General features: G+C 74.5%; 56 protein-coding genes (1 of these 56 running past the window's edge). 43 read left to right on the top strand and 13 right to left on the bottom strand.

The features are described from left to right. From ACFC0B_RS32640 to ACFC0B_RS32625, 4 genes are all read left to right on the top strand, one after another. Positions 1–486, top strand: partial view of a thiamine pyrophosphate-dependent dehydrogenase E1 component subunit alpha gene (locus ACFC0B_RS32640; protein WP_376094118.1) — the 3' end only. 501 nt of this gene lie to the left of the window's left edge; the window shows 486 of its 987 coding nt (coding positions 502–987); the start codon falls outside the window, past its left edge; it ends in the stop codon at positions 484–486. 23 nt (positions 487–509) lie between these two features. After that, complete coding sequence (locus tag ACFC0B_RS32635; RefSeq protein WP_376094115.1) at positions 510–1,487, top strand: alpha-ketoacid dehydrogenase subunit beta; 978 nt, start codon at positions 510–512, stop codon at positions 1,485–1,487. A 93-nt stretch (positions 1,488–1,580) separates the two neighbouring features. After that, positions 1,581–2,087: a quercetin 2,3-dioxygenase gene (locus tag ACFC0B_RS32630; RefSeq protein ID WP_376094112.1), complete on the top strand. Its 507-nt coding sequence runs from the start codon at positions 1,581–1,583 to the stop codon at positions 2,085–2,087. A 169-nt stretch (positions 2,088–2,256) separates the two neighbouring features. Beyond that, a complete protein-coding gene (locus ACFC0B_RS32625; RefSeq protein ID WP_376094109.1) occupies positions 2,257–2,892 on the top strand; it encodes a TetR/AcrR family transcriptional regulator in 636 nt (211 codons plus the stop codon). Between the two features lie 144 nt (positions 2,893–3,036). On the opposite strand, the gene ACFC0B_RS32620 is transcribed toward ACFC0B_RS32625, so the two are convergent. From ACFC0B_RS32620 to ACFC0B_RS32605, 4 genes are all read right to left on the bottom strand, one after another. Beyond that, positions 3,037–3,909, bottom strand: coding sequence for an LLM class flavin-dependent oxidoreductase (locus ACFC0B_RS32620; protein WP_376094106.1), 873 nt, complete (start codon positions 3,907–3,909; stop codon positions 3,037–3,039). A gap of 1 nt (position 3,910) precedes the next feature. Continuing rightward, complete coding sequence (locus tag ACFC0B_RS32615; RefSeq protein WP_376094103.1) at positions 3,911–4,291, bottom strand: SchA/CurD-like domain-containing protein; 381 nt, start codon at positions 4,289–4,291, stop codon at positions 3,911–3,913. A gap of 72 nt (positions 4,292–4,363) precedes the next feature. Further along, positions 4,364–5,326, bottom strand: coding sequence for an SDR family NAD(P)-dependent oxidoreductase (locus ACFC0B_RS32610; RefSeq protein WP_376094100.1), 963 nt, complete (start codon positions 5,324–5,326; stop codon positions 4,364–4,366). 53 nt (positions 5,327–5,379) lie between these two features. Next, positions 5,380–6,423 carry an amidohydrolase family protein gene (locus ACFC0B_RS32605; protein WP_376094097.1) on the bottom strand — a complete coding sequence of 348 codons (1,044 nt, stop codon included), beginning with the start codon at positions 6,421–6,423 and terminating at the stop codon, positions 5,380–5,382. Between the two features lie 402 nt (positions 6,424–6,825). On the opposite strand from ACFC0B_RS32605, the gene ACFC0B_RS32600 reads away from it, so the two are divergent. The 13 genes from ACFC0B_RS32600 (at position 6,826) to ACFC0B_RS32540 (ending at position 16,804) form a co-directional block, all read left to right on the top strand. Next, positions 6,826–7,290, top strand: coding sequence for a hypothetical protein (locus ACFC0B_RS32600; RefSeq protein WP_355364982.1), 465 nt, complete (start codon positions 6,826–6,828; stop codon positions 7,288–7,290). 83 nt (positions 7,291–7,373) lie between these two features. Continuing rightward, a complete protein-coding gene (locus tag ACFC0B_RS32595) occupies positions 7,374–7,829 on the top strand; it encodes an ester cyclase (RefSeq protein ID WP_376094094.1) in 456 nt (151 codons plus the stop codon). A 114-nt stretch (positions 7,830–7,943) separates the two neighbouring features. After that, complete coding sequence (locus tag ACFC0B_RS32590) at positions 7,944–8,276, top strand: TcmI family type II polyketide cyclase (RefSeq protein ID WP_376094091.1); 333 nt, start codon at positions 7,944–7,946, stop codon at positions 8,274–8,276. Between the two features lie 107 nt (positions 8,277–8,383). Then, positions 8,384–8,653, top strand: coding sequence for an acyl carrier protein (locus ACFC0B_RS32585; RefSeq protein WP_376094088.1), 270 nt, complete (start codon positions 8,384–8,386; stop codon positions 8,651–8,653). A gap of 3 nt (positions 8,654–8,656) precedes the next feature. Then, positions 8,657–9,148 (top strand): SRPBCC family protein, encoded by a 492-nt coding sequence (locus ACFC0B_RS32580; protein ID WP_376094085.1) that lies wholly within the window; start codon positions 8,657–8,659, stop codon positions 9,146–9,148. Positions 9,149–9,153: 5 nt separating this feature from the next. After that, positions 9,154–9,582, top strand: coding sequence for a cupin domain-containing protein (locus tag ACFC0B_RS32575; protein WP_376094082.1), 429 nt, complete (start codon positions 9,154–9,156; stop codon positions 9,580–9,582). Continuing rightward, positions 9,579–10,865, top strand: a complete 1,287-nt coding sequence (locus tag ACFC0B_RS32570; RefSeq protein ID WP_376094079.1) for a beta-ketoacyl-[acyl-carrier-protein] synthase family protein — start codon at positions 9,579–9,581, stop codon at positions 10,863–10,865. The genes ACFC0B_RS32575 and ACFC0B_RS32570 overlap by 4 nt, the downstream gene beginning before the upstream one ends. Continuing rightward, a complete protein-coding gene (locus tag ACFC0B_RS32565; RefSeq protein WP_376094076.1) occupies positions 10,862–12,097 on the top strand; it encodes a beta-ketoacyl synthase N-terminal-like domain-containing protein in 1,236 nt (411 codons plus the stop codon). Before ACFC0B_RS32570 ends, ACFC0B_RS32565 begins: the two co-directional genes overlap by 4 nt. Positions 12,098–12,131: 34 nt before the next feature. Beyond that, entirely contained in the window at positions 12,132–12,497 is a 366-nt protein-coding gene (locus ACFC0B_RS32560) for an antibiotic biosynthesis monooxygenase family protein (protein ID WP_376094073.1), read from the top strand. Between the two features lie 4 nt (positions 12,498–12,501). Further along, positions 12,502–13,929: an FAD-dependent oxidoreductase gene (locus ACFC0B_RS32555; protein WP_376094070.1), complete on the top strand. Its 1,428-nt coding sequence runs from the start codon at positions 12,502–12,504 to the stop codon at positions 13,927–13,929. Positions 13,930–13,992: 63 nt separating this feature from the next. Beyond that, positions 13,993–14,391 carry a nuclear transport factor 2 family protein gene (locus ACFC0B_RS32550; RefSeq protein ID WP_376094067.1) on the top strand — a complete coding sequence of 133 codons (399 nt, stop codon included), beginning with the start codon at positions 13,993–13,995 and terminating at the stop codon, positions 14,389–14,391. 34 nt (positions 14,392–14,425) lie between these two features. Next, positions 14,426–15,604 carry an RCC1 domain-containing protein gene (locus ACFC0B_RS32545; RefSeq protein WP_376094064.1) on the top strand — a complete coding sequence of 393 codons (1,179 nt, stop codon included), beginning with the start codon at positions 14,426–14,428 and terminating at the stop codon, positions 15,602–15,604. Between the two features lie 150 nt (positions 15,605–15,754). Next, positions 15,755–16,804, top strand: a complete 1,050-nt coding sequence (locus ACFC0B_RS32540) for an ArsR family transcriptional regulator (RefSeq protein ID WP_376094061.1) — start codon at positions 15,755–15,757, stop codon at positions 16,802–16,804. Between the two features lie 144 nt (positions 16,805–16,948). Here the strand turns inward: ACFC0B_RS32540 and ACFC0B_RS32535 are convergent, their stop codons facing one another. Both ACFC0B_RS32535 and ACFC0B_RS32530 read right to left on the bottom strand, forming a co-directional pair. Beyond that, positions 16,949–17,803, bottom strand: a complete 855-nt coding sequence (locus tag ACFC0B_RS32535) for a GNAT family N-acetyltransferase (protein WP_376094058.1) — start codon at positions 17,801–17,803, stop codon at positions 16,949–16,951. Between the two features lie 66 nt (positions 17,804–17,869). After that, positions 17,870–18,754 carry an SDR family NAD(P)-dependent oxidoreductase gene (locus ACFC0B_RS32530; protein WP_376094055.1) on the bottom strand — a complete coding sequence of 295 codons (885 nt, stop codon included), beginning with the start codon at positions 18,752–18,754 and terminating at the stop codon, positions 17,870–17,872. A 219-nt stretch (positions 18,755–18,973) separates the two neighbouring features. On the opposite strand from ACFC0B_RS32530, the gene ACFC0B_RS32525 reads away from it, so the two are divergent. The 11 genes from ACFC0B_RS32525 (at position 18,974) to ACFC0B_RS32475 (ending at position 31,866) form a co-directional block, all read left to right on the top strand. After that, positions 18,974–20,644: an MDR family MFS transporter gene (locus ACFC0B_RS32525; RefSeq protein WP_376094052.1), complete on the top strand. Its 1,671-nt coding sequence runs from the start codon at positions 18,974–18,976 to the stop codon at positions 20,642–20,644. Between the two features lie 309 nt (positions 20,645–20,953). Then, the gene (locus ACFC0B_RS32520) at positions 20,954–21,925 is read left to right on the top strand and encodes an NAD(P)-dependent oxidoreductase (protein WP_376094049.1); all 972 of its coding nucleotides are present in this window, start codon (positions 20,954–20,956) and stop codon (positions 21,923–21,925) included. Between the two features lie 31 nt (positions 21,926–21,956). After that, positions 21,957–23,588 (top strand): PQQ-binding-like beta-propeller repeat protein, encoded by a 1,632-nt coding sequence (locus tag ACFC0B_RS32515; RefSeq protein WP_376094046.1) that lies wholly within the window; start codon positions 21,957–21,959, stop codon positions 23,586–23,588. Positions 23,589–23,665: 77 nt separating this feature from the next. Then, positions 23,666–24,295: an NAD(P)-dependent oxidoreductase gene (locus ACFC0B_RS32510; protein WP_376094043.1), complete on the top strand. Its 630-nt coding sequence runs from the start codon at positions 23,666–23,668 to the stop codon at positions 24,293–24,295. A 110-nt stretch (positions 24,296–24,405) separates the two neighbouring features. Then, on the top strand, positions 24,406–25,044 hold the full coding sequence (locus ACFC0B_RS32505; RefSeq protein WP_376094040.1) for an NAD(P)-dependent oxidoreductase: 639 nt from the start codon (positions 24,406–24,408) through the stop codon (positions 25,042–25,044). Positions 25,045–25,336: 292 nt separating this feature from the next. Then, on the top strand, positions 25,337–26,008 hold the full coding sequence (locus ACFC0B_RS32500) for a DUF2269 domain-containing protein (protein ID WP_376094037.1): 672 nt from the start codon (positions 25,337–25,339) through the stop codon (positions 26,006–26,008). Between the two features lie 13 nt (positions 26,009–26,021). Next, on the top strand, positions 26,022–27,230 hold the full coding sequence (locus tag ACFC0B_RS32495; RefSeq protein WP_376094034.1) for a sensor histidine kinase: 1,209 nt from the start codon (positions 26,022–26,024) through the stop codon (positions 27,228–27,230). Continuing rightward, entirely contained in the window at positions 27,227–27,892 is a 666-nt protein-coding gene (locus ACFC0B_RS32490; protein ID WP_376094031.1) for a response regulator, read from the top strand. Before ACFC0B_RS32495 ends, ACFC0B_RS32490 begins: the two co-directional genes overlap by 4 nt. Positions 27,893–28,115: 223 nt before the next feature. Then, positions 28,116–28,505: an SHOCT domain-containing protein gene (locus tag ACFC0B_RS32485; protein WP_376094028.1), complete on the top strand. Its 390-nt coding sequence runs from the start codon at positions 28,116–28,118 to the stop codon at positions 28,503–28,505. A gap of 38 nt (positions 28,506–28,543) precedes the next feature. Beyond that, the gene (locus ACFC0B_RS32480) at positions 28,544–29,296 is read left to right on the top strand and encodes an ABC transporter ATP-binding protein (RefSeq protein WP_376094255.1); all 753 of its coding nucleotides are present in this window, start codon (positions 28,544–28,546) and stop codon (positions 29,294–29,296) included. Beyond that, positions 29,293–31,866, top strand: coding sequence for an ABC transporter permease (locus ACFC0B_RS32475; RefSeq protein WP_376094025.1), 2,574 nt, complete (start codon positions 29,293–29,295; stop codon positions 31,864–31,866). Before ACFC0B_RS32480 ends, ACFC0B_RS32475 begins: the two co-directional genes overlap by 4 nt. A 73-nt stretch (positions 31,867–31,939) precedes the next feature. On the opposite strand, the gene ACFC0B_RS32470 is transcribed toward ACFC0B_RS32475, so the two are convergent. Then, positions 31,940–32,221 carry an HPr family phosphocarrier protein gene (locus tag ACFC0B_RS32470; protein ID WP_376094022.1) on the bottom strand — a complete coding sequence of 94 codons (282 nt, stop codon included), beginning with the start codon at positions 32,219–32,221 and terminating at the stop codon, positions 31,940–31,942. 248 nt (positions 32,222–32,469) lie between these two features. On the opposite strand from ACFC0B_RS32470, the gene ACFC0B_RS32465 reads away from it, so the two are divergent. From ACFC0B_RS32465 to ACFC0B_RS32450, 4 genes are all read left to right on the top strand, one after another. After that, positions 32,470–35,280: a GNAT family N-acetyltransferase gene (locus ACFC0B_RS32465; protein WP_376094252.1), complete on the top strand. Its 2,811-nt coding sequence runs from the start codon at positions 32,470–32,472 to the stop codon at positions 35,278–35,280. Positions 35,281–35,373: 93 nt separating this feature from the next. Continuing rightward, the gene (locus ACFC0B_RS32460) at positions 35,374–35,973 is read left to right on the top strand and encodes a DUF5998 family protein (RefSeq protein ID WP_376094019.1); all 600 of its coding nucleotides are present in this window, start codon (positions 35,374–35,376) and stop codon (positions 35,971–35,973) included. A gap of 152 nt (positions 35,974–36,125) precedes the next feature. Further along, complete coding sequence (locus ACFC0B_RS32455; RefSeq protein WP_376094016.1) at positions 36,126–37,310, top strand: alkaline phosphatase family protein; 1,185 nt, start codon at positions 36,126–36,128, stop codon at positions 37,308–37,310. A 33-nt stretch (positions 37,311–37,343) separates the two neighbouring features. Beyond that, positions 37,344–38,000: a thymidine kinase gene (locus ACFC0B_RS32450; RefSeq protein ID WP_376094013.1), complete on the top strand. Its 657-nt coding sequence runs from the start codon at positions 37,344–37,346 to the stop codon at positions 37,998–38,000. Between the two features lie 6 nt (positions 38,001–38,006). Here the strand turns inward: ACFC0B_RS32450 and ACFC0B_RS32445 are convergent, their stop codons facing one another. Further along, positions 38,007–38,756, bottom strand: a complete 750-nt coding sequence (locus ACFC0B_RS32445) for a VOC family protein (RefSeq protein ID WP_376094010.1) — start codon at positions 38,754–38,756, stop codon at positions 38,007–38,009. Positions 38,757–38,910: 154 nt separating this feature from the next. On the opposite strand from ACFC0B_RS32445, the gene ACFC0B_RS32440 reads away from it, so the two are divergent. Continuing rightward, positions 38,911–39,771, top strand: a complete 861-nt coding sequence (locus tag ACFC0B_RS32440) for a sulfurtransferase (RefSeq protein ID WP_376094007.1) — start codon at positions 38,911–38,913, stop codon at positions 39,769–39,771. Between the two features lie 56 nt (positions 39,772–39,827). Here the strand turns inward: ACFC0B_RS32440 and sepH are convergent, their stop codons facing one another. Next, the gene (gene sepH, locus ACFC0B_RS32435; protein WP_376094004.1) at positions 39,828–40,904 is read right to left on the bottom strand and encodes a septation protein SepH; all 1,077 of its coding nucleotides are present in this window, start codon (positions 40,902–40,904) and stop codon (positions 39,828–39,830) included. Positions 40,905–41,485: 581 nt separating this feature from the next. On the opposite strand from sepH, the gene ACFC0B_RS32430 reads away from it, so the two are divergent. Continuing rightward, entirely contained in the window at positions 41,486–42,334 is an 849-nt protein-coding gene (locus ACFC0B_RS32430) for a hypothetical protein (RefSeq protein WP_376094001.1), read from the top strand. A 199-nt stretch (positions 42,335–42,533) separates the two neighbouring features. Here ACFC0B_RS32430 and ACFC0B_RS32425 read toward each other — a convergent pair whose 3' ends face one another. Further along, positions 42,534–43,856: a D-arabinono-1,4-lactone oxidase gene (locus ACFC0B_RS32425; protein ID WP_376093998.1), complete on the bottom strand. Its 1,323-nt coding sequence runs from the start codon at positions 43,854–43,856 to the stop codon at positions 42,534–42,536. 92 nt (positions 43,857–43,948) lie between these two features. Continuing rightward, the gene (locus ACFC0B_RS32420) at positions 43,949–45,205 is read right to left on the bottom strand and encodes an MFS transporter (RefSeq protein WP_376093995.1); all 1,257 of its coding nucleotides are present in this window, start codon (positions 45,203–45,205) and stop codon (positions 43,949–43,951) included. Between the two features lie 131 nt (positions 45,206–45,336). On the opposite strand from ACFC0B_RS32420, the gene ACFC0B_RS32415 reads away from it, so the two are divergent. Together ACFC0B_RS32415 and ACFC0B_RS32410 are read left to right on the top strand one after the other, a co-directional pair. Continuing rightward, positions 45,337–46,479, top strand: a complete 1,143-nt coding sequence (locus ACFC0B_RS32415; RefSeq protein ID WP_376093992.1) for a ferrochelatase — start codon at positions 45,337–45,339, stop codon at positions 46,477–46,479. A gap of 42 nt (positions 46,480–46,521) precedes the next feature. Beyond that, positions 46,522–47,325: an inositol monophosphatase family protein gene (locus ACFC0B_RS32410; RefSeq protein WP_376094249.1), complete on the top strand. Its 804-nt coding sequence runs from the start codon at positions 46,522–46,524 to the stop codon at positions 47,323–47,325. 239 nt (positions 47,326–47,564) lie between these two features. On the opposite strand, the gene ACFC0B_RS32405 is transcribed toward ACFC0B_RS32410, so the two are convergent. Next, positions 47,565–47,750, bottom strand: a complete 186-nt coding sequence (locus ACFC0B_RS32405; protein WP_030301315.1) for a hypothetical protein — start codon at positions 47,748–47,750, stop codon at positions 47,565–47,567. Positions 47,751–48,206: 456 nt separating this feature from the next. Between ACFC0B_RS32405 and ACFC0B_RS32400 the strand changes: the two genes are divergently transcribed. The 4 genes from ACFC0B_RS32400 (at position 48,207) to ACFC0B_RS32385 (ending at position 52,322) form a co-directional block, all read left to right on the top strand. Beyond that, a complete protein-coding gene (locus ACFC0B_RS32400) occupies positions 48,207–48,860 on the top strand; it encodes a response regulator transcription factor (protein ID WP_148642660.1) in 654 nt (217 codons plus the stop codon). A gap of 95 nt (positions 48,861–48,955) precedes the next feature. Further along, on the top strand, positions 48,956–50,266 hold the full coding sequence (locus ACFC0B_RS32395) for a sensor histidine kinase (RefSeq protein ID WP_376093988.1): 1,311 nt from the start codon (positions 48,956–48,958) through the stop codon (positions 50,264–50,266). Between the two features lie 321 nt (positions 50,267–50,587). Beyond that, complete coding sequence (locus ACFC0B_RS32390) at positions 50,588–51,568, top strand: acyl-ACP desaturase (RefSeq protein WP_376093985.1); 981 nt, start codon at positions 50,588–50,590, stop codon at positions 51,566–51,568. Between the two features lie 454 nt (positions 51,569–52,022). Next, positions 52,023–52,322: a DUF4193 domain-containing protein gene (locus ACFC0B_RS32385; RefSeq protein ID WP_327681335.1), complete on the top strand. Its 300-nt coding sequence runs from the start codon at positions 52,023–52,025 to the stop codon at positions 52,320–52,322. A 238-nt stretch (positions 52,323–52,560) separates the two neighbouring features. On the opposite strand, the gene ACFC0B_RS32380 is transcribed toward ACFC0B_RS32385, so the two are convergent. After that, on the bottom strand, positions 52,561–53,010 hold the full coding sequence (locus tag ACFC0B_RS32380) for a DUF3093 domain-containing protein (protein WP_376093982.1): 450 nt from the start codon (positions 53,008–53,010) through the stop codon (positions 52,561–52,563). Positions 53,011–53,095: 85 nt separating this feature from the next. Between ACFC0B_RS32380 and ACFC0B_RS32375 the strand changes: the two genes are divergently transcribed. The 3 genes from ACFC0B_RS32375 (at position 53,096) to ACFC0B_RS32365 (ending at position 55,044) form a co-directional block, all read left to right on the top strand. Next, positions 53,096–53,707 carry a PaaI family thioesterase gene (locus ACFC0B_RS32375; RefSeq protein WP_376093979.1) on the top strand — a complete coding sequence of 204 codons (612 nt, stop codon included), beginning with the start codon at positions 53,096–53,098 and terminating at the stop codon, positions 53,705–53,707. Further along, the gene (dut, locus tag ACFC0B_RS32370; protein ID WP_376093976.1) at positions 53,704–54,171 is read left to right on the top strand and encodes a dUTP diphosphatase; all 468 of its coding nucleotides are present in this window, start codon (positions 53,704–53,706) and stop codon (positions 54,169–54,171) included. The genes ACFC0B_RS32375 and dut overlap by 4 nt, the downstream gene beginning before the upstream one ends. A 69-nt stretch (positions 54,172–54,240) precedes the next feature. Further along, positions 54,241–55,044, top strand: a complete 804-nt coding sequence (locus ACFC0B_RS32365; protein WP_376093973.1) for a DUF3710 domain-containing protein — start codon at positions 54,241–54,243, stop codon at positions 55,042–55,044. Positions 55,045–55,220 lie beyond the last annotated feature (176 nt).

The raw sequence follows: 55,220 nt of genomic DNA, 5'->3' as shown, positions 1-55,220 counted from the left end.
GACCTGCCGGTGGTCTTCGCCGTCGAGAACAACGGCTACGCCCAGGCCACCCCCGCCGACCGGCACTTCTCCGGCACCGACATGGCCCAGCGCGCGGCCGGTTTCGGGATCCCCGGCGAGGTGGTCGACGGCTACGACGTGCTCGCCGTGCACGCCGCCACCGCCGAGGCCGTGCGCCGCGCCCGGGCCGGCGAGGGCCCGACCGTGCTGGAGTTCCGGGCCGAGCGCTTCCACGGCCACATGGAGCTCTGGGACGACCAGTCCTACCGCCCGGGCGCCGACCCGGAGCGGCTGCGCACCGAGTCCGACCCGCTGCTGCTGCTCCGCTCCCGGATCGCCGACGGCACCGTGGCCGGACCCGCCGCCTTCGAACTCGACCGGATCGACCGGGACGCCACCGCGCTCGTCGAGGCGGCCGTCGCGGCCGCCGCCGAGCCGTTCACGGCCGACCCGCGCAGCCTGCTCGACCACGTCTACACCCGCTGACCCGCCCCGGAGGAGGGATCCACGTGCGCACCATCACGTACCAGCAGGCGATCGGCGAGGCGCTGACCCAGCAGATGCGCTTCGACCGCTCGGTGGTCCTCATGGGCGAGGACAGCACCAACGCCTGGGGCCCGACCAAGGGCCTGCACCTGGAGTTCCCGGACCGCGTGCTCGACATGCCGATCACCGAGGCCGCCTTCGTCGGCGCCGCGGTCGGCGCCGCCGCGACCGGCCTGCGCCCGGTGGTCGACCTGCTCTTCGTCGACTTCGCCACCGTCTGCTTCGACCAGATCGCCAACCAGGCCGCCAAGCTGCGGTACATGGCCGGCGGCCGGATCTCGGTGCCGCTGGTGCTGCGCGCGATGTGGGGCACCGGCCTGCGCCGCGGCGCCCAGCACTCGCAGGCGCTGCACCCGCTCTTCGTCCACCTGCCCGGACTCAAGGTGGTCGCGCCGTCCAGCGCGTACGACGCCAAGGGGCTGATGGCGCAGGCCCTGGTGGACGACGACCCGGTGCTGTTCCTGGAGCACAAGATGCTCTACTTCGTGCCCGGCGGCGTCCCCGAGGAGCCGTACGCGATCCCGTTCGGCTCGGCCAAGGTGGTCCGGCCCGGGACGGACTGCACGGTGGTCGCGATCGGCCGGATGGTCTCGGTCGCGCTCGCCGCCGCCGAGCAACTCGCCGCCGAGGGCGTGCAGATCGAGGTGATCGACCCGCGGACGCTGTCCCCGCTGGACACCTCGACCATCTACGGCAGCGTGGAGCGCACCGGGCGGCTGGTGGTGGTGGACGAGGCCCACCCGCGCTGCAGCCTGGCCACCGACATCGCCGCGCAGGTCGCGCAGGACCGCTTCACGGCGCTGCGCGGGCCGGTGAGGATGGTCACCGGGCCGCACGCGCCGGTGCCGTTCAGCCCCGAACTGGAGGACGCCTTCGCCCCCGGGCCGGACCAGGTGGTGGCCGCCGTGCGCGCCACCGGGCTGGTCCGGAGCGCGGCCTGAGCGCCGCCCGAGCGCCGTTTCGACGACCGAACAGTTTCCGTACCGCAGTGCTGCCGGGCCCGGGTGCGGGCCGGCCGACCGAGGAGGAACCGCGTGACGTCCCAACCGTTCGTGAAGCAGCCCGACGAGGGGCGCGCCATCTGGCACGTGGGCGCGCTGCTCAAGTTCAAGGCGACCGGCGCCGAGACCGACGGGCAGTTCTGGCTCGCCGAGCAGCTCTCCCCGGCGGGCTACGCCTCGCCGGTCCACCTGCACACCCGCGAGGACGAGTTCTTCATCGTCCAGGAGGGCGAGATGGTGCTGCGGATCGGCGACGACGAGCACAAGGTCGGCCCGGGCGCGACGGTCTTCGCGCCGCGCGGCATCGCCCACCAGTACCGGGTGGAGACCGAGGGGACCCGCTTCCTGGTGCTGGGCACCCCGGCCGGGTTCGAGGAGTGGTTCTTCGAGACCGGCGAGCCGGCCACCCGCCTGGAGCTGCCGCCGCCGCTCCAGGGGCCGCCGGACTTCGCCCGCCTGCTCGGCGCGCTGGAGCCGCTCGGCGTGCAGCTGGTCGGGCCGCCGCCCGGGCTGGGCGGGCCCGCCGGGCCGCCTCGCTGACCGTGCCGCTGCTCCTTCTTCCGCCGGCCCCGCCGCCCTCCGCGGGCGGTGGGGCCGGCCTGCTGGTCCGAATCTGTGAGCGGGCACTCACCTGCACGCTATCCTTCGGGTACCCCTCCGCAGCCGCGGCCCGGTCCGCAACCGGCCGCCCCGTTCCCTCGGAGCCTTCATGAGTATGCGCGAGCAGATCGTCGACGCCGCCGAGCGGGTGATCCGGGACCTCGGCCTGGCCCGCTGCACCACCAAGGAGATCGCCGAGGTGGCGGGCTGTTCCGAGGGCACCATCTACCGGCACTTCCGCAGCAAGGAGGACGTCTTCCTGGCCGTCCTCGCCGAGCGGCTGCCCGGCCTGCTGCCGGTGCTGCGGGCCCTGCCGGAGGAGGTCACCAGCGAGGGCGAGGTGCGGGCGGCCCTGCAGCAGGTGGCCGAGGAGGCGCTCGCGTTCTACCGCGAGTCGATGCCGATGCTGCTGTCGGTCTTCGCCGAGCCCAAGCTGCTCGACCGCCACCGCGAGTGGATGCGGGCCAACAACGCGGGGCCGCACCGGGCCGCCGAACTGCTGGCCGACTACCTGCGGCGGGCCCAGCGGGCCGATCTGGTCAGCCGGGACGCCGACCCGGTGGCGGCGGCCCAACTCCTGCTCGGCGCCTGCTACCTGGCCGCGTACGGGGGCGTGTTCGCCGCCCCGGCGGGCGACTCGGAGGCGCTGCGCGAGGCCGAGGCCTTCGTCCGGCAGCTCTGGCGGACGCTGGCCCCCGCCGACCGTCCGGCGGCGCCGGCCAGGAGCCGCACCAAGGCCCGCTGAGGCGGCGCCCCGAGGACCGGCCCGCCGCCCGGTGAGCAGTACCGGGCGGCGGGCCTTCGGCTGCGCGCACGGGCCGGCCGCCGGGCGGCAGCAGGAGGGGCGGACGGCCGCCGGCCGTCCGCCCTTCGGGTGTCCCGCCGCGGTTCAGCCCTGGAGCCCCAGGACCCGGGCCGCCGCCGCGACCTGGCCGAGGTCCCCGGCGCACGGCATCAGCAGCAGTTCGTCGCAGCCCGCCTCGGTGTACGTGCCGACCAGCCCGCGCAGCTTGCCCGGGTTGTCGGCGGCGCCGCGCAGGATGTGGTCGACGAACGGCCCGGCGTCCCGGTAGTACGACCGCAGGTAGGCCTCGGTGTGCTTGCCGCCGTCCTCGCCGAGCGCGAAGTACGCCAGCGCCACCAGCCGCGGCGCCCCCGTCCGACCCTCGGCCGCCCACTGCTCGCGCAGCGCCCGGGCGGCCTGGGCGAACATCACCGGCCCGGTGCCGCCGCCGATCCAGCCGTCGGCCAGCCGGGCGGCCCGCCGCAGCGCGGCCGGCGAGTGCCCGCCCAGGATCAGCTCCGGCCCGTCCGGCCGGACCGGGGCCGGGCCGACCGCCGGCTCCCGGCCGGACTGCGCGTCGGCCCAGTGCCGGCGCAGCTCGGCCACCTGGGTGCCGGTCCGGGCGCCCCGGCCGGTCTTCTCGACCCGGCCGACCTCGAAGTCGTCCTGGCGCGAGCCGACCGCCAGGCCGAGGGTCAGCCGGCCGCCGGAGAGCCGGTCCACGGTGGCCGCCTGCTTGGCCAGCAGCGCGGTGTTGCTGCGCAGCGGCGAGATGAGGATGCTGGTCGCCAGCCCGATCCGCTCGGTCACCGCGGCGGCCGCGGCCAGTGTGGTGAGCGGCTCCCAACTGGTGTGCACCAGGCGGTCGATGGTGCCGAGGGTGGAGAACCCGGCCTGTTCGGCGAGGCGGGCCCAGGCGACCACGTCGGTGCCGCCCGCGCCGGCCAGCGAGGTCGGCAGTCCGATTCCGATCTTCATCTCACTCACCCTCGATCGGCTGGTCGTGGCGGCGGGAGAGCACGTTCTCCATCGAGGCGAGCCGGAAGAAGGCCTGCGCACCCTCCCGGCTGGTCATGTCGCGCGGAACGGCGAGGTGCTTCTCCAGCTCCCGCTCGAACGCGCGGACGGCGGGCTGCTGGCTCATGTGCGCGGCCACCAGCGGCAGCGGGCCCTCGATCTCGATGACCCGGACGGCCAGCTCCTTGCCCACGAAGGCCTGGGTGCCGAGGAGTTTGCCGACCACGGTGCCGTCGGGCGTCCTGACGTCGAAGTCCGGGCGGCCGCTCTTGCGGAACAGCTCCTTGACGATGTCCTCGCTGCCCGGCAGCAGCGGGTAGTACAGCGCGTGCCACGTGCTCATGGTGGTCTCCTGAGGGTTCGGGGCCGGGCTCGGCCCGTCGGTGGGTTGGGAGGGCGCGGGGGGCGGGCGCCGTCACTGGCTGGCGGTGACGCCGCCGTCCACGTACAGCACCTGGCCGGAGACGAAGCCGGCCCGCGGCGAGGCGAGGAAGGTGACGGCGTCCGCCACCTCGTGCAGCTCGGCGGTGCGGCCCAGCGGGATCCGGCCGAGCACCATCCGCATGAACTCGGGGTTGCTCGCGTTCTCCTGGACGAAGTCGGTGCGCACGAAGCCGGGGGCGACCGCGTTCACGGCGATCCCGTGCCGGCCCCATTCCGCGGCCAGCTGCTTGACCAGCAGGTCCAGGCCGGCCTTGCTGGCGCCGTACGCGCTGAAGCCGCGCCGGGCGCCGAACTTGCCGCGCACCGAGGAGAGGTGGACGATCCGGCCGCCGCCGGCCGCGATCATCGCCCGGCCGACCGACTGGGAGAGCCAGAAGGCGCCCAGCAGGTTGGTGCCGACGACGGTGCGCCAGTCCTCCTCGGAGATGGTCTCGGCGCCGACGGTGACCAGCGCGCTGGCGCAGTTCACCAGGACGTCGACGCCGCCCCAGTCGGCCGCCACCGCGTCCACCAGCCGCTCGACGTCGGCGCGGTCGGCGACGTCCACGGCGTACGGCGCGACCGTGCCGCCGCGGGCGGCGAGCGGGGCCAGCCGTTCGGCGGTCTCCTCGGCCTTCTTCAGCGAGCGGCCGGCGACGGCGACCCTGGCGCCCCGGGCGGCGAGGTCCTCGGCGACGGCGGCGCCGATGCTGCCGTAGCCGCCGACCAGCAGGACCCGGCTGCCGAGGAACTCCCGTTCGGGGGGAACGCGTTCGGGCGCCGGCCGGGGCGGGGCAGCGGCGCCGGGCGGTCCTCCGATCCCCGGCGGCGGTCCGCCGATCCCGGGGGGTGGCCCGCCGAGGCCCTGCGGCGGGCCGGCGAACCCCGGGGGCGGTCCGCCGCCCGGGCGTCCGCCGGGCGGGCCGGGCGGTTGGGTCGGTCCGGCTGCCGTCATGGCAGCACCTCCCTGTCGCGTGTCGGTGACGTGCGAGGTCCTGACGGGTCGGGTCAGGAGGGATCAGGCCGCGTCGGGGCGGCGGGCAGGCCGAACAGCTCGGCGGCGTTGCCGTGCCGGATCCGCGCGACGGTGGCGGCGTCCAGGCCGAGGCCGTCCAGCCGGGCCAGCGAGGCGTCCAGCGGCGCGCTCATCGGCGGGGAGTCGGTGCCGAACATGACGTTGCCGGCCCCGAAGGCGTCGACGGCGGCGGCCACGGCGCGCAGGCTCGGGGTCGCGGTGTCGACGTACACCCGGCGCAGCGCCTCGGCGAGCGGGGGGACGGCGGGGCCGCCCGGCCCGGCCGTCCGCGGTCCGCCGGGCCCGCCGGGAGCGCCCGCACCGGGCGCGCGGCCGGGGGGACCCCCGGGAGCGCCGCCCGGCCGCCCGAAGGTGACCGGCATCCGCCGGGCCAGCTCCAGCCGCTCCAGCAGCAGCGGCAGCCCGCCGCCGCAGACCGGGGCGACGATCCGCAGCTCCGGGTACTTCTCCAGCCACCCGGCGAACAGCACCGCCGCCGTGCCGAGCGTGACGTCGCACGGTCGGGCGATCTGCTCGACCAGCCGCAGGTCGTCCAGCTCCCCGGCCCCGGCCGGTTCGGCCGGCGGGTGCAGCATCACCGGGGTGCGGTACTGCGCGGCCATCGCGAAGAAGGCGTCGGCCCGCGGGGTGTCCAGGAACCGCCCGGCGATGCTGGAGTTGACCATCAGCCCGACGAATTCGTCCTGCTCCAACCGCTTGGCGGCGGCGGCGAGTTCGGCGTCGGATCCGAGCGGGTTGGTGTAGACGTAGCCGCGCAGCGCGGCGGGCCGGGCGCGCACCTGCTCGCCGAGCCAGTCGTGGAAGCGTTCGAGGGTGTCCAGCGGCTGGCGGTAGTTGTCCAGGCCGGGCGTGCGCACCATGGTGCCCGCGCCGACGGGACTGCCGACCAGGGACGTGGTGATCCCGGCCGCCGCCTTGAGCTCCACCATGCCGTCGACGTCGGCGAGGCTCGGCGGCATGGGGAAGCGGCGGAAGAGTTCGGGCGACGTGATGTGGCCGTGCACATCGATCGTCATCGGCTCGGCACCTCCTGGGACGGCCGCCGGCCGGTCGGCGCGGCGGGGTGGTCGCGGGCCTCGGACACTCGGTGAGTGAGTGCCCGCTCGCACCGTAGGGTGCCGTCGGCGGGTGCGTCAACACGGCCCGGGGAAGGGCCGATTGGTGCAACGAACGGGCTGGGCGAACGGCCCGGAACGGCCGGGACGCGGTCCGTGGGGGCCCGGGCGACGTCCCAGCCCGGTGGAGACGGATGCCTCCTGACACTGGGACCGCCCGGCGGCAAGGATGAGTCGGCGGGGCGCCCCGGGGGCCGAGATGCCCCGGTCCCCGGGGTCCCGCTCTCCCGATGCGGGCGACCCCGCCCCGGTCCGCCGCACCGGCGGACGTCCCGCGATCCCCGATCGATTCGAGGAATCGGCATGAAGGACATGAAGGACAACACGGACACCTGGCTGGTGACGTCGTCCAGCGTTCAGCTCGGCACTCTGTGGATCATGAAGACCTCGATCCTGCCGATGCTGAACTCCCTGCCCTACGACCGGTACGTCAACACCTGCCAGCTCATCGACATGCACGTGTTCCACCCGATCGCCTTCTGGAACGGCCTCGCCACCGCCGCCGTCGGCGCGACCAAGGCCGTCCGGTCGGAGAACAAGGTGGCCAAGGTGCTGTACGCGGCCGGCACCGTCGGCATGGCGACCGTCGCGGTCGCCTCCGAGGGCGTCAACCGCCCGATCTGGCGCCAGATCGAGCGCTGGAGCCCGTACCGCGACAGCGACGCCGCGTGGCGCGGCAAGCGCCGCCGCTGGCACCTGGCGCACGAGACCCGGACCATGGGCGCGATCGGCGCCGCGGCCTGCTTCGTGCTCGCCTCGCTGCTCTGACCTGCGCCGCACCCCCTTCGTTCCTCCCCGGACCCGCCCCCGGCCGCGCGCCGGCCGGGCCGTCCGCCGAGCAAAGGACTGTCATGACCTCGTCCATCGAGAGTGCGGTGGAGGCCAACAAGGCCCTCATCCGCGACCTGACCGAGCGGGCGTTCAACGACGGCGACCTCTCCGCCATCGGCGACCGCTTCGCCGAGGACTACGTGGTGCACGCCCCCGGCCTGCCCCCGATGCCGCCCGGCCCGGACTCCTTCCGCCAGGCCGTGCTGCTGTGGCGCAACGCCTTCCCGGACGTCCACGTGACCGTCGAGGACGTGGCCGGCGACGGCGACCGCGTCTACGCCCGGTTCACCACCCGCGGCACCCACCAGGGGCAGCTGTTCGACATCCCGCCCACCGGCAAGCCGGTCACCGTGCACGAGATGTCGTGCCACCGGGTCGTCGACGGCCGGGTCGTCGAGTCCTGGATCGGCGACAACGTGCCCCGGATCCTGCTCGACATCGGCGCCGTCCAGCCGGTCGGCCGCCCGCAGCACTGAGCCGCCCGCACCGGGCCGCCCGCAGCACTGAGCCGCCCGCCCCGGGCCGCCGGCGGCACCGCGCCCGCGGCACTGAGCAGCACACCCACCCGAACCAGCCCGAGGGGAGTCCGCATGCACCGCACCCTGATCATCGCCCGGATGGTGCCCGGCGCGGAGGGCGACGTCGCCCGCGTCTTCGGCGAGTCGGACGAGACCGAACTGCCCCGGCTCGCCGGCGTCACCCACCGCTCGCTGTACCTGCTCGGCGACGCCTACGTCCACCTGCTGGAGACCGACGACCCCGGCCCGGAGGCGGTCGAGGCCGCCCGCCGGCACCCGGAGTTCGGCCGGGTCAGCGAACGGCTCACCCCGTTCATCTCCCCCTACCTGCCCACCTGGCGTTCGCCGCAGGACGCGGTCGCCCGGTGCTTCTACACCTGGGAGCCCGGCACCGGCGGTCGCTGAGCCCGCCCTCCGCCGGCGGTGCCGCGCCGGCCGACCCGGGGTCCGTTCACCCCGGCCGGCCGGGCGGCCCAGGAGCAGTCCCTACACCGGAGAAAAGAGGCAGCACCATGACCGACCACCAGGCCGGCGGGACGACCGCCGTCGTCACCGCGGAGGAGATCGAGAGCGTCCTCATCACCAGCGCCGGCGCGGCGCCGGACGTCTTCGAGGGCTCCCGGCACGTCCCCCTGGAGGAGCTCGGCCTCGACTCGCTGGCCGTGCTGGAGCTGGAGGCGGTGATCGCCGACCGCTACGGACTGAAGGTCCCGGACGGCGCCGTCGCCCTCAGCGTCGACCAGATCGTCGCCGAGCTTCAGACCGCCGGGGCGGTGGGCTGAACGATGGCCGGGCACACCGAGAACAGCATCGTCATCCAGGCCCCGCTCAAGCTCGTCTGGGACGTCACCAACGACGTCGCCGGCTGGCCGGAGCTGTTCACCGAGTACGCCTCCGCCGAGATCGTCGAGCGGCGCGGCGAGACCGTCCGGTTCCGGCTCACCATGCACCCGGACGAGGAGGGCCGGATCTGGAGCTGGGTCAGCGACCGCACCGTCAACGCCGCCGACCGCACCGTCCACGCCCACCGGGTGGAGACCGGCCCGTTCGCCTACATGCAGATCCACTGGCGCTACGAGGAGCTGCCCGGGGGCGGCACCCGGATGACCTGGATCCAGGACTTCGCGATGAAGCCCACCGCCCCGGTCGACGACCGGGGCATGACCGACCGGCTGAACACCAACTCGCCCGTTCAGCTGGAGGTCATCAAGGCCAAGGTCGAGGCCCTCGCCGCCGGCCCCGGCACCGCCGACCCCAGCACCGCCGAGAAGGAGTGAGCGCCGTGGCCGTCAGGAACATCCGCATCATCGCCGTCGACGACGTCCCCGCCAACCGCAAGCGCGGCGGCGAGACCCGCGCGGTGCTCTCGCCCGGCACCGTCGGCTCGACCTCCGGCTTCATGGGGGTCGCCCGGCTCCAGCCGGGCGAGCGGATCAGCGAGCACTACCACCCGTACAGCGAGGAGTTCCTGCTCCTCGTCCGCGGCGAGCTGACCCTCGACCTCGACGACAAGCCCTTCGAGCTCTTCGCCGGCCAGGGCCTGGTCATCCCCAAGGACGTCCGGCACCGGCTGCGCAACACCGGCTCCGAGGAGGCCTTCGCGGTCTTCCACCTCGGCCCGCTGGCGCCGTCCCCCGAGCTCGGCCACGTCGACACCGAGGACGGCCCGGGGACGAAGGCCGACGCCCACATCGTGCTGGGGGAGCGATGACCGCGTTCCCCGCCGCGGGCGGCCGCCGGGTGGTGGTCACCGGGATCGGCGTGGTGGCGCCCGGCGGCACCACCCGGGAGACCTTCTGGGACCTCATCACCTCCGGCCGCACCGCGACCCGCCGGATCTCCGCCTTCGACCCCTCGGCGTTCCGCTCGCAGATCGCCGCCGAGGCCGACTTCGACGCCGCCGCCGCCGGGCTCACCCCGCTGGAGCTGCGCCGCGCCGACCGCTACGTGCAGTTCGCGCTCGCCGCCTCCCAGGAGGCGGTGCTGGACGCCGGTCTGGAGCTCGACGAGCGCACCCGGGACCTCACCGGCGTGGTGCTCGGCTCGGCGGTCGGCGGCACCATCGTCCTGGAGGACGAGTTCGTCGTCGCCAGCGACTCCGGCCGCAACTGGCTGGTCGACCCGGACGTCACCAGCCCGTTCCTCTACCAGGGCCTGATCCCCAGCAGCCTGGCCGCCGACGTGGCGGTCCGGCACGGGGCGCACGGCCCGGCGGTGGTCGTCTCCACCGGCTGCACCTCCGGCATCGACGCCATCGGCCACGCCTACCAGCTGCTGGTGGACGGCGAGGCCGAGGTGATGATCACCGGGGCCTCGGACTCGCCGATCTCCCCGGTCACCGTCGCCTCCTTCGACGCCATCAAGGCCACCACCCCGGACAACGACGACCCGGAGCACGCCTCCCGGCCGTTCGACCGGGACCGGCACGGCTTCGTGCTCGGCGAGGGCTGCGCGGTGCTCGTCCTGGAGGAGCTGGAGCACGCCCGCCGGCGCGGCGCCCGGATCTACTGCGAGGTGGTCGGCTACGCCAACCGCGGCAACGCCTTCCACATGACCGGTCTGCGTCCGGACGGCCTGGAGATGTCCGAGGCGATCACCGAGACCCTGCGGCAGTCCCGGCTCAACCCCGAGGACATCGGCTACATCAGCGCCCACGGCTCGGGGACCCGGCAGAACGACCGGCACGAGACCGGCGCCTTCAAGCGCTCGCTCGGCCACGCCGCCTACGGGGTGCCGATCAGCTCGATCAAGTCGATGGTCGGCCACTCGCTGGGCGCGATCGGCGCGATCGAGATGGCCGCCTGCGCGCTGGCCGTCGAGCGCGGGGTCGTCCCGCCGACCGCCAACTGGCAGAACCGCGACCCGGAGTGCGACCTCGACTACACGCCCAACACCGCCCGCGAGGTGTCGGTGGGGGCGGCGCTCTCGGTCGGCAGCGGCTTCGGCGGCTTCCAGTCCGCGATGCTCTTCGCCAAGCTGGGGAGGGGCCGATGAGCGCACGACGCGCCGTCATCACCGGCATCGGCGTGGTCGCGCCGAGCGGCATCGGCAGCGAGGCGCACTGGAAGACGGTCTGCGGCGGCGAGAGCCGGATCGGCCCGATCACGCTCTTCGACGCGAGCCCGTACGAGACCACGCTGGCCGGGGAGGTCCCCGACTTCGACGTCAACCGGTACGTCGAGCGCCGGCTCCAGGTGCAGACCGACCGGTGGACCCACCTCGCCTACGCGGCGGCCGAACTGGCCCTCGGCGAGGCCGAGCTGGACCCGTCCACGGTCGAGCCGTACAAGCTCTCGGTGGCCCTGGCCAGCTCCTCCGGCGGCAACCAGTTCGGCCAGCGCGAGCTCCAGCGGCTCTGGCAGCCGGACACCGCGCGGACCGTCGGCGCCTACCAGTCCATCGCCTGGTTCTACGCCGCGACCGTCGGGCAACTGGCCATCCGGCACCAGGCCAAGGGCCCGTCCAGCGTCCTCGTCTCGGAGGGCGCCGGCGGCCTGGACTCGCTGGCGCACGCGGCCCGGCTGGTCCGCCGGGGCGCCGACGTGGTGCTCGCCGGCGGCACCGAGGCGCCGCTCGGCCCGTACGCGCTCGCCTGCCAGCAGCGCAGCGGCCGGCTGTACACCGGCACCGACCCGGCCGCCGCCTACCTGCCGTTCGACGAGCGGGCCGGCGGCTACGTGCCCGGCGAGGGCGGCGCGGTGTTCGTCGTCGAGGACCTGGAGCACGCGCTCGCCCGCGGCGCCCGGATCCGCGCCGAGATCGCCGGCTGGGCCGCCACCCAGGACGCCGTCGCCGCCGGCCGGACCGCCGCCGGCTCGGTGCGCCAGTACGCCCGGGCGCTCGGCACCGCGGTCGAACGGGCCGGCCTCACCCCCGGGGACGTCGACGTCGCCTTCCCCGACGCGGTCGGCGTGCCCGGCTACGACCGCACCGAGGCCGAGGCGCTGCGCGCGGTGTTCGGCCCGGCCGGCCCGGCCGCCGTCACCACCCAGAAGCCGCTCACCGGCCGGCTCTACCAGGGCGGCAGCGCCCTGGACGCGGCCACCGCCGTGCTCGCCATGGACTACGGCCTGATCCCGCCCTCGGCGGGCCCGGCCCGCCCGGCGGACGGCTGCGACCTGCCCTTCGTCCGCGAGGAGCAGGCCGCCGAGGTGCGCACCGCGCTGATCGGCGCCCGCGGCTTCGACGGCTTCAACAGCGCCGTCCTGCTGCGCGCCCGTGCCTGACCCCGATCACCCACCGACCCGGAAGGAGACCGCCATGCCGGTCGACGAGGGCGCGGCACAGGGCCGCGTGCTCTTCCTCATCACCGTCAAGGAGGAGCGCCGGGAGGACTTCCTCGCGGCGTACGAGCAGATCCGCCACCTGGTCGCCGAGGGCGTCCCCGGTCACCTGCGCGACCAGGTCTGCCGGTCCTCCACCGACCCGGAGCAGTGGCTGATCACCAGCGAGTGGCGCTCGCTGGAGGACTTCGTCGCCTGGGAGCGGACCGAGGAGCACCGGGACCTGGTGCGCCCGATGCGCGAGTGCTTCAGCGACGCCAGGTCCATCCGCTTCCACATCGAGGCCGAGACCTCGCGGGACACCCCGCGGGCGGGCCTTTCCACTCCTACCACCGCGGGGTGAGGTCATGACACGGACAGTGATCATCGGTGGCAGCGTCGCCGGCCTGGTGGCCGCGCTGGCGTTCGCCGACCTGGGACACGACATCACGGTGCTGGAACGGGACGCCAACGAGGCGCCGGACACCGTCGACGACGCGCACGGCGACTGGCAGCGGCCGACCGTGCCGCAGCTGCACCACTCGCACGCGTTCGGCTCGCTCGGCACCAACCTGCTGCGCGACCGGCTGCCGTCCGTCTACCAGGCGCTGGTCACGGCCGGCGCCCGGGAGATCGAGCTGGGCAAGGCCATGCCGCCGACCCTGGCCGACAGGACGCCGCACCCGGAGGACGCCGAGCTGCGCATGCTCGGCTGCCGGCGGACCACCTTCGAACTGGTCCTCCGGCAGGAGGTGCTGCGCAAGCCCGGCATCTCGCTGCGCCGGGGCGAGACGGTGCGCGGCCTGACCGTGGCCGAGCGCGGCCCGGCCCGGGTGACCGGCGTGGTCACCAAGGACGGCCGCACCGTGGAGGCCGACCTGGTGATCGACGCCGGCGGCCGCCGCTCGCAGGGCCACGAGTGGCTGCGCGAGCACGGCCTGGCCGAGCCCGAACTGGTCGCGCACAGCGCCGACATCACCTACTACACCCGCTACTACCGGGCGCTGGGCCCGCGCCCGGTGGGCCCGCTCAACCGCGGCTTCGGCGCCGGCGGGCTGTGGGACCACTACACCGGCGTGATGTTCCTCGGTGACAACAACACCTTCGCCATCTCCTTCGGCATCCTGCCGGACGACGCCGAGCTGAAGCGGATGCGCGCCGAGGACGTCTTCACCGCGGTGGTCCGGGCCACCCCGCTGCTCGCCCCCTGGGTGTCGCCGGAGGCCTCCGTGCCGATCTCGCCGGTGCACGCGATGGGCGGCCTGGACAACTCGCTGAAGCTGTACGGCCAGGACGCGCAGCCGGTGCCCGGCTTCCTGCCGGTCGCCGACGCGGTCTGCACCACCAACCCCGCGTTCGGCCGCGGCGTCTCGCTGGCCGTCGCGCACGTGCTCGGGCTGGCCGACCTGGTGCGCGAGCACCCGGAGCCGGACGCCGAGCAGGCCGCGCTGGCGGCCGGCCTGGCCGGGCGGACCTTCCGCCCGTGGTTCGAGGATGCCGTCCGCAACGACGCGGGCCGCGCCCGGCTCTGGCGGGCCACCGTGGCCGGCCAGCAACTGCCGCCGCTGCCGCCGGACGTGCTCACCTTCGGGACGGTCGCCGAGGCGGCCGCCACCGACGAGGTGGTCTGGCGCCGACTGGTCCGCACCATGATGTCGCTCGACAACCCGGCCGGCCTGTACGAGGACGAGGAGATCCGGCTGCGGGTCAAGCAGGCGGTCGCGGGCTCGCCGCCGCCGTTCCCCGCCCCGGACCGGGCCACCCTGGTCGACATCGTCCGCCGCGCCGCGGTCTGACGGTCCGTCAGAACCCTTGCACTGTCGCACCGCCCGCCCCGCATCAGCCACAGGAGGAGAGTCATGAAGGTCGTCGACCACCCGAACGCCAAGCTCATGGAAGCGGTCTACGCCGCGTTCACCGTGGGCGACGTGCAGAAGGCGGCCAGCTACTGGACCAAGGACTGCGTGCACTACTACCCGGGCACCAGCGAGCTGTCCGGCGCGCACGAGGGCATCGAGTCCGCCCTGGCCTTCGCCGGCCGGATGTTCGAGATCTGCCAGGGCCGCATCCAGATGGAGATCCACGAGATCGGCGCCAGCGACTCGTTCGCCTTCGCCACCGTGTTCACCCGCTACGAGCGCGAGGGCAGGAGCCTGGAGATGCCCTTCGTCAACGTGGCGCGCATCCAGGACGGCCTGATCGCCGAGTTCTGGACCTACCCCGAGGACCAGTACGCCGTCGACCAGTTCTGGGCCTGACCGCCCCCCCCGACGATCGAGAGGTCGCATCACCATGGCAGGCATCATCAGCAGTTGGGGTGACAACACCAACGGCCAGCTCGGCGACGGCGGCACCGTCAGCCGGAGCACCACGCAGGAGATCAAGGGCCTGGAGAACGTCGTCAGGGTGGCGGCCGGCAGCGGCCACGCGCTGGCCGTCACCGGCGACGGCGAGCTCTGGGGCTTCGGCCGCAACGCCTTCGGCCAGCTCGGCGACGGCTCCACCGAGAACCGGGCGACCCCGGTGCGCACCGTCGGCCTGCCCGGCCGGGTCCGCACGGCCGGCGCCGGCGGCGGCCACAGCGCCGCCCTGCTGGAGGACGGCACCGTCTGGGCCTGGGGCGCCGGCTTCTTCTGCGCGCTCGGTGAGGCCAACTTCGGCGTGCAGCCCGTCCCGGTCCGGGTCGAGGGCCTGGAGGACGTCGTCGACCTGGCGGTCGGCGGCGCCCACAACCTGGCGCTCAAGGCCGACGGTACCGTCTGGTCCTGGGGCCGCGACGACCGCGGCCAGCTCGGCGACGGCCCCGGCTCGACCCGCGAGGGCCGGATCGTCCGCTCCTACATGACCGCCTCCTTCGCCTGCCGGCCGCGCCCGGCCGCGGTCGAGGGGCTGGAGCCGGCCGTCCGGATGAGCGCCGGCGGCGGCCACAGCCTGGTCGTGCACGCCGACGGCACCGCCTCGGTCTGGGGCTTCAACGACCGCGGCCAGCTCGGCGACGGCACCACCGTCGACCGCGCCGCCCCGCAGAAGATCGCCGGCCTGCACGCGGTCTCCCAGCTGGTCGGCGCCTACCACCACACGGTGGCGCTGCTGGCCGACGGCACCGTCTGGGCCTGGGGCCTCAACGACGGCGGCCAGCTCGGCGACGGCACCACCGCCGACCGCGCGGTGCCGGCCCCGGTACCCGGCCTGACCGGCGTCAAGACGATCGCGGCGGGCGGCGGCGGCACCGACGCGGCCCCCGGCAACGGCGGGCACGCGCTGGCGCTGCTGGCCGACGGCTCGGTGCAGGGCTGGGGCTGGAACAACTGGGGCCAGCTGGCCGCCGGGCAGGTCCAGATCGTCCCGACCCCGACCCGGATCGCGCTGGCCGGCCCGGCGGTGGGCGTCGCCGCCGGCGGGGAGATCCCGCCGACCAACAAGTTCATGGCCAACCCGGGCGGCGGCTTCGCCTTCGCCCTGCTGGGCTGAGGCCCGGCCCCGTGCGAACGCCGGGCGGTCCCGGCCCGTCCAGGGCCGCCCGGCGCGGGCCCGTCAGGCCCGCCCACCCATGACCGCTGACCGCTCGGGCCCGGGGCGCCGTCCGCCCCCGGCCCGGTCCCCGCAGGGAGGCCTCACCCCATGACCGCCGTTCCCCAGACCGCCCCTGCCTCGGCCGGCGCGGTGTTCCTCTCCGAATTGATGTTCCCGTCCACCCCGCGCTGCCTGGCCCTGGCCGCCGAGTTCAAGATCGCCGAGCTGCTCACCGAGGGCCCGCTGCCGGCCGCCGAACTCGCCGAGCGCGCCGGGGTGGCCGCGGGACCGCTGGCCAAGGTGCTCGCGCTGCTCGCCGAGGACGGCGTCTTCGAGGAGACCGAGCCCGGCGTCTTCGCCAACACCGAGCTGTCCGAGCTGCTCCGCCCCGGTGTGCCGGGGTCGATGGACGCGATGGCCCGGATGGTCGGCGCCGAGTGGCTCTGGTCCTCCTGGGGCGCGCTGGACCACAGCCTGGAAACCGGCAGGCCCGGCTTCGAGAAGGTGCACGGCACCGCGCTCTGGCCCTGGCTGCAGCGCAACCCGGGCGCCGCCGCGACCTTCAACCAGGCGATGACCGACTTCACCGACGCGCTCGCCGACGCCCTGGTCTCCGCGTACCCCGACTTCGCCCGGGCCGGCACGGTCTGCGACCTCGGCGGCGGGCAGGGCACCTACCTGGCCGCGATCCTGAACGCCTACGAGGAGGTCGGCCGCGGCGTGCTGGCCGACCTGCCCGGCGTGATCGAGCAGGCCCGCACCCAGCCGGACGTCGCCAAGCTGGCCGAGCAGGGCCGGCTGGAGTTCCAGCCGGTCGACTTCTTCGCCGGGGTCCCGGCCGGGATCGGCGCCTACGTCACCAAGCAGGTCTGGCACTCCTGGCCGGACGAGGCGCTGGTCCGGCTGCTGCGCCGGTGCCGCGAGGCCTCGCCGGGCTCCCGCTTCGTCGCGGCCGAGCTGGTGCACCGGGAGGGCGTGCCGCGGTTCGTGAAGAACTTCGACCTGGTCATGTTGGTCACCATGAGCGGTGAGGTGCGCACCGAGGCGCAGTTCGCCGAGGTCTTCCGGCGCGGCGGCTACCGGCTGAACCGGGTGGTGCCGACCGGGACGGCCTTCTCGCTGCTGGAGGCCGTGCCGGACCCCGACCCGCTGGACTGAGCGCGGCCGGTTCCGGGGGATTCCTCCGGAACCGCTCGGGCGGAATTCCGGAGAAGCACGGAAAAGGGCCCGGATCCCTCGCGGATCCGGGCCCCTTGCTATTTCCCCGGGCTGCGCCGGTGAATTTCCCGGGGGCGGTTCCGGTCAGTCGAAGCGGAATTCCGCGAGGCCGCCGGACGGCCGGAACCCGAACGACTCGAAGAGCGCCCGAATGGCGCTGTTCCCCTCGGCGGTGACGGCCAGGCCGACCGGCGGCCGCTCCCCGCCGTGCACCTCGGCCAGCACCTCGGCGAGCAGCGCCCGGCCGTAGCCGCCCCGGCGGATCTCGGGCCGGACGTACATCGGGTTGTACCGCACGACGCCCGCGACGGTGGCGGTCCGGCCGAGGATGGCGACGGCGCGGCCGTCGTCCTCCCAGACCCGCAGCAGACCGCCGGCGATCTGCCCCTGGACCGACCGCGCGGCGGTCTCCCGGCTGAGCCCGGCGCCGTGCGCGGCCGCCAGGCACCAGTCGGTGAACAGCTCGGACTCGTCGGCCGCGGCCGCCCTGGTCTGCCCGGACGGCGCCGGGCGGCCGAGCGGCAGCGGTGCGCCGTCCAGCCGGAGCACCTGTTCGCGGCGGTCGGGGCGGGCGGGCCGGCCGGTGGCCCCGGACCAGGCGGCGGCGAACGCCGCGGCCGCCGCGTCCGGCCCGATCACGCCGGGCAGGAGGTCCGGTCCGGCGCCCAGTTCGGCGCCGAGGGCGGCCGCCGCGGCGGCCGGCATCCCGCTCAGCACGACCAGGTGCGGCGCGGTGAAGGCCGCCACGCCGACCACCGGCGCCGCGCCCGAGTCCGGGTCCTCGACCCGGCTCCAGGTGATCGGCGGGGCGGTCGGCGGGCGGAACTTCGCCCCCGCCATCATCGTCAGCAGGATGGAATTCTCGACGGGGTTGCCGGCAATCCACTCACCGGATTCGGAGATGAACTCTTCGGTGTTTCTCGTGGTTTTTACGAGCATGCCGAAAAAGTATCCCGGGGGTGGTTGGCTGGCAATGGTACGCGCCCGGGCGGGACCGCGTTCCGGTCAGTTCGCGCCGGGGCGGCCCGCGCCCGGAGCACCCGGAGCACCCGGAGCACCCGGAGCACCCGGACCGCCCGCACCCGGACGGCCGGGGCCGCCCGCGCCGGGACCGCCCTGGCCCGGGGCGCCGCCCGGCCGCCCCATCGTCCCGGCCGTGACGCCGGCCGTCATGCCGCCCTCCAGCCCGAACAGCGAGCCGGTGATGAAGCCGGCCGCGTCGCCGGCGAGGAAGACGACCGCGTTGGCGACCTCCTCCTCGGTCGCGATCCGCCCCAGCGCGGTGGCCGCCCCGGCCCGCTCCAGCGCACCCGGCTGGCCGCCGACCCGCTGCCGGAAGTCCTCGGTGTCGACCGGCCCGGTGATCAGCGCGTTCACCCGGATCCCGGCCGGGCCGGCCTCCAGCGCGGTGGCCCGGGTCAGGCCGACCACCCCGTGCTTGGCCGCGGTGTACGCGCCCAGGCCGAAGGCGGTGCCCTGGACGCCGGCGGTGGAGGCGTTGTTGATGATGCTGCCGCCGCCGTTCGCCCGCATCGCGGCGATCTCGTGCTTGAGCGAGTGGTAGGTGCCGGTCAGGTTGACGGCGATCACCTGGGCGAAGGCCTCGGCCGGGACCCGGTCCAGCGGGCCGAACGCCCCGCCGCCGCCCGCGTTGTTGAAGGCGATGTCCAGTCGGCCGTGTCGCTCGACCGTGGTACCCACCAGGCGGGCGACGTCATCCTCGACGGTGACGTCGGCGGCGATGAACTCCGCCTGTCCGCCCTTCTCGCGGATCCGCTCCACGACGGCGTTGCCCAGCTCGGCGCGGCGGCCGGAGACCACCACGTGCGCCCCCGCGGCGGCGAGCGCGGCCGCCGCGGCCGCCCCCATGCCCGAGGTAGAACCGGTCACGAGAGCGATCTTTCCCTGGAGTTGACTCATCGTTAGCTGCCCCTCCGGGTGGCCGGTGGCCACCCTTGACGTTGGCTCTTGACGGCTAATTTTGATTGTATAGTCTATACGAATTCAAGCTCGGAGCAAGGACTCCGAGCCGGCGAGCGCCTCCTCGAGGAGTACCCCATGAGCGCCCCGTACGCTGCACCCGCCCCGGAAGTGCCACGTAAAACCTTCTTGACGATCTTCGCCGCCCTGGTGCTTGCCATGTTCCTGGCAGCTCTGGACCAGACGATCGTGGCGACGGCCCTGCCGACCATCGCCGGTGACCTCGGCGGCGTGACCCACCTGTCCTGGGTCGTCACCGCCTACATGCTGGCCGCCACCGCGGCCACGCCGCTCTGGGGCAAGCTGGGCGACCTCTACGGCCGCAAGCTGATGTTCCAGTCGGCCATCACGATCTTCCTGCTCGGCTCCGCGCTGTCCGGGATCTCCGGCAACATCGGCCAGCTGATCGGCTTCCGCACCCTCCAGGGGCTCGGTGCGGGCGGTCTGATGGCGCTGGCGATGGCGCTCATCGCGGAGCTGGTGCCGCCGCGCGAGCGCGGCAAGTGGCAGGGCTACGCGCAGTCCTGCTTCGTGCTCGCCGGCGTGGTCGGCCCGCTGATCGGCGGCGCCTTCGTCGACCACCTGTCCTGGCCGTGGATCTTCTACATCAACCTGCCGATCGGCGTGGTCGCGCTGGTGATCGTCACCTCGGTGCTGAAGCTGCCGGTCAACAAGCAGCAGAAGCAGCTGGACTACCTCGGCTCGGCGCTGCTCAGCGGCGCCATCGTCTCGGTGCTGCTGGTCTCGGTCTGGGCCGGCGACCAGTACTCCTGGGGCTCGGTGCAGATCATCGGCCTGCTGGTGCTCGCCGCGGCGCTGCTCGCCGCGTTCGTCTGGCAGGAGAACCGGGCCGCCGAGCCGGTCGTCCCGCTGGCGCTGTTCAAGGACCCGGTGGTCCTGGTGGCCACCCTCGGCCTCTTCCTCACCTCGGTCTCGCTCTTCGTGGCGACCGTCTACACCCCGCTCTTCCTCCAGGTCGCCAACGGGGACAGCGCCACCGAGTCGGGCCTGCTGCTGGTCCCGATGATGCTCGCCACCGTGGCCAGCCTGACGCTCTCCGGCAAGGTCGTCGAGAAGACCGGCAAGTACAAGCTCTTCCCGATCGTGGGCCTGCTGGTCATGGCGGTCGGCCTCTACCTGATGTCGACGCTCAAGGCGGACTCCTCGGAGGTCTCCGCCGGCCTCTTCCTGGCGGTCTTCGGCATCGGCTTCGGCCTGGTCACCCAGGTGCTCATCGTGGCGGTGCAGAACTCCGTCGAGATGCGGCAGCTGGGCGTGGCGACGGCGGCGGCGAACTTCTTCCGCTCGCTCGGCGGCGCCATGGGCGTCACCATCTTCGGCGCCATCCTCAACTCGCAGCTGCGCGACTGGCTGCCCAAGAAGGTGCCGGCCGACGCCCTGGCGCGGCTCGGCACGGACGGCCTGCTGACCGCTCCGGCCAAGGTCCGGGCGCAGGCGCCGCCGGTGCGCGACGGTGTCGCCGCCGCGCTGGCCGAGTCCCTGCACGTGGTCTACCTGATCGGCATGGTCATCGCGCTGATCGGCGCCCTGGTGGTGGTCTTCCTCCAGGAGCGGCCGATGCGGGCGCCGATGGGCGCGCCCGGGGGCAAGGGTCCCGGCGGCCAGGGCGGTCCCGGTGGACCCGGTGGCCAACACCAGGGCCAGGGCGGCCCCGGCGGCGGCCAGTGGCAGGGCCAGGGCCAGGGCGCCCCGGCGGGCCAGGCCGGCCAGCAGCAGGGCGGCCCGGGTGCCCAGCCCGGCCCCGCGGCCGGCGGCCGACCGGAGACCGCGGCCGGCTGACGGCCGTCGTCCGGAGCGCGCCGGCCGTCCGGACCGGCGCCCCGTCCCCGCAGCTCCTCCTCCCCCATCGTTACCCCCGGCGGTGGGGGAGGAGGCTGTCCGGAAAGGGAGTTGACGGAGCCTCAGCCATCGATACGGCTCGAAACGGACGTCGGAAGCCGTCGCGGAGTGAGTGTTCACCCGCTAGGCTGGACGGGTAGTCGGCACCCCGGCCGCGGTGGGGCGGGGTGTCTGGCACGGCCTTCCCCGCCGCACTCCGAGCGCCGGGATCCCCGGCGCGACCAGCCCACCAGGAAGCGGGTCGACTCCATGGCCGACATACCCAGCCGGCGGCGTGCACTCTCCCGGGACCTCCCGCCCGCCGCCCCCGGCATACCTCCGGCGACCAGGATCGGTGTCATCGGTCTCGGCGTGATGGGCGGCGGGATGGCCTCCCGGCTGCTCGACCGGGGCCACCGGATCGTGGTCCACAACCGCACCCCCGAGCGCACCGCGCCGTTCGCCGCCCGCGGCGCGGAGGTCGCCGCCACCCCGGCCGAACTGGCCGCGGGGGTGGACGTGGTGCTGCTCAGCCTCGCCTCCGAGGCGGCCGTCGAGGAGCAGCTGTTCGGCGCCGGCGGGGTGCTGGAGACCCTGCCCGCGCACGGCATCGTGATGGACACCAGCACCGTCTCCCCGGACTTCGCCCGCTCGGTGGCCGAGCGGGTCGCCGGTCGCGGCCGCAGCTCCGTCGACGCCTGCATCATCGGCAACGGCCGGCACGCCAAGGACGGCGAACTGCGCTTCATGGTCGGCGGATCCGCCGAGGCCTTCGAGCGGCTGGGCGCCGTGCTGGAGCCGCTCGCCAAGGAGATCCGCCACCTCGGCCCGAGCGGCCTCGGCGCCACCGCCAAGGTCATGCTCAACGTGCTGATGGGCGTCGAGATGCAGGTGCTCGCCGAGTCCGTGACGCTGGCCCAGCGGGCCGGCATCGACCGCGAGCTCGCCCTGTCGATGATCAGCGAGAGCGGCTTCAGCTCGCCGGTGATGCGCTACAAGGCCGGTGTGATGCGCCGCCGGGCCTACGGCGAGCCGCAGTTCCGGCTCGACCTCATGCGCAAGGACCTCCGGCTGGCCACCGCCGAGGCGGACCGCCTGGGCGTCGCCACCCCCGTCTGCGACGCCACCCACCACACCCTCGTCGCCGCCGCCGAGGCCGGCCTCGGCGAGCTGGACTGCGCCGCCGTCCTCTCCCACGCGGAGGCCGCCGCCGGCCTGGCCGGCACTCCGGACCGTACGTGAACCACTCGCCCTCATCGAGGAGTTGATCCACGTGTCCCATCCCGGACGGCACCGGACAGCCGGCTTCGGCACCGGTCTGGTGGCCCTGCTGACCTCCCTCGTGCTGCTCGTCGCCACCAACGGCGCCGGCGCCGAGGACACCGAGGCCCGCCCGCGCTCCGGCAACTGGACCAGCTGGCAGGCCGACCCGGCCGGCAGCCGGTTCAACGGCCAGGAGTACCGGATCACCCCGGCCACCGTCGGCGACCTCGACCTGAAGTGGGCCTTCGGCCACGCGAAGGTCCCGGGCGTCTACCTGGGCAGCCAGCCCGCCGTGGTGGACGGCACCCTGTACGTCGGCGGCGTCGAGGGCACCTTCCACGCCCTGGACGCCCGGACCGGCGCGACCCGTTGGACCTTCGACGTCGCCCCGGTGGCCGGCGCCCACTCGGCCACCAGCCCCGACCCGGTGCGCAGCAGCCCGGCCGTCGAGGGCAACACGGTCTACTTCGGCGACAACCGCGGCTACCTCTACGCGCTCAACCGCTGGACCGGGGCGCTGCGCTGGTCGCTGAAGCTCGACCAGCACCCGCAGGCCCAGATCACCAGCTCGCCGCTGGTCCACAACGGCAAGGTCTACGTCGGCGTCTCCAGCAAGGAGTCCGGCGCGACCTTCGACCTGACCTACCCCTGCTGCACCTTCCGCGGCTCGGTCGTCGCCGTCGACGCGGCCTCCGGCCAGCCGGCCTGGCGGCACTGGACCACCCCCCAGCCGCAGCAGGTCGGCACCTGGCCGAACGGCGCCGCCCGCTACGAGCCCTCCGGCGTCGCCGTCTGGAGCTCGCCGGTGGTCGACCGGGAGAGCGGCACCATCTACGTCGGGACCGGCCAGAACTACTCCGGAGCGGCCGGCGACACCGACTCGGTGCTCGCCCTGGACGCCGCCACCGGTGACGTCCGCTGGCGCTCCCAGGAGGTCTTCCCGGACACCTTCACGGTCGCCTGCGGCATCCCCGGCGCCGACGCCTACTGCCCCAGCAAGGCCAACGGCACCGACCACGACTGGGACTTCGGCGCCAGCGCCAACGTCTTCAGCATCGGCGACCGCCGGGTGATCGGCATCGGCCAGAAGAACGGCGTCTACCACGTCTACGACGCGCTGACCGGCGCCAAGGTGTGGGAGCGCGCGGTGGTCGCCGACCCCAACACCAAGGGCGGCAGCTCGGGCATCCAGTGGGGCACCAGCTACGACGGCACCCGCCTCTACGTCGCGACCTGGTTCGCCAACCCCGGCACCCTGTACGCGCTCGACCCGGCGACCGGCGCGATCCTCTGGCAGACCGAGAGCCCGGCCGACGGCTGCCAGTGGGGCGGCGCGGCCGCCAACCCGGAGCTCTGCCAGCGGGCCTTCACCCCCGCGGTGAGCGCCAGCCGCGGCCTGGTCTACGAGGGCGGCGCGGACGGCAAGATACGGATCTTCTCGGCGAGCACCGGCGCGGTGCTCTGGCAGTACGACGTGGTCCGCGACTTCACCACGGTCAACGGCGTGCCGGCGCACGGCACGGCGCTCTCCGGCGGCGGCGGCGCGGTGGTCGCCGACGGCATGCTCTACGTCCAGGCGGCGTACTACCCGCAGTACCCCAGCGCCTCGGGCGGCGCTCTGCTCGCCTTTTCCCTACGGTAGGAACCGTCGGTGTAGGAGAAGGTCAACTCACGGCCGGCGGCGGACAGTTGCCGCCGGCCCCGGCAAGGAGGAAAGTCATGGAGATCGTCGTGGTGGGAGCGGCCGGCCGGACCGGTCGGCTGCTGGTCGAGAAGGCCCTGGAGAACAAGCACGGCGTCACCGCCCTGCTGCGCGACCCGGCCAAGCTGCCGGTCGAGCACGAGCGGCTGACCAAGGTGCGCGGCGACGTGTTCGACGTCGGTTCGCTGAACGCCCCGCTGGAGGGCAAGGACGCCGTGGTGGTGGCGCTGGGCGTGACCAGCCGCACCACCACGACGGTCTTCTCCGAGGGCGTGCGCAACGTCATCGCGGCCGCCCGGGCCGGCGGGGTGCGCCGGCTGGTCACGATGTCCTCGGCGGGCCTGGAGACCAAGCACCTGCCGGCGATGCAGCGCTTCGTCGCCGAGTTCGTGGTGGACCGGGTCTACCGGAACATCCACCTCGACCTCGGCCGGATGGAGGACGAGGTCGAGGCCAGCCCGCTGGACTGGACGATCCTCCGGGTGCCGATGCTGACCGACGGCCCGGCCACGCCCAACTACCAGGCGGTGGTGGGCGGCCACATCCCGAAGGCCTCGCGCGTCGCCCGGGCGAACGTCGCCGACTACATCGTCACCCATCTGGATGACCCGGCCACCTTCGGCCGGCGCGTCGAGGTGGCCAACTGATGACCCCCGGCGGAGGCCGGCCCGCCCGCGGCACGTCCGCGGCGCGGGCCGGCCGCGCGCCGGCGGGCCACCGCCGCCGCTGAGCGGACCGACCGAGGGGGAAACGCACCGTGAACATCGTCGTCTTCGGCGCGACCGGCGGTACCGGCCGCCACTTCCTGGAGCTGGCCGCCGCGGCCGGGCACTCCACCGTCGCCTTCGCCCGCGACCCGCTGGCCCTGGTCGACGCCCGGCCGACCACCATCCGGCAGGGCGACGTGCTCGACCCGGAGGCGGTGGCCCGTGCCGTCGAGGGCGCGGACGCGGTGGTCTCCGCACTCGGCATCGGCTACAGCCGGGCCGCCACCACCGTCTACTCGGCCGGCACCGGCCACATCATCGAGGCCATGCACGCGGCCGGAGTGGCCCGGGTGCTCTGCGTCTCCACCACCAGCATGAGCCCGACGCCCTGGAGCGCCGCCCCGCTGCGGCGCGCGCTCACCTCCTGGGTGCTGCACCCGATGCTCCGCCGGCCGTACGCCGACATGGAGCGGATGGAGCGGATGCTGCTGGCCGACACCGAGCTGGACTGGACGCTGGTCCGGGCCGCCCGGCTCACCGGCGGCCGGGCCCGCGGCCGCTACCGCACGGCCGCCGGGCGGAGGCTGCCCGGGGCCTGGTCGATATCCCGGGCCGACCTCGCGCACTACCTGGTCGGCGCGCTCGGCGACCCGGACGCCCGCCGCGCGGTCGTCGAGATCGCGTACTGACCGACCGCCCACCGACCGTCCACCGACCGCCCACCGCCCACCGCCCACCGATCGTCCACCGGCCGCCCGCCCCGAACCGGCCGCCGACCGCGGCCCGCGCCGCCGCCGTTCGTACTCAACGGGTGGTACGGCCACCTACTCCCGCAGTGCGATGCCCGGCCCCCGCGGACCGGGCAGAGTGGGGAGTGATCCTGCGGATCACCCAAGCCGTGGGCCGGCGGCCGCACACCATCCACCCCGGTGGCCGCCGGCCCGTGGCCCGCGTCGCCCCTCGCCCTCCGGAGCACAGCCGATGCCCACACCTCCTGGTCCGCCCGCCGCCGACACCCCCGCGCCCCCGTCCGGGTCCGCCGCGGGGGAGCCGCCCGCGGCCCCGACGGCTCCCGACGGGCCCCCGGCCGACCGCGCCGGACGCCTGCGGCTGCCCCGGCACGCCCGCCGGGTCTGGCTGGTCGTGCACGTCGCCTGCTCGGTCGGCTGGCTCGGCCTGACCGCCGGCGTGCTCGCCCTCGGCATCGCCGGCCGCTTCTCCGACGACCCCGACACCGTGCGCGCCGCCTACCTGGCCCAGCGGATCTTCGCCGACTGGCTGCTGATCCCGGTCAGCCTGCTCTCGCTGCTCTCCGGCGTGCTGCTGTCCCTCGGCACCACCTGGGGCCTGCTGCGCCACCGGTGGGTCGCCACCAAGTTCTGGCTCACCCTGGCCGCCACCCTGGCCTCGATCTTCGCGCTGCGCGCCTTCATCCACGACGCGGCCGGACAGGTCGCCGCCGGGACCGTCCCGCCGGACGGCCGCGCCCCGCACGTCCTGGTCATCGCGCCCTCGGTGGCCCTGACCATCTACCTGTTCGCCACCGTGCTCTCCGTGGTCAAGCCCTGGGGGATGACCAAGCGCGGCCGGCGGCTCGCCGCCGAGGCCCGCGCCGCGCGCACCGGCCGCCCCGCCGCGGCGCCGGGGCGGTGACCCTCCCCTGTCCATGAGCACCGATCACGACGCGTACGGCGGACCGCCCTGGACCAGGCCGGCCTGGACGCGGTTCTCCGCGCTCCTGGTCGCGCTGGTCCAGCTGGTCGGCTCCACCGCCGCCGCCCACCAGCAGCCGGACCGGGCCGCGCTGGACGCCGCCGGGTACGCCCTGCTGCTGCTCGGCCCCGCCCTGCTCCTGCTGCGCGACCGCTACCCCGGCCCGGTGGTGGCCGCCGTCACCGCCGTCACCACCGGCTACCTGCTGGCCGGCTACCCCTACGGACCGGTGTTCTTCAGCCTCGGCGTCGCCGTCTACGGCGCGCTCGCCCGGGGCCGCCGCCGCTGGGCCTGGATCTCCCTCGGCGTCGGCTACCTGGTCCACCTGGCCAGCTCCCACCTGCTGCCGCACGACTGGCAGCGCGCGCCCGGGCCCGGCCCCAACTGGTGGCAGGAGGCCGGGGCGGCGGCCTGGCTGCTGCTGATCCTGGCCGGCGCCGAGATCATGCGCACCCGCGGCGAGCAGCTGGCCGCCCGACGGCTGGCCCGGCGGCAGGCGGAGGAGCACCGGGCCGCCGAGGAGCGGCTGCGGATGGCCCGCGAACTGCACGACATCCTGGCCCACTCGATCTCGGTGATCCACCTCCAGGCCGGGGTCGCCCTGGAGCTCATCGACGAGCACCCCGAGCAGGTCCGCACCGCGCTGACGGTCATCAAGGCGACCAGCAAGGAGGCGCTGGGCGAGGTCCGCCAGGTGCTCGGCACCCTGCGCGGCCCGGACGGCCAGGCCCCGCGCACCCCCGCCCCCGGCCTCGCCCGGCTGCCCGAGCTGGTCACCCAGGCCGGCCACGCCGGGCTCACCGTCACGGTCGAGGCGACCGGCCCGGCCCGGCCGCTCTCCGCCCAGGTGGAGCTGGCCGCCTTCCGGATCGTCCAGGAGGCGCTCACCAACGTCATCCGCCATTCGGCGGCGCGCACCGCCACCGTTCTGATGGACTGGTCCTCCCCGGACGGGCTGCTGCTCCGGGTGGACGACCCGGGCCCGGCCGCCGGCGGCGACGGCGGCGGCTCCGGCAACGGCCTGATCGGCATGCGCGAGCGGGCCGCGGCCTTCGCCGGGGAGCTGACCGCCGGACCGCACGGCGGCGGCTTCCGGGTGCGGGCCTGGCTGCCCGACCCGGCGGGGTCGGGCAGGGCGAGCGAGAAGGGGCGGTCGGGATGATCCGAGTACTGCTGGCGGACGACCAGGTCCTGGTCCGGGCGGGCTTCCGGGCGCTGCTCGACGCCCAGCCCGACATCGAGGTGGTCGGCGAGGCCGACGACGGCGAGGCGGCCGTCCGGCTGGCGGAGGAGCTGCGCCCGGACGTCGTGCTGATGGACATCCGGATGCCCGGCACCGACGGCCTGGAGGCCACCCGGCGGATCTGCGCCCGGCCCGAGCCGGCCGGCGTCCGGGTGGTCGTGCTGACCACCTTCGAACTGGACGAGTACATCTTCGAGGCGCTGCGGCTGGGCGCGGCCGGCTTCCTGGCCAAGGACACCGAACCCGCCGACCTGCTGCGGGCCGTGCGGGTCGCCGCCGTGGGCGACTCGCTGCTCTCCCCGGGCGTGACCCGGCGGCTGGTGGACGAGTTCGCCAGCCGCTCCCGGGAGCCCGCCGCGAGCGGGCGGCTGCTCGCCGCGCTCACCGACCGGGAGCGCGAGGTGCTCACCCTGGTCGGCATGGGCCTGAGCAACGACGACATCGCCCGCCGCCTGGTGGTCAGCCCGCTCACCGCGAAGACCCACGTCAGCCGCGCCATGGTGAAGCTCGGCGTCCGCGACCGCGCCCAACTGGTCGTCCTCGCCTACGAGTCCGGGCTGGTCCGCCCCGGCTGGCTCTGACCCGCCCGCCGGCCTCCGGGGCGGCGGCCTCCGGCCCGTGCCACCGGGGCCGGAGCAGCGCCGCCCCCGGCCCGTACTCCCCGCGTCGTACCCCCGGTGCCGCTCCCCGGAGGACGCGCCGGGCCCCTCCTCGGCGGGACCCTCGTGGTGGCCTCGGGAACGGTCCGCGGCCGGCGCCAGGCCCCCGTCCGAACCCGCGGGGCTCACCGAGGAGTTGAATGACATGCAGAGCACCGCACTGCTCGCCGACACGATCTGCCGGGACGGCTGGGGCCCGTGGAACGGGGGCGGGCCGGGCCCGTGGTTCCTGCTCTTCCCGCTGTTCTGGCTGCTCGTCCTGGTCACCCTGTTCACCGTGCTGCGCCGCCGCGGCTGGGGCCGGCGCGGGCCGTGGGGCCCGCCGTGGGCCGGCCAGTGGGGCGGCCCGTGGGGCGGCGGCCCGGGCTGGCGCGGCGGCTGGCCGGGCGGTCCCGAGGGCCCGCTGGCGAGCCTGGCCCGCCGGTACGCCGACGGTGAGATCGGCGAGGAGGAGTACCGCACCCGCCGGGACACCCTGATCGAGCACCTGCAGGGCCCGGACGACACCAAGCCGGGCCAGGGCGGTGCCAAGTGAGCGCGTTCCCGGTGCTCGACCTGGTCGGGACGGACCGGATGGCCGCCCGGGTCACCGAGGCGGTCAAGGTCTACGGGCTGGGCCGCACCGAGGTGCGCGCCCTGGACCACGTGACCGTCGGCTTCCCGGCCGGCCGGCTCACCGCGATCATGGGGCCGTCCGGCTCCGGCAAGTCCACCCTGCTGCACTGCGCGGCCGGGCTGGACCGGCTGACCGCCGGCACCGCGATGATCGGCGACACCGAGCTGGAGAACCTCAGCGACCGCCGGCTGACCCTGCTGCGCCGGGAGCGGATCGGCTTCGTCTTCCAGTCCTTCAACCTGGTGCCGGTGCTCACCGCCCGGGAGAACATCACGCTGCCGGTCGACCTGGCCGGCGGCGAGGTGGACCGGGGGTGGGTGGAGACCCTGATCGACGCGGTCGGGCTGCGCGAGCGGCTCGACCACCGGCCGAGCGAGCTCTCCGGCGGCCAGCAGCAGCGGGTCGCGCTGGCCCGGGCGCTGGCCGGCCGCCCCGAGGTGGTCTTCGCGGACGAGCCGACCGGCAACCTGGACTCCCGCACCGGCGCCGAGGTGCTGGAGCTGATGCGCCGCGCGGTGGACGAGATGGGCCAGACGGTGGTGATGGTCACCCACGACCCGACCGCCGCCGGCTACGCGGACGAGGTGCTCTTCCTCGCCGACGGCCGCCTGGTGGACCGGATGGAGCGGCCCACCCCGGCCGGGGTGCTGGACCGGATGAAGGCCTTCGACCACGCCCCCGCGGCCGGACGGGGAGGCGTCCGGTCATGAGCAGCAGCGCCACCGCCACCCTGCGGATCAGCCTTCGCTCGCTGGCCGCGCACAAGCGGCGGCTGGCCGGGACGTTCACCGCGATCCTGCTCGGGGTGGCCTTCCTGTCCGGCACGCTGGTGCTCGGCGACACCCTGCGCGGGAGCTTCGACACGCTGTTCGCCGACGCCAACCGCGGCACCGACGCCGTGGTGCGCAGCGCCGACGTGATGGACACCGAGAACACCTTCGGCGGCGTCCGGGCCCCGGTGGACCTGGCGCTGGCCGACCGGCTGCGCCAGGTGCCCGGGGTGGCGGCCGCCGAGCCGGCGATCCAGGGCTCCGGCCAGCTGATCGGCAAGAACGGCAAGGCGGTGGGCGGCCAGGGGCCGCCCACCCTGGCCGGCTACTGGCAGCCGGACAGCGGGCTCAACCCGTACCGGCTGGCCGAGGGCCGGGCGCCGCAGCGGCCGGGCGAGGCGGTGATCAACCGGGGCGCGGCCAAGGCCGGCGACCTGAAGCTGGGCGACACGACCGTCCTGCGCGCCCCCGACCCGGTGACGGTGACGATCGTCGGCATCGCGACCTTCGGCGCCGAGGCCGACGGCATGGGCCAGAACACCTGGACCGGGCTGACCCTGGAGGACGCCGAGCGCTACCTGACCCCGAAGGGGCAGGGCCAGGCCACCTCGATCCAGTTCCGCGCCGAGGGCGGCGTCTCCCAGCAGGAGCTGGTGGCGGCGCTGTCGGCGAAGCTGCCGGCCGGGCTGGAGGCGGTGACCGGGACGAAGGTCAGCGAGGAGGCCACCCAGCAGGTGTCCAGCCGCTTCCTGACCATGTTCACCACCCTGCTGCTGGTCTTCGCGGGCATCGCCCTGCTGGTGGCGACCTTCACCATCCACAACACCTTCGCCATCGTGGTGGCCCAGCGGACCAGGGAGAACGCGCTGCTGCGGGCGCTGGGCGCGGCGCGCGGCCAGGTGCTGGCGGCGACCCTGGCGGAGGCGGTGGCGGTCGGCGTGGCCGCCTCGGTGGCCGGCCTGCTCGGCGGGATCGGGGTGGCGGCGGGGCTGAAGTCGCTGTTCAAGGTGATCGGCTTCAACCTGCCGACCGGCGGCCTGGTGATCGGCGCGGTCTCGGTGGCGCTGCCGCTGCTGGTCGGAACGGTCACGGCGGTCGCCTCGGCGGTCGCCCCGGCGGTGCGGGCCGGCCGGACGGCTCCGCTGGCCGCGATGCGGGCGGTGGCGGTGGACGGCGCGGCGGACGGCCGGGCCGGCCGGATCCGCTGGATCACCGGCGCGCTGCTGGTGGCGGCCGGGGTGGCCGGCACGGTGATCGGCGCGACCGACGGCCCGTCGGTCGGGCTGACCGCGGGCGGGGCGGTGACGACGCTGCTCGGCGTGGTGGTGCTCGGCCCGGTGTTCGCGACCTTCGTGGTGCGGCTGCTGGGCGCCCCGCTGCCGCGGCTGCGCGGCATGCCGGGCGTGCTGGCCGAGCGCAACGCGGCCCGCAACCCGAAGCGGACGGCGGCCACGGCCAGCGCGCTGATGATCGGGGTCACGGTGGTCTCGCTGTTCACCGTCTTCGGCGCGTCGATCAAGGCGACCATGGACGACACGGTGAGCCGGACCTTCGCCGGGGACCTCGCGGTCTCCACCGGCGGCTTCCGCGGCGGCGGGCTGAGCCCCAAGCTGGCGGACGCGGTCGGCGCGCTGCCCGAGGTGAGCGGCAGCGTGGGCCTCGGCCGCGGGGTGGCCCGGGTGGACGGCCACGGCCGGACCCTGGACGTCACCGATCCGGCCAGGCTGGCCGGCATCGTCGACCTCGGCCGGGTGGACGGTTCGCTCCAGCTGGGCACCGACGGCCTGGCGGTCTCCCGGAGCGAGGCGGAGAAGCAGGGCTGGCAGGTGGGCAGCGCCGTCCCGCTGCGGTTCAGCGACGGCGCCGAGTCGTCGTTCACCGTGAAGGCGCTCTACCAGGGCGGCGAGCTGGCCGGCGACTACCTGATCACCCGGGAGGCCTGGGCCCCGCACAAGGGCCAGGACACCGACTCGCTGGTGGCGGTCGCGCTGAAGGACGGGGTGTCGCTGTCGGCCGGCAAGGAGGCGGTGAAGAAGGCGGTGGAGCCGTTCGGGGCCCCGGACGTGCAGACCCGGGCGGAGTACGCCGAGAGCTCGGCCTCGGTGGTCGACATCATGCTCTCGGTGGTCTACGCGCTGCTGGCGCTCGCGGTGCTGATCGCGCTGCTGGGGATCGCCAACACGCTGACCCTCGCGGTGCACGAGCGGACCAGGGAGCTGGGCCTGCTGCGCGCGGTCGGCCAGACCCGCGGGCAGCTGCGGGCGATGGTGCGCTGGGAGTCGGTGCTGGTGGCGATGTTCGGCACGATCGGCGGCCTGGGCCTGGGATCGTTCCTTGGCTGGGCGCTGGTGCGGGCGGCCGACACCGAGGGGACCGGCAGCTTCGCCGTCCCGCCGCTGCAGCTCACCGTGGTGCTGGTGGCCGGACTGGTCGCGGGCGCGGTGGCCGGGCTGCGGCCGGCCCGCCGGGCGGCCCGGCTGGACATCCTGCGGGCCATCGCGGCCGGCTGACCGGCCGCGGACACACCGGAGCCCGGGCCCCCCGACCAACGGGGCCCGGGCTCCGGGCGTGTGCGGCGCGGACTCAGGCCGCGGCGGGCAGCTCGTCCAGGCCCTCGGCGACCAGCTTGGCCAGGCGGTCCAGGGCCTGGTCGGCGCCCTCGGCGTCGGAGGCCAGCACGACCTCGTCGCCGCCCTGCGCGCCGAGCGCGAGCAGGCCGAGCATGGAGCCGGCGTTGACCGGGTTGCCGCCGGGCTTGGCGATGGTGATCGGCACGCCGGTGGCCGCGACGGCCTTGACGAAGACGGAGGCGGGACGGGCGTGCAGGCCCTCGGCCCAACCGATGGTGACGCGGCGCTCAGCCATGAGACGTGCCTTTCCGGTGAAGCTGGTCACGGCCGTGATGGGGGAATACGGACGTGTTGTCTAGACCAGTGTTGCACGCAGGCGACCCCGCCGAGCCGTCGCGTTCGGGACTTGTGATTGTTTCTTTCAGAGTCATAAACAGCGAATAATCCCCGTTCAGGGGCCCTGTCCACCCTGCCGTGAACACACGCCCGGCGCCATTCGGCTCGCCGCCGGATAACCTGACGGTCGTGGACGACTCTGCGGTAGTGCGACCCGAGCCGGAGGACGAGCCGGAGTACCCCCAGCACTGGGAGGCCGACATCCTCCTGCGCGACGGCGGCACGGCCCGGATCCGGCCGATCACCCCCGCCGACGCCGGCCGCCTGGTCGAGTTCTACGAACAGGTCTCCGACCAGTCGAAGTACTTCCGCTTCTTCGCGCCCTACCCCCGGCTCTCCGACAAGGACGTGCGCCGCTTCACCCACCACGACTTCGTCGACCGGGTCGGCCTCGCCGTCGTGGTCCGCGACCGCTTCATCGCCACCGTCCGCTACGACCGGATCGACCACGACGGCCGCCCCTCCGAGACCGGCACCGACGCCGAGGTCGCCTTCCTGGTCCAGGACGCCCACCAGGGCCGCGGCGTCGCCTCCGCGCTGCTGGAGCACATCGCCGCCGTCGCCCAGGAGCGCGGCATCCGCCGCTTCCAGGCCGAGGTGCTGCCGGAGAACCGCAAGATGGTGAAGGTCTTCACCGACGCCGGCTACGTCCAGCGCCGCAGCTTCGCCGACGGCGTCGTCCACCTGGAGTTCGACCTCGAACCCACCGCCGCCTCGCTCGCCGTCATGCGGGCCCGCGAGCACCGCGCCGAGGCCCGCTCCGTCCAGCGGCTGCTCACCCCGCGCTCGGTCGCGGTGATCGGAGCCTCCCGCCGGCCGCAGACCGTCGGCCGGACCCTGCTGCGCGACCTGCTCACCGGCTTCGCCGCCGACGACCGCCCGGTGTACGCGGTCAACCGCAGTGCGCCGCCCGGCACCGAGCTGGACGGCGTCCCGGTGCACCGCTCGATCCTGGACATCCCCGGCCCGGTCGACCTCGCGGTGATCGCCGTTCCCGCCTCCGCCGTCCCCGAGGCGGTCGCCGAGTGCGGCGCGCACGGCGTCCAGGGCCTGGTCGTGGTCACCGCCGGCTACGCCGAGACCGGCCCCGAGGGCCGCGACCGCCAGCGCGCCCTGGTCCGCCAGGCCCGCGCGGCCGGCATGCGGGTGATCGGCCCCAACGCCTTCGGGCTGATCTCCACCGACCCCGAGCGGCCGCTCAACGCCTCGCTCGCCCCCGTGCTGCCCGCGCGCGGCGGCTTCGGCGTCTTCTGCCAGTCCGGCGCGATCGGCGTCGCCCTGCTGGAGGCCGCCCACCGGCGCGGCCTCGGCATCTCCTCCTTCGCCTCGGTCGGCAACCGCGCCGACGTCTCCGGCAACGACTTCCTCCAGTACTGGGCCGAGGACCCGGCCACCGACGTCGTCCTGCTCTACCTGGAGTCCTTCGGCAACCCCCGCAAGTTCACCCGGATCGCCCGCCGGCTCGCCCAGGCCAAGCCGGTCGTCGTGGTCAAGGGCGCCCGCCACACCGGCAGCCTGCCGCCCGGCCACGCCGTCCCCGCCACCGCCACCGGCCTCAAGGACGCCACCGTCGACGCCCTCTTCGAACAGGCCGGCGTCACCCGGGTGGAGACCATCACCGAGCTGTGCGACACCGGCGAACTGCTCGCCCTCCAGCCGCTGCCGCCCGGCGACCGGGTCGCCGTGATCGGCAACTCCGACTCCCTCGGCCTGCTCACCCACGACGCCTGCCTCTCCGCCGGCCTGCGCCCGCGCACCCCCGTCGACCTCACCACCGCCGCCACCGGCGAGAACTTCCGGATCGCCCTGGACACCGCGCTCGACGACCCCGGGGTGGACGCGGTGATCGCCGTCGCCATCCCGCCGATCGGCAACCAGCTCTGGGGCCCGGCCGCGGACGCCCGGCCCGCCGGCCCCGAGGACCCCGACCTCGGCTCCGACGACCCGGAGATCGCCGCCGCCCTGCTCGCCGCCGGCGAGCGCGCCCGCGCCGCCGGCAAGCCGCTGCTCCTCGCCCACCTGGCGCTCAACGACCTGCCCGGACGGCTGCGCCCCGGCGGCGTCCCCGCCTACCCGGCGCCCGAGCGGGCCGTGCGCGCCCTCGCCCACGCCGTCCACTACGCCGACTGGCGCCGCCGGATGGCCGCCGCCGAGGAAACCGCCCGGGTCCCCGAACTCGACCGGATCGACGAGGCCGGCGCCCGCGCCCTGGTCGAGGCCGCGCTCTCCACCCGCACCGCGACCGCCGCCCGCACCCAGCCCGGCGGCGCCCGGATCACCCTGCCCGACGCCGACGCCGCCGCCCTGCTCGCCCGCTACGGCGTGGACGTCTCGCCGACCCTGCCCGCCCCCGACGAGGAGAGCGCGGTGCGCGCCGCCGCCGCCCTCGGCTACCCCGTCGCGCTCAAGGCCACCGCCCCCCACCTGCGCCACCGCCCCGACCTCGGCAGCGTCCGGCTCGACCTGACCGGCGAGCCCGGGCTGCGCCGCGCCCACCGCGAGCTGGACGCCCTGCTCGGCGGCGCTGCCCAGGCCGAACTGGTGGTCCAGCGGCTCGCCCCGCGCGGGGTGGACACCGTCATCGGCGCCACCGTCGACCCGGCGGTCGGCGCGATCCTCTCCTTCGGCCTGGCCGGCGCCCCCGCCGAACTGCTCGGCGACGTCGCCCACCGGCTGGTTCCGGCCACCGACCAGGATGTCGCCTCGCTGGTCCGCGAGGTCCGGGCGGCGCCCCTGCTGTTCGGCTGGCGCGGCGCCGAGGCCGTCGACACCGACGCCCTGGAGGAACTGCTGCTGCGGGTGTCCCGGCTGGTCGACGACCTTCCGGAGGTCGCCTCGGTGGATCTCGAACCGGTGGTCGTGGCCCCGCACGGACTGGCGATCCTGGGGGCGCGCGTACGCATCGCACCCCTGCCGGTCCGCAACGATCTGGGCCCGCGCGCCATGAGCACGCTGTAACCTTCCTTGGTTGCGTCCGGACCGCGGGCGCCGTTGTCCGAAGCTCGGCGCCGCGCCGCCCGCTTCGTCGGCGGACCATGCCAGGATGGAGTTATGGCGAAGACCGGTACCACCACCACGCAGGACCTGCGTTCCGCGATCGAGCGCAGCGGCTACTACCCGGCCCTGGTGTCCGAGGCGGTGGAGTCCGCGGTGGGTCCCGAGCCGATCAGCTCCTACCTGGTGCACCAGGAGACCACCTTCGACGCCAACGAGGTCCGCCGGCACGTCACCGTGCTGGTGCTGACCCCGACCCGCTTCGTGGTGAGCCACACCGACGAGCAGACCGGCGACGCCAGCAGCCCCGCCGTCCCGCTGGCCACCACCTCCACCGAGAGCGTCCGCCTGGACCGGATCAACTCCGTCGTGGTGAGCCGGATGGTCGCCAACCCGGAGACCTACACCCCGGGCACCCTGCCCCGCGAGGTGGTGCTGACCATCGGCTGGGGCGCCGTCCAGCGCCTCGACCTCGAACCGGCCGGCTGCTCCGACCCCAACTGCGAGGCGGACCACGGCTACACCGGCTCCGCCACCGCCGACGACCTGTCGCTGCGGGTCAGCGAGGCCGGCGACGGCCCCGAGACGGTCGCCCAGGCCCTGGTCTTCGCCCGCGCCCTGTCCGAGGCGACCGTCAACGACGGCCCCCGGGTCTGATCCGCACGCACCACCGCGCCGCGGTCCCGCCCCGCCGCCCGCCGACACGTACCGCCGTCACGCTCCGCCGCCGCGCAACGAACCGCGCCGTCCGGACGCCGCCCCCGTCCGCCCGGACCGCACCGGCCAGCCAGGAAGCCACCCCCGCCACCATGCCCTTCGCCCCCGACGGCCACGACGCCTTCGAGATCCTCGACCCCGCCACCGCACCCGCGCCCCCCTACGGCACCGGCTCGCTCTGCGACCTGCTGCCCTCGGTGGCGGCCGGCCTCGGCGTCCCCGGCTTCGAGGCGGCGCTGCCGCTGGCGCCCGCCGACCGCGCGGTGGTCTTCCTCGTCGACGGCCTCGGCTGGGAACTGCTGCTGCGCCACCCCGAGTACGCGCCGTTCCTCTCCTCGCTGACGGCCGGCTCGCTCGGCGGCACCGGCCGCCCGCTGACCGCCGGCTTCCCGTCCACCACCGCCACCTCGCTGGCCTCGGTCGGCACCGGCACCCCGCCGGGCCTGCACGGCCTGGCCGGCTACACGGTGGCGGTGCCGGGCGCCGGCCACCTGATGAACCAGCTCCGCTGGCAGCCGCACACCGACCCGGCCGCCTGGCAGCCGTACCCGACCGTCTTCGAGCGGGTCGACGACGCCGGGGTGGCCACCGCCCAGGTCTCCTCCCCGCTGTTCGCCCAGACCCCGCTGACCCGGGTGGCGCTCTCCGGCGGCACCTTCCTCGGCCGCACCACCGGCGAGGAGCGGATGGACCGGGCCGCCGCCTGGCTCGCCGAGCACGACCGCGCGCTGGTCTACACCTACGTGAGCGAACTGGACGGCGCGGGCCACCGCTTCGGCGTGGACTCCGACGAGTGGCGGATGACCCTGGACGCGGTCGACCGGCTGGCCCGCCGGCTCGCCGAGCAGCTGCCCCCGCGCTCGGTGATGTACGTCACCGCCGACCACGGGATGATCGACATCGCCCCCGAGGACCGGATCGACTTCGACGAGGACTGGGAGCTCGGCGCCGGCGTCGCCCTGCTCGGCGGCGAGGGCCGGGCCCGCCACGTCTACGCCGTCCCCGGCGCCGCCGCCGACGTGCACGCGGTGTGGAGCGAGGTGCTCGGCGACCGGATGTGGGTGGCCACCCGCGACCAGGCGATCGGGGCCGGCTGGTTCGGTCCCGCCGTGGACGACCGGGTCTACCACCGGATCGGCGACGTGGTCGCCGCCGCCCGCGACGACATCGCCATCACCGCCTCCCGCAACGAGCCCGGCGAGTCCGCGATGATCGGCCTGCACGGTTCGATGACCCCGGTCGAGCAGTACGTGCCGCTGCTCGAATTCCGCCGCTGAACCCCCTTGATGTGAAAGGCCTTTGCACCACCCATGGCTGAACTGGTGTTCTTCTCCGGCACGATGGACTGCGGGAAGTCGACGCTCGCGCTCCAGATGGACCACAACCACGCCGCCCGCGGCCGGCAGGGGATCATCCTCACCCGCAACGACCGGGCGGGCGCGGCCACCATCTCCAGCCGCCTCGGCCTGCGCGCCGACGCGGTCGAGGTGGGCGACGACTTCGACTTCCACGTCCATGTGGTGCACCGGCTCTCGGCCGGCGGCCGGGTCGACTACCTGATCTGCGACGAGGCCCAGTTCTTCACCCCCGGCCAGATCGACCAGCTCGCCCGGATCGTCGACGAACTCGACATCGACGTCTACACCTTCGGCATCACCACCGACTTCCGCACCCGGCTCTTCCCCGGCTCGCAGCGCCTGATCGAACTCGCCGACCGGGTCGAGGTGCTCCAGGTCGAGGCGCTCTGCTGGTGCGGCGCCCGGGCCACCCACAACGCCCGCACCGTCGGCGGGGTGATGGTGGTCGAGGGCGCGCAGGTGGTGATCGGCGACATCTCGGTCCGCGAGGACGAGGTCGGCTACGAGGTGCTCTGCCGCCGCCACCACCGCCGGCGCCTCACCGCCGCCACCGCCCGCGCCGCCGTCCTCTCCCCGGACGTCCTCCCCTTCGAGGACCAGCAGGCCTGAGGCCCGTCAGAGCGGCTCCAGCACCGAGAAGTGCCCGCCGCGCGGGTCGGCCAGCCGGGCCGCGCGGCCGCGCGGCGTCGGGTGCGGCTCCACCAGCACCCGGCCGCCCAGCTCGACCGCCCGGCGCGCCGCCAGTTCCGCGTCGGTGACGGCGAAGTGGGTGCGCCAGCGCGGCGGGTGGCCGCGCAGCTCGGCGCCGCGCCGGATCCCCGCCACCGGCCGTCCGCCGACCAGCAGCGCCGACCCGCCCTCGGCGTCCGTCACCGGCGCCCCGAGCACCGCGCGGTAGAAGACCGCCGCGCCGTCCGGGTCCGGGGTGATCAGCTCCGCCCAGGCCGGCCCGCCGGGCTCCGGCCCGGCCTCCCGACCGAGGTGCTCCGCGCCCTGCCAGAGCCCGAAGACCGCGCCGGAGACGTCCGCCGCGATCGCCAGCCGCCCGGCCCGCTCGGCCTGCAGCGGCCCGACCGCGACCGTGCCTCCGCACTCCCGCACCAGCTGGGCCGAGCGGTCCGCGCTGTCCACCGCGAAATAGGTGGTCCACTGCACCGGGAAGCCGGTCACCGAGGACACCCCGAGTCCGGCCACCGGCTCCTCGCCGACCCGGGCCCGCACGTACGCGCCGAGCTGCGCCGGCCCCGCGGTGAACGTCCAGCCGAGCAGTTGGCCGTAGAACGCGCGGGCGCCGGGCAGGTCGTCGGTCATCAGACTCACCCAGCACGGCGTGCCCTGGGCGAGCCGGAGTGTCAGCGCGGACATGACAGGTCTCCTCGGAGCGCGGACGGCGCACGAAACGGCGCAGTGAGGGTGATGCTTCCACCGTGGCGCGCGTCGAACCCTCGGGCCGCGCGGAAAGTCCGGCAAAGACCGCACAAAGAGCACCGGACCGTCGCACTGCGCCAGAATGACCGCCATGACCACCACTCACGATGACTCCCCGCTGGTGTCGGTGACCGAGCTGGGCGAGGCGCTCGCCTCCGGGCGCCCGCCGGTCCTGCTCGACGTGCGCTGGCAGCTCGGAGGTTCGCCCGGCATCGAGGACTACACCGCCGGCCACCTGCCCGGCGCCCACTTCGTCTCCCTCGACACCGAGCTCGCCGCCCCCGCCGGCCCGCCCGGCCGCGGCGGCCGCCACCCGCTGCCCGACCCGGAGGAGTTCGGGGCCGCGCTGCGCCGCTTCGGCGTCTCGGCCGACCGCCCGGTGGTGGTCTACGACGGCGCCACCGCGCTGGCCGCCGCCCGCGCCTGGTGGCTGCTGCGCTGGGCCGGCCACCCGGACGTCCGGGTGCTGGACGGCGGTTTCGCCGCCTGGCGGGAGGCCGGACTGCCGGTCAGCACCGAGCTGCCGCCCGCCGGGGACGGCGACTTCAAGCCGGTGCCGGGGCAGCTGCCGGTGATCGACGCGGACGGTGCCGCGGCCTGGGCCCGTGAGGCGCTGCTGCTGGATGCCCGGGCGGGGGAGCGGTACCGGGGCGAGACCGAGCCGATCGATCCGCGGGCCGGCCACATCCCGGGCGCCCGCTCCGCGCCGACCACCGAGAACGTCGGCCCGGACGGCCGCTTCCGGCCCGCCGCCGAACTGGCCGCCCGCTTCGGGGAGCTGGGCGCAGGCGAGCGGGAGACCGCCGTCTACTGCGGTTCCGGGGTGACGGCCGCGCACCAGATCCTGGCGCTCGCGGTCGCCGGCCTGCCCGCCACCCTCTACCCGGGCTCCTGGAGCGAGTGGTCCAGCGACGAGGCCCGCCCGGTCGCCGTCACCGACCAGCCGGGCTGAGCACGGCTCGGGGGCGGACGGCCGCAGCCGTCCGCCCCCGCCACCGATCCGTCCTGCTACTCCTGCTTCTTGCGCCGGCTGCCGAAGACGATCTCGTCCCAGCTCGGCACGGTGGCCCGGCGCCCGGGCCGGACGCCGTCCGCCTCGGCCTGCCGGTCGGTGGTGCCGACCAGCCGCTCCCGGTGCGGCGCGACCGCGCGCGGCATCAGGATGTCCGCGTACGCCGAGCCCGCACCGACCGCCGGGGCTGCCGCCGCCGGCTCCTCCGCCTCCTCGGCCACCTCGGCGGGGACCGGTTCGATCGGCGGCGGGGCGCCGACCGCGAGGTCGCCGCGGAAGGCGGGCACCACGTCCAGCAGGCTGGTGAGCGAGTCGCGGGACTCGGCCGTCGCCTCGCGGGACTCCCGCACCTCGCGGGCGGACATGATCCGGTCGGCCGAGGGCCGGTCGATCATCGGGCGCGGCGGCCGCTCCTGGGGGAGCCGGGCGATCCGCGGGATGAACGGGAAGACCGACTCCTCCTCGCGCTCGACCGATTCCCCGATCAGCGCACGGGCCTCGTCGTCGTTCGGCTGCACCAGCCGCCGGGGCGGGTCGTACGTCCACGACGCGCTGCGGCCCTCGCCGTCGGCCCGGTAGGAGAGGATGACCTCCCAGGTGCCGTCGTCGCGCCGCCAGGAGTCCCAGCGCTCGGTCTCCTTCTCCGCGCCGCGCAGCGCCAGCCGCTCGGCCACCGCCTCGCCCAGCTGCGGGCCGGGGGCCTCGCCGTGCCGGCGGATCGCGGTCTTGCGGGCCCGCTCGGCCATGAAGGCGCGCTCGGCCAGCACCGGACCCTCGAAGCGGCGGACCCGGTCGACGGAGATGCCGGCCGCCTGCGCGACCTCCTCGGCGGAGGCACCGGCTCGTATCCGCGCCTGGATGTCCCGGGGGCGGAGGTGGCTCTCGACCTCGATCTCGATCTGGCCGAGGCGCGGACGGTCACCACGGATGGCGGCGCGCAGCCGCTCATCGATGGGAAGGGTGTACTCCGTGCTGTCGGCAGCCTTGAGCACCAGCCGTGTGCCGTCGTTGCTGACGGCCACAACCCGCAGTTCGGGCACGGTTACCTCCCGGGTGGTGCCTGCCGACGTCACCTGCGTCGCTGCTCCCGTACTGAGTGTGGCCTGCCCACTCGCGACTGGCCACAACCTTGCTGAGTTCCCCGGCGTGTCGGGCTTACGCCCGTCCACGCCGCTGTGGCACGGTTGCCTTTTTGCCACGCCATCCGTCGACGTCGCGCCTGGGTGTCCCGGCCGTCCTCGCACGCGCAGTGAACGCGACGATCCGGGACGGGCGTCGCCGTGCGTGCCTGCGCCATAGCTCTTCGTCAAGCTGCCGGTTGATGGGCAGTCGACAAGTCGACCCGGGCCTCAGGCTTTACGAACAGTACTCCATTCGTGGCATCCAAAGGGGCGGCTCGCCGCTCAAGTCTCCCGCGATTCACGGGAATCTCAAGAGCATGCGACCCCAATGGCCGAGGACCGACCGATGAACGGTGATCATCTTCACATATATCTCCCGCGCAGAACCGCATTTTCGACCCTTGTGTCCTTCTTTGGGCAAGATGGAGTGACTTGTTCGAAGGACAGTCGTACTGACGCGAGGGACGTTGATGCCGCAGGTGAAGCCCGACCAGGACGGAGCGGAGGAAGGTCGCAGGCGAATTGATCTGAGTGTGACTCAGGTCGCCGCCAGCGCGCTGGCCACCGTGGTGGGGGCGGTGCTCGCGTCCGAACTCGGCGTGTACGGCACCATTTTCGGCGCGGCGGTGGTGAGCATCGGCGCGACCACCGGCGGCGCGGTGTTCCAGCACCTCTTCAAGCGCACCGGCGAACAGCTGCGCGGGGCCGTGGACCGGACGGCCGGGCCGGGGCAGCTGGCGAACGGGCTGCGGCAGGCGCCGGAGCCGGCCCCCGCGGCGGATCCGCAGGCCCTGGCGCAGTGGAGCGCCCCGCAGGTGGTCCGGGCGCGCCGCCGGTGGACCTGGAAGTCCTTCGCGGCGGTGTCGGCGCTGGTGTTCACCCTCGCGATGGTGCCGATCCTCGCCTTCGAGCTGGCGACCGGGCAGCCGGTGTCGGCGACGGTCAAGGGCGAGTCGGGCACCGGTACCTCGATCGGCGGCCGGGTCGACCGGAAACCGACCGTCCCCCCGGGTGACGCGCCGTCCTCCGGGCCCGCCTCGGTGCCCTCGCCGTCGGCCGGCCGGGACGGCGGCGCCTCCGGACGGCCGAGCCCCGGCACCCGCCCGGGCACGGAGGGCGGCGAGCCCTCGGCCTCCCCGTCGGCGGGTTCGGGTGCGGGCCCGGGCACCGCGCCCTCCACGACGCCCTCCGCGCCCCCCACCGGCGAGCCGTCCGCGCCGCCGTCCGGCAAGCCCTCCGCGCCGGCCGGCGACGGGGCCGCCTCCGCGAAGCCCTCCGGTGCCGCGACCCCGAAGCCCCCGGCCCCGACCACCGCCGCCGAGCCGCCCGCGGCCCCGGCCGGCGGGGCACCGGACCAGAGTCAGGGTCAGGGTCAGGGCTAGGGTCCGTCTTCAAACCCCCGCCTGCCGTGCGACGCCTGGGCACGCACCTCGCCGCGTTGTTGTCGGTCGCCGATGGCCCCCAGCCTTCGGCCGGGAGGTGCCCCCACCGCATGGACTCCCTCCTCCGCCTTGCGATGCACGCACCCAGACGCCGCACGGCCCGCCCTCCGGGCGGACAACGGGGGTTTGAAGACGGACCCTAGGCGCCCAGGACCCGGCGCAGGTAGTCGTTGCCGAAGCGCCGGTCCGGGTCCAGCTCGTCGCGCAGCGCGGTGAAGTCCGCGAATCGCGGGTGGACCCCGGCGAGGTACTCGGCGTCCCGGGTGTGCAGCTTGCCCCAGTGCGGGCGGCCCCCGTGCTCGGTCATCAGCCGCTCGACCGCCGTGAAGTACCCCTGCTCGGCGGTGCCCCGGTAGAGGTGGACGGCGATGTAGGCGGTGTCCCGGCCGTGCGCGGTGGAGAGCCAGACCTCGTCGGCCGGCGCGAACCGCACCTCGACCGGGAAGCTGATCCGCCAGTCGGACCGCTCGACCATCGCCCGCAGCTCGCGCAGCACCTCGCCGGCCGCCGCGCGCGGCACCGCGTACTCCATCTCGATGAAGCGCACCTTGCGGGGGCTGGTGAACACCTTGTACGCGGTGTCGGTGTAGCTGCGGTCCGACCAGGCGCGACTGGCCAGCGAGGCGATGGTCGGCACCGAGCCGGGGAAGCGGCGGCCGACCCGGCAGGCGCCCTCCCAGACCGTGTTGGAGAGGAAGTCGTCCTCCAGCCACTCCTTGAAGCGGGGCAGCGGCGCGGCCGGGCCCTGGCTGCGGTTGTTCCGCTTGGTGGAGCAGCGGTCGGTGTGCGGGAACCAGTAGAACTCGAAGTGCTCGTTGACGGCGGTGAGGTCGTCCAGCCGGTCCAGCACCTCGTCGAAGCCCATCGGCTGCTCGTGCGCGGTGAGCAGGAAGACGGGCTCGACGGCGAGGGTGAGCGCGGTGATCACCCCGAGCGCGCCGAGGCCGAGCCGGGCGGCCTCGAAGAGCCGCGGGTCCTCGGTGGGGGAGCAGCGCCGGACGCTGCCGTCGGCGAGCACGATCTCCAGGCCGCGGATCTGGGCGGCGAGCGAGCCGGAGTCCCGGCCGGTGCCGTGGGTGCCGGTGCTGGTGGCGCCGGCCACCGTCTGCACCTCGATGTCGCCCATGTTGGTGAGCGAGAGGCCCGCGGCGGCGAGCAGCCGGTTGAGCCGGTGCAGCGGCATCCCGGCCTCGACGGTGACGGTGCCGTTCTCCCGGTCGATCTCCCGCAGGGCGGTCAGCGCGTGCGGCCGGACGAGCACGCCGTCCCCGGCGGAGGCGATCGCGGTGAAGGAATGGCCGGAACCGATCGCCTTGACGGTCCGGCCCTGGTCGGCGGCCCGCAGGATCTCCTTGGCCAGCTCCTCCGCGGTGCCGGGCGTGACCACCCGGGCGGGCACGGTGCTCTGGTTGCCCGCCCAGTTGGTCCAGCGGGTGCGGGTCGCGGTACTGGCCTGGGGCATTGCGGCGCCTCCTGCTCCGTGGCCGAACGGCGTCGGCTCACCTCGGTCCCTACCCGCGGGTAGGCCACGGGTAGGGAGGAGGGTAAGTCAGGTCACCGGTCGAGGTCCACGGTTTCGGCCGAGGGCAGGGCGGTCCCCTCGCCGGCCAGGCCGGCCCGGAGCCGGCCGAGCCCGGCGAGCGCGGCCAGCACGCCGAAGACCCCGGCGGCCACCGGCACCCAGTAGCCGGCCGCGGCGCCGGCCGCGTCGATCACCCAGCCGCCGGCCGAGGAGCCGACCGCGACACCGAGGGCGAGGCCGGTGGTCGTCCAGGTCATGCCCTCGGTCAGCTGGGCGGCCGGGACCAGCCGCTCGACCAGGGCCATCGCGGTGATCAGGGTGGGGGAGATGGCGATGCCCGCGATCAGCAGCGCGCCGCCGACCGCCGCCAGGCCGCCGACGCCGTTCACCGACTCGGCGACCAGCAGCAGCGGGACCATGCTGACCGCCATGAACACCACGCCGCCGAGGAAGCGGACCGCCATCGACCCCTTCAGCTTGAGCGTGCCGAAGACCACGCCGGCCACGCAGGAGCCGAGCGCCCAGAGCGCCAGGATCAGGCCGGAGGCCGCGTCGTGGTGCTGGGCCTTGGCGTAGGCGACGGTGACCACCTCGACCGAGCCGAAGATCGCGCCGGTGGCCACGAAGGTCAGGATGAGCACCTGGAGCCCCCGGTTGAGGATCACCGGGCTGCCGACGTGCCGGGCGGCCGGGTGGACCGGCGGCTCGGTGGAGCGCTGGGCGGCGAACAGGGCGACGCCCACCGCCAGGAAGACGCCGGCGAGCAGCACGCCGGCCTCGGGGAAGACCGCGGTGGCCAGCGTCACCGAGAGGATCGGGCCGACGATGAAGCAGACCTCGTCGACCACCGCCTCGAAGGAGTAGGCGGTGTGCAGCTTCGGTCCCTCGTCCCGGTACAGGTGTGCCCAGCGGGCGCGCACCATCGCGCCGGTGCTCGGCATGACGCCCATCCCGGCCGCGAACAGGAAGAGCGTCCAGTCCGGGGCCTCGAAGCGGGCGCACAGCAGCAGGCCGACGGCGGCCGCCACGGTGAGCGCGGTGGCCGGCAGGACGATCCGGCGCTGCCCGTGCCGGTCGACCAGCCGGGAGACCTGGGGGCCCAGGACCGCCGCGGACACCGCCATCGTCGCCGACACCAGACCGGCGACGCCGAAGGAGCCGCGCAGTTGGGAGAGCATCGTGACGATGCCGATCCCCGTCATGGAGATCGGCAGCCGGGATATGAACCCGGTGGACGAGAAGGCCAGGGTGCCGGGGGCGGCGAAGATCTGGCGGTAGCTGGACAGCACGGGGGCTCCGCAGGGGGGTAAGGAACGTTGCTGGCAGAGACAGCTTACGAACCTTGGCAAACGGTATTTTTCCGGGCACCGGGTGCGGCCCCGGACCCGACCCCCCTGTCCACAGTGGCAGGATCGGTGCCATGTCCGACGCGCGCAATACCACCCGCACCGGCGCCGCTCCGTACGACGCCCTGCTGCTGCTCTCCTTCGGCGGGCCCGAGGCCCCGGAGGACGTCGTCCCGTTCCTGGAGAACGTCACCCGCGGCCGGGGCATCCCGAAGGAACGGCTCCGGGAGGTCGGCAAGCACTACTTCCTGTTCGGCGGCGTCAGCCCGATCAACGGGCAGAACCGGGCGCTGCTGGCCGCGCTGCGCGAGGACTTCGCCGGGCACGGCCTCGACCTGCCGGTGTACTGGGGCAACCGGAACTGGGCGCCCTACCTGGTCGACACCCTGCGCGAGATCGCCGCCGACGGGCACCGCCGGATCGCCGTGCTGGCCACCAGCGCCTACGCCGGCTACTCGGGCTGCCGCCAGTACCGGGAGAACCTCGCCGACGCGCTGGCCGCGCTGGCCGCCGAGGGCCTGCCGGAGCTGCGGGTCGACAAGCTGCGCCACTTCCACAACCACCCCGGCTTCGTCGAGCCGGTGATCGACGCGACGGAGGCCGCCCTGGAGCGGCTGCCCGAGGAGGTCCGGGCCGGCGCCCGGCTGGCGTTCACCACCCACTCGATCCCGGACACCATGGCCGAGACCTCCGGCGCCCCCGACGACCCGGCCCGGGGCCGCCCCGGCGGCGCCTACGTCGCCCAGCACCTGGACGTGGCCCGGCTGGTCGCCGCCGCCGTCGCCGAGCGCACCGGGGTCGCCGACCGCCCCTGGGAGCTGGTCTACCAGAGCCGCAGCGGCGCCCCGCACACCCCCTGGCTGGAGCCCGACATCTGCGACCACCTGGAGGCCCAGCACGCCGACGGCGCCCCGGCCGTGGTGATGGTCCCGATCGGCTTCGTCTCCGACCACATGGAGGTCAAGTACGACCTCGACACCGAGGCGGTGGCCAAGGCCACCGAGCTCGGCCTGCCGGTCGCCCGGGCCGCGACCGTCGGCGCCGACCCCCGGTTCACCGCCGCCGTGCGCGAACTCGTCCTGGAGCGGGCCGCCGCCGAGCGCGGCGAGCCGGTGACCCGCTGCGCCCTGGGCGCGCTCGGCCCCGGCCACGACGTCTGCGCGGTGGCCTGCTGCCCCAACCCGCGCGCCCCCCGCCCGGCCGCCGCCGAGCGCTGACCCGTTTCCGCCCCCGGAGGAGAACCCGTGTCCAGCACCGCCGTGCCCGATCCCGCCCTGCTCGACGAGCTGCTCGACGTCGCCCTGGACGCCGCCCGCCGGGCCGGCACCCTGCTGCTGGAGGGCCGGCCCGCCGACCTCGGGGTCGCCGGCACCAAGAGCAGCCCGGTCGACGTGGTGACCGAGATGGACCTGGCCTCCGAGAAGCTCGTCCTGGAGCTGATCACCGCCCGCCGGCCCGAGGACGGCTACCTGGGCGAGGAAGGCGCCGAGCGGCCCGGCGGCAGCGGGGTGCGGTGGGTCGTCGACCCGCTCGACGGCACGGTCAACTACCTGTACGGGCTGCCCGCCTGGGCGGTCAGCGTGGCCGCCGAGCTGGACGGGCGCGCGGTGGTCGGCGTCGTGTACGCCCCGGCGCGCGGCGAGCTGTTCCACGCCGTGCTCGGCCGCGGCGCCCGGCGGGACGGCCGCCCGCTCTCCACCCGCCCGGCCCCGCCGTGGGGCCAGGCGCTGATCGGCACCGGCTTCGCCTACGTCCGCGAGGTGCGGGTCCGGCAGGCCGAGGTGGTGCTCGGGCTGATGCCCGAGGTGCGCGACATCCGCCGCGGCGGCGCCGCGGCGGTGGACCTCTGCGACGTCGCCGCCGGCCGGCTGGACGGCTACTACGAGCGCGGGCTGGCGCCCTGGGACCGGGCGGCCGGCTGCCTGATCGCGGCCGAGGCCGGCGCCCTGGTCGGCGGCCGCCCCGGGCGGTCCGCGGACGGCGAGCTGACCGTCGCCGCCGCCCCCGGCGTCTACGAGCCGCTCCAGGAGCGGCTGGCCGCCCTGAACGCCTGGGCGGACTGAACGCCTGGGCGGACTGAACGCCTGGGCGGACTGAACGCCCGGGCGGACTGAACGCCCGGGCGGACCGGACGATGCCGAAGGGCCCGCTCCCCGACCGTCGGTGCGGTCGGGAAGCGGACCCTTCCGGGTCGTCTCCGGGCGACGAAGAGCCCTGACATACGGGGGATGCCAGGGCCTGGGTTTCGCACGGCCCCCTCAGGGCCGCTGGTGCCGGATGTCCGGCGACGGGTCGGCGGGGATCAGGCGGCGGTGCGGTGGCGCTCCAGCACCGTGTCCACGCCGTGCTCGGCGGCGAGACGGCGCAGATCGTCCAGCTCGGACTGTTCCACCTCGGCGAGGAACTCGTCCCCGGCCTCGATCGCGCGGTGCAGGTCCTGCTCGGCATTGGCGATGCGCTGCAGGATTCCGGCGGTGAAGGCGTCCATACGGGCCCCCTTACTGTGTCGGACGTGCACGGTCGTGCGCCCCCCGCCCCGGGGTGTCGGTGGCCAGCGGAAGCGTCCGATCCGGGCGGTGAAGAGCTCCGGTCGGGCGCGGAGACGGCCCTCGGCCGCTCTCCCGGTGACGCCCAGCCCCAGGGCCGGCGCGGATGAACGCACGGCGGGTGGGTGCGATCGGCTCAGAAACCGGATCGCGGGTGTGCGGATGTCCTCCCCGCCCCCGGGGGCGGGAAACCTCCCGGCGGCAGAAAGTTGCCTGCGTCACAGTCCAACCGGACTGCTTCCGCCACGAACGGGGGCCGCCCGCGCCCGGCGCCGCCCCGCGGCAGCCGTGCCTCCGGAGCAGCTTATCGCTGCCTTACCGCAGGACCAGGCAGGATGGAGGCAGCGTCGGAGCCGTGCGTCCGCTTCCCGGGCCGGCCTGAAGAAGGGACAACCACCGTGCGGGTTCTCGTCGTCGAGGACGAGCAGCTGCTCGCCGAGGCAGTGGCCACCGGTCTGCGCCGCGAGGCGATGGCCGTGGACGTGGTCTACGACGGGGAGGCTGCGCTCCAGCGCATCGCGGTCAACGACTACGACGTGGTCGTGCTCGACCGCGACCTGCCGCTGGTCCACGGTGACGACGTCTGCCGCAGTGTGGTCGACCAGGGCCTGGCCACCCGGGTGATCATGCTGACCGCCTCCGGCGACATCAGCGACCGGGTCGAGGGCCTGGAGATCGGAGCGGACGACTACCTTCCGAAGCCGTTCGCCTTCAGCGAACTCGTCGCCCGGGTGCGCGCCCTGGGCCGCCGCGCGACCGTCCCGCTGCCCCCCGTCCTGGAGCGGGCCGGCATCTCGCTCGACCCCGGCCGCCGCGAGGTGATCCGCGACGGCCGCCCCGTCCAGCTCGCCCCCAAGGAGTTCGCCGTCCTGGAGGTGCTGATGCGGGCCGGCGGCGCCGTCGTCTCCGCCGAGCAGCTGCTGGAGAAGGCCTGGGACGAGCACACCGACCCGTTCACCAACGTCGTGCGCGTCACCGTGATGACGCTGCGCCGCAAGCTCGGCGACCCGCCGGTGATCGTCACCGTCCCGGGTTCCGGCTACCGGATCTGACCGGACGCCGCGGTTCCGAGCGGACCCCGCGGCTCCGACCGGAACCCGGCCCCCCATCCCGCGCCCGCCCCGGCGGACGCCCCGAGAGGACCATCATGACCACCCCGCCCCCGGCCGGCGGGCCCTCCGGCGCGCCCACCGGCGGGCGCGCCGTGCCCAACCGGCCCGTACCGCCCAAGCCGGCCCACCCGCCGCGCGCCCCCCGCCTGCACTCCTCGCACGACACCTACGTGCCCGGCGACGGCATGCTCGCCTGGCTGCCGTTCCGCCCCACCATCCGGATCCGGCTCACCCTGCTCTACGGCGGGATGTTCCTGATGGCCGGGGTGGTGCTGCTCCTGCTGATGTACGTCTTCGTCAAGCAGGCCCTGCGCGACGTCCAGCCGCCCCCGTTCGACTTCGGGCCGACCGGCGCCCGGGTCAACGGCGTCTGGATGAGCACCGACCAGTTCAACCAGTACCTGGCCAACAGCCACACCACGAAGTCCGACACCGCGCTCAACACGCTGCTGCGCAAGTCGCTCAGCATGCTGGTCTGCCTCGCCGTGATCGCCTTCGTGGCCGGCTACGCGATGGCCGGCCGGGTGCTGCGCCCGCTCGGCCGGATCACCCGCACCGCCCGCGAGGTGGCCTCCTCCGACCTGCACCGGCGGATCGAGCTCGACGGCCCGGACGACGAGCTCAAGGAGCTGGCCGACACCTTCGACGACATGCTGGAGCGCCTCGACCGCTCCTTCGACTCCCAGCGCCGGTTCGTCGCCAACGCCTCGCACGAGCTGCGCACCCCGCTGGCGATCAACCGGACCCTGCTGGAGGTCCAGCTCTCCGATCCGCAGGCCTCGCCCGACCTCCAGCAGCTCGGCAAGACCCTGCTGTCCACCAACGAGCGCAGCGAGCAGCTCGTCGAGGGCCTGCTGCTGCTCGCCCGCAGCGACAACGAGCTGACCGACCGCCGCCCGCTGGAGCTCTCCGAGGTGGCCACCCGGGCCCTGGAGCAGACCAGGGCGGAGGCGGCCAAGCGCGAGGTCGACCTGCGTGCCTCGCTGCACCCGGCGACGGTCTCCGGCAACGGCGTCCTGCTGGAGCGGATCGCGCTCAACCTGCTGCAGAACGCCGTCCGCTACAACGCCCCGGACGGCTGGGTGGAGATCACCACCGCCCCGGTGCCCGGCGGCGGCGAGCTGGTGGTCTCCAACACCGGCCCGGTGGTGCCCGGCTACGAGCTGGAGCACATCTTCGAGCCGTTCCGCCGGGTCAAGGGCGCGGACCGGACCCGCAGCGACAAGGGGGTCGGCCTCGGCCTCTCGATCGTCCGCTCGGTGGTCCGGGCCCACAACGGCACCATCGAGGCCACCCCCCGCGCCGGCGGCGGCCTCACCATGCGGGTGCGCATCCCGGGCGGGTGAGGCCCCGCGGACGCCGGTGCCCCGCCACCCCTTCGGGCGGACCCTCCCAGGGCCGCCACGGCCCCGTCACAGCCCTTCTCGGGGCCGTGGCGGGGCCGTTGCGCCGTCCGGGTGAGCAACGTCCGTGCGCCGACCGTTCCCAGCCGCCCCCGCCGAGCCCGTCAAGACGACATAAGGCCTGGCGGGGGCGGCTTGTCATTTCCGGCCCGGGCAACTTACGGTGTCGTAACCTACGCGACCGTAAGTGCCGTCCGAACGGACTCCGGCGTAACCCGTCCAACGCGCCCGTCCCGCGCGTGCCGTCCCCCAGGAGCCAGCCCCGTGACCATCGCCCCCGTGCAGCGCAGCACCTCGCTCGGTTCGAGCGCCTGGACCGACACGCGGCTGATCCTGGCCCTGGAGGAGGTCGTCGAGAAGGAGCTCGACCGGCACCTCGCCGTCGCCAAGGAGTGGATGCCGCACGAGTACGTCCCGTGGAGCCAGGGCCGCGACTTCGAGGGCGTGCTCGGCGGCGAGGCCTGGGAGCTCGGGCAGTCCAAGGTGACCCCGCTCGGCCGGGTCTCGCTCGTGGTCAACCTGCTCACCGAGGACAACCTCCCCAGCTACCACCACGAGATCGCGACCATGTTCGGCCGCGACGGCGCCTGGGGGGAGTGGGTGCACCGCTGGACGGCGGAGGAGGGGCGGCACGGCATAGCCATTCGCGACTACCTGCTCACCACCCGGGCCGTCGACCCGAACGAGCTGGAGCGGGCCCGGATGGCCCACATGTCGGACGGTTTCACCTCCGACAACGCGCACAGCATGCTGCACTCGGTCGCCTACGTGGCCTTCCAGGAGCTCGCCACCCGCATCGCGCACCGCAACACCGGCCACTTCGCCGGCTGCCCGCTGGCGGACCAGCTCCTCGCGAAGATCGCCAACGACGAGAACCTGCACATGGTCTTCTACCGGAACCTGCTGAAGGCCGCCCTGGAGATCGCCCCGGACGAGGCCATGAGCGCCGTCGCCGAGGTGGTCACCAACTTCCGGATGCCCGGCCACGGCATCCCCGGCTTCGAGCGCGCCGCCGCCCAGATCGCCCTCGGCGGCGTCTACAACCTGCGGATCCACCACGACGACGTGCTGCAGCCGGTGCTGCGCCACCTCAAGATCATGGACCTCCAGGGACTCGGCCCGGAGGGGGAGCGGGCCCAGCAGGAGCTCGGTGTCTTCCTCGACGGGCTGGACGCCCAGGCGACCAAGTTCGACGAGCGCCAGGCGGCGCTGCTGGCCCGCCGCGCGGCCCGGCAGAAGGCGTAGCGGCTTGGGCGGATTTTCGACGGTTTGCCCGGGGCGGCGACGAACGTGACCAAGCTCACATCGTGTCGCTCCACGGGACCGGATGGTGCCGGAGCGTGATCGTTCGGTTTCCTCCTCCGATCGCCGTCCGTGAGTGGGACGGCGATCGGAGGATGATCGGAGGATTGGCTCCCGGCCCTGGTGGGCAAGGGAATTGGCGGGCGGATCGAGGACCTTCGCTCACGGAGCGTGTCCAGCATTCGGTCGTTCGCACGCCGCGGCGATGGCCCTGCGTGAGGCCCCGAACGCCCGAGTGGATCACCCCAACGGACCCCTGGCTGAGTGTCGATTGAGTAACGGGGCTTGAAGTAAGGCAAAATCTCCGCCTCGGGTCGGGCACAAGACCGACCCCCCATGCGTTACGTGCGCTGGAGATACCGCACACACCGCACAACCCGGAGGGGGAGAGCGAAAAATGGCTACCGACTACGACACCCCACGCAAGACCGATGATGAGCTCAACGAGGACAGCATCGAGGAGCTCAAGGCCCGCAGGAACGACAAGGGCGGCAGCTCGGTCGACGTCGACGAGTTCGAGGCCGCCGAGGGCATGGAGCTCCCCGGCGCAGACCTCTCGAACGAGGAGCTCTCCGTCCGGGTGCTGCCGCGGCAGGCCGACGAGTTCACCTGCATGAGCTGCTTCCTGGTCCACCACCGCAGCCAGCTGTACAGCGAGAAGAACGGCAACCCGATCTGCCGGGACTGCGGCGCCTGAGGACCAGGGCGGTCATGACTCGGGCCTCGCGGTGTCCGCGAGACCGGTGCGACGCCCCTTCCGGCCCCGGGCAGCGGGGCCGGACGGCAGCTCCGGCGTCCGTCGTGACGGACGCACCAGTCATACGGTCGGATGGAAAGCGCTTCCCGGAAGCGCGGAGGGACGGTACCGCCTCGGCGGTGCCGTCCCTCTCCGTTCGGTGGTCTCCTGCCCGGCCCGGGTCCGGCCCGGCCGGACCTCAGGTCCTTGCGCTGCGCCGGGCCTCGTCCAGGGCCTCCGCCAGCTTCATCGGCGAGCGGGTCGAGAGATAGAGGTACGGCGTCGGGTCCGCCGGGTCGCTCACCTCGACCCGCAGCGCGGTCGGCACGTAGCTGCGCAGCAGCATGAAGGCCCGCGGATCGGCCTTCGGCCCCCGCCAGGCGGCGGCGTCCGCGGGGCCGAGCGCCTGCGCGGCGCCCAGGGCGTCCACCGGGATCCGGGCCGGGCCGGCCACCAGCGAGCCCTGGACCACCCGGATCCGGGCCGAGCCGTAACTGCTGATCGCGGCGGCGCCGGCGGCGATGCCGACCACCAGTCCGACCAGCGCGCCCACCGCGCTGAGGCGCAGCAGGATCAGCGCGAGCGTGAGGCCGATCACGACCGGGAACAGCCACCAGGAGCGCGGCACGGTGAGGCGTTCGTCGTACATGCCCTCCATTGTGGGCGCCGTGACGCCGGCGACCGGACGCAACCCCCGTCCGGGGCGTGGCTACCGATCGGTAGGGTGGGGCGGCGTGACCGGTTCGACTGCCCCCACCGCGCCCACCGCCCCCACGACCCCGACCACGCCGCCGCCGGAGGCCGTCCTCCCGCCGCGCGCCCCCGAGGCCCCCGCCCCCGGCACCCGGCTCGGCTCCCACTACGAACACTGCTTCGGCTGCGGCCCGCAGCACCCCGGCGGCCTGCGGATCGACGCGGTGGCCGGCGAGGGCCTCGACGTCGCCGCCGAGTTCACCGTCCGCCCCGAGCACCAGGGCGGCCCCGGCCTGGCCCACGGCGGCCTGCTGACCACCGCCATGGACGAGACCCTGGGCACGCTCAACTGGCTGCTGCACGCCCCCGCCGTCACCGGCCGGCTGGAGACCGACTTCCTCTCCCCGGTGCCCGTCGGCTCCACCCTGCACCTGCGCGCCTGGGTCACCGGTGTGCACGGCCGGAAGATCTACAGCGCGGCCGAGGCGCGGATCGGCGGACCCGAGGGGCCGGTCGCGGTGCGCGCGCAGGCGCTCTTCGTCCAGGTGAAGCTGGAACACTTCACCAAGCACGGTCGACCCGAGGACATCGAGAAGGTCCTCGACGACCCCGACCTGATGAAGCGCGCCCGAGCCTTTGAGGTGAACCCTTGAGCACCACCCCCCGCGAGCCCGTCGACGTCCTGATCCGGCGGATCGACCCCGAGCTGCCGCTGCCCGCGTACGCGCAGCCCGGCGACGCGGGCGCCGACCTGCGCACCACCGTCGACGCCGAGCTGGCCCCCGGCGAGCGGGCCGTCCTGCCCACCGGGATCGCCATCGCGTTGCCCGACGGCTACGCCGCGTTCGTCCACCCCCGTTCGGGACTCGCAGCTCGTTGCGGTGTTGCTCTGGTGAACGCCCCAGGGACGGTCGATGCCGGGTACCGTGGAGAGATCAAGGTGATCGTCGTCAATCTGGACCCGCGCGAGGGCGTCAGCTTCCGCCGAGGGGACCGGATCGCCCAGCTGGTGATCCAGCAGGTCGAGAAGGCCCGTTTCCACGAGGTGGCGGAGCTGCCGGGGTCGGCACGCGCCGAGGGCGGGTTCGGGTCGACCGGCGGCCACGCCGCGGTCTAGGCTGCCCGCGGCCTCGCAGGAAGCCGAGCAGGTATTCGCATCGGTCTTGGACCGGGAAGGACAGTGACCGTGTTCCGTCGTCGCCAGAAGAGCGAGGACGCTGTCGAGCAGCTCGCCGACGACGCCATCAGCGCCGACGAGACGGCCGATGACGTCGAAGGTTCCGCCGAGAGCGAGAACGTGACCGAGCTGGACCCGACGGACCGGGTCGGCCTGCCGCCGGCCCCGCGTCCGGACGGCCCGTGGGACCACTCCGAGCTGGAGAACCCGGAAGAGGGTCGCGTGGACCTCGGGGGTCTGCTGGTCCCCGGTGTCGAGGGCATGGAACTCCGGGTGGAGGTGGCCGGCGACGCGATCGTGGCCGCCACCCTGGTCCTCGGCAACAGCGCCATCCAGCTGCAGGCCTTCGCGGCCCCCAAGTCCGAGGGCATCTGGGGCGAGGTCCGCGAGGAGATCGCCACCGGCATCACCTCGCAGGGCGGCATCGTCGAGGAGGAGGAGGGCCCGCTGGGCTGGCACCTCCGCGCCCAGGTCCCGGTGCAGCTGCCGGACGGCACGCAGGGCGTGCAGCTGGTGCGGTTCGTCGGCTGCGACGGCCCGCGCTGGTTCCTCCGCGGCGTGATCTCCGGCCAGGCCGCCGTCCAGCCCGAGGTGGGCGGGGTACTGGAGCAGGTCTTCCGGCAGACCGTCGTCGTCCGCGGTGAGAGCCCGATGGCGCCGCGCGACCCGATCGTGCTGAAGCTCCCCGAGGACGCGCAGATGGTCGCCGACGGCGGTGGCGCCGTCGCGGCCGCCGGCGAGGGCGACAGCCGCTTCGGCAGCGCCGCGCTGGACCCGTTCGCCCGCGGCCCGGAGATCACCGAGGTCCGCTGATCACCGAGGTCCGCTGAGGTCCGCCGAGCTCCGATCGCCCCCGCCCGCACCACCGGGCGGGGGCGATTTGCATGTGGCGGCCCCGTCCCCGTACAGTTCCGGAGTCGCCGCGAGAGAGCGGGGACAAGCGGAAAGCGAAGTCCGATGAATGAAACTCCGGAAAACGGAGCGGAAAA

The organism is Kitasatospora sp. NPDC056184, assembly GCF_042268405.1.
In the GTDB taxonomy this organism is placed as follows: Bacteria; Actinomycetota; Actinomycetes; order Streptomycetales; family Streptomycetaceae; genus Kitasatospora.
Note: the sequence above shows the minus strand (reverse complement) of the source record. Positions and strands in the feature narration are given on the sequence as shown.

Excerpts from the sequence above, each read along its gene's own strand:
- ACFC0B_RS32625 (WP_376094109.1), top strand. The coding sequence starts at position 2,257 with ATGAGTATGCGCGAGCAGATCGTCGACGCCGCCGAGCGGGTGATCCGG.
- ACFC0B_RS32620 (WP_376094106.1), bottom strand. The coding sequence starts at position 3,909 with ATGAAGATCGGAATCGGACTGCCGACCTCGCTGGCCGGCGCGGGCGGC.
- ACFC0B_RS32615 (WP_376094103.1), bottom strand. The coding sequence starts at position 4,291 with ATGAGCACGTGGCACGCGCTGTACTACCCGCTGCTGCCGGGCAGCGAG.
- ACFC0B_RS32610 (WP_376094100.1), bottom strand. The coding sequence starts at position 5,326 with ATGACGGCAGCCGGACCGACCCAACCGCCCGGCCCGCCCGGCGGACGC.
- ACFC0B_RS32605 (WP_376094097.1), bottom strand. The coding sequence starts at position 6,423 with ATGACGATCGATGTGCACGGCCACATCACGTCGCCCGAACTCTTCCGC.
- ACFC0B_RS32600 (WP_355364982.1), top strand. The coding sequence starts at position 6,826 with ATGAAGGACATGAAGGACAACACGGACACCTGGCTGGTGACGTCGTCC.
- ACFC0B_RS32595 (WP_376094094.1), top strand. The coding sequence starts at position 7,374 with ATGACCTCGTCCATCGAGAGTGCGGTGGAGGCCAACAAGGCCCTCATC.
- ACFC0B_RS32590 (WP_376094091.1), top strand. The coding sequence starts at position 7,944 with ATGCACCGCACCCTGATCATCGCCCGGATGGTGCCCGGCGCGGAGGGC.
- ACFC0B_RS32585 (WP_376094088.1), top strand. The coding sequence starts at position 8,384 with ATGACCGACCACCAGGCCGGCGGGACGACCGCCGTCGTCACCGCGGAG.
- ACFC0B_RS32580 (WP_376094085.1), top strand. The coding sequence starts at position 8,657 with ATGGCCGGGCACACCGAGAACAGCATCGTCATCCAGGCCCCGCTCAAG.
- ACFC0B_RS32570 (WP_376094079.1), top strand. The coding sequence starts at position 9,579 with ATGACCGCGTTCCCCGCCGCGGGCGGCCGCCGGGTGGTGGTCACCGGG.
- ACFC0B_RS32565 (WP_376094076.1), top strand. The coding sequence starts at position 10,862 with ATGAGCGCACGACGCGCCGTCATCACCGGCATCGGCGTGGTCGCGCCG.
- ACFC0B_RS32560 (WP_376094073.1), top strand. The coding sequence starts at position 12,132 with ATGCCGGTCGACGAGGGCGCGGCACAGGGCCGCGTGCTCTTCCTCATC.
- ACFC0B_RS32555 (WP_376094070.1), top strand. The coding sequence starts at position 12,502 with ATGACACGGACAGTGATCATCGGTGGCAGCGTCGCCGGCCTGGTGGCC.
- ACFC0B_RS32550 (WP_376094067.1), top strand. The coding sequence starts at position 13,993 with ATGAAGGTCGTCGACCACCCGAACGCCAAGCTCATGGAAGCGGTCTAC.
- ACFC0B_RS32545 (WP_376094064.1), top strand. The coding sequence starts at position 14,426 with ATGGCAGGCATCATCAGCAGTTGGGGTGACAACACCAACGGCCAGCTC.
- ACFC0B_RS32540 (WP_376094061.1), top strand. The coding sequence starts at position 15,755 with ATGACCGCCGTTCCCCAGACCGCCCCTGCCTCGGCCGGCGCGGTGTTC.
- ACFC0B_RS32535 (WP_376094058.1), bottom strand. The coding sequence starts at position 17,803 with ATGCTCGTAAAAACCACGAGAAACACCGAAGAGTTCATCTCCGAATCC.
- ACFC0B_RS32520 (WP_376094049.1), top strand. The coding sequence starts at position 20,954 with ATGGCCGACATACCCAGCCGGCGGCGTGCACTCTCCCGGGACCTCCCG.
- ACFC0B_RS32510 (WP_376094043.1), top strand. The coding sequence starts at position 23,666 with ATGGAGATCGTCGTGGTGGGAGCGGCCGGCCGGACCGGTCGGCTGCTG.
- ACFC0B_RS32500 (WP_376094037.1), top strand. The coding sequence starts at position 25,337 with ATGCCCACACCTCCTGGTCCGCCCGCCGCCGACACCCCCGCGCCCCCG.
- ACFC0B_RS32495 (WP_376094034.1), top strand. The coding sequence starts at position 26,022 with ATGAGCACCGATCACGACGCGTACGGCGGACCGCCCTGGACCAGGCCG.
- ACFC0B_RS32490 (WP_376094031.1), top strand. The coding sequence starts at position 27,227 with ATGATCCGAGTACTGCTGGCGGACGACCAGGTCCTGGTCCGGGCGGGC.
- ACFC0B_RS32485 (WP_376094028.1), top strand. The coding sequence starts at position 28,116 with ATGCAGAGCACCGCACTGCTCGCCGACACGATCTGCCGGGACGGCTGG.
- ACFC0B_RS32480 (WP_376094255.1), top strand. The coding sequence starts at position 28,544 with ATGGCCGCCCGGGTCACCGAGGCGGTCAAGGTCTACGGGCTGGGCCGC.
- ACFC0B_RS32475 (WP_376094025.1), top strand. The coding sequence starts at position 29,293 with ATGAGCAGCAGCGCCACCGCCACCCTGCGGATCAGCCTTCGCTCGCTG.
- ACFC0B_RS32470 (WP_376094022.1), bottom strand. The coding sequence starts at position 32,221 with ATGGCTGAGCGCCGCGTCACCATCGGTTGGGCCGAGGGCCTGCACGCC.
- ACFC0B_RS32460 (WP_376094019.1), top strand. The coding sequence starts at position 35,374 with ATGGCGAAGACCGGTACCACCACCACGCAGGACCTGCGTTCCGCGATC.
- ACFC0B_RS32455 (WP_376094016.1), top strand. The coding sequence starts at position 36,126 with ATGCCCTTCGCCCCCGACGGCCACGACGCCTTCGAGATCCTCGACCCC.
- ACFC0B_RS32450 (WP_376094013.1), top strand. The coding sequence starts at position 37,344 with ATGGCTGAACTGGTGTTCTTCTCCGGCACGATGGACTGCGGGAAGTCG.
- ACFC0B_RS32445 (WP_376094010.1), bottom strand. The coding sequence starts at position 38,756 with ATGTCCGCGCTGACACTCCGGCTCGCCCAGGGCACGCCGTGCTGGGTG.
- ACFC0B_RS32440 (WP_376094007.1), top strand. The coding sequence starts at position 38,911 with ATGACCACCACTCACGATGACTCCCCGCTGGTGTCGGTGACCGAGCTG.
- ACFC0B_RS32425 (WP_376093998.1), bottom strand. The coding sequence starts at position 43,856 with ATGCCCCAGGCCAGTACCGCGACCCGCACCCGCTGGACCAACTGGGCG.
- ACFC0B_RS32415 (WP_376093992.1), top strand. The coding sequence starts at position 45,337 with ATGTCCGACGCGCGCAATACCACCCGCACCGGCGCCGCTCCGTACGAC.
- ACFC0B_RS32405 (WP_030301315.1), bottom strand. The coding sequence starts at position 47,750 with ATGGACGCCTTCACCGCCGGAATCCTGCAGCGCATCGCCAATGCCGAG.
- ACFC0B_RS32395 (WP_376093988.1), top strand. The coding sequence starts at position 48,956 with ATGACCACCCCGCCCCCGGCCGGCGGGCCCTCCGGCGCGCCCACCGGC.
- ACFC0B_RS32385 (WP_327681335.1), top strand. The coding sequence starts at position 52,023 with ATGGCTACCGACTACGACACCCCACGCAAGACCGATGATGAGCTCAAC.
- ACFC0B_RS32380 (WP_376093982.1), bottom strand. The coding sequence starts at position 53,010 with ATGTACGACGAACGCCTCACCGTGCCGCGCTCCTGGTGGCTGTTCCCG.